Annotated in this window: 54 protein-coding genes (2 of these 54 cut by a window edge); 38 read left to right on the forward strand and 16 right to left on the reverse strand. The window is 38.1% G+C overall.

What is annotated here, in order from left to right; genetic code table 11:
* From HNP77_RS08490 to HNP77_RS08500, 3 genes are all read left to right on the forward strand, one after another.
* A protein-coding gene (locus tag HNP77_RS08490; protein ID WP_184652739.1) for a glycogen/starch/alpha-glucan phosphorylase crosses the window boundary here: on the forward strand, positions 1–852 show its final stretch. Its footprint begins 1,596 nt before the window's first position; the window shows 852 of its 2,448 coding nt (coding positions 1,597–2,448); the start codon falls outside the window, past its left edge; the stop codon is at positions 850–852.
* Between the two features lie 160 nt (positions 853–1,012).
* Positions 1,013–1,570, forward strand: coding sequence for a transporter substrate-binding domain-containing protein (locus tag HNP77_RS08495; protein ID WP_184652740.1), 558 nt, complete (start codon positions 1,013–1,015; stop codon positions 1,568–1,570).
* Complete coding sequence (locus HNP77_RS08500) at positions 1,563–2,957, forward strand: MATE family efflux transporter (protein WP_184652741.1); 1,395 nt, start codon at positions 1,563–1,565, stop codon at positions 2,955–2,957. The genes HNP77_RS08495 and HNP77_RS08500 overlap by 8 nt, the downstream gene beginning before the upstream one ends.
* Positions 2,958–2,962: 5 nt before the next feature.
* On the opposite strand, the gene HNP77_RS08505 is transcribed toward HNP77_RS08500, so the two are convergent.
* The 7 genes from HNP77_RS08505 to HNP77_RS08535 all read right to left on the reverse strand — a co-directional run bounded on the left by HNP77_RS08505 (position 2,963) and on the right by HNP77_RS08535 (position 13,447).
* Positions 2,963–4,690, reverse strand: a complete 1,728-nt coding sequence (locus HNP77_RS08505; protein ID WP_184652742.1) for a hypothetical protein — start codon at positions 4,688–4,690, stop codon at positions 2,963–2,965.
* Positions 4,691–5,088: 398 nt separating this feature from the next.
* Positions 5,089–6,600 (reverse strand): L-arabinose isomerase, encoded by a 1,512-nt coding sequence (gene araA, locus HNP77_RS08510; protein ID WP_221266554.1) that lies wholly within the window; start codon positions 6,598–6,600, stop codon positions 5,089–5,091.
* A gap of 114 nt (positions 6,601–6,714) precedes the next feature.
* Positions 6,715–9,423: a PocR ligand-binding domain-containing protein gene (locus HNP77_RS08515; RefSeq protein WP_184652743.1), complete on the reverse strand. Its 2,709-nt coding sequence runs from the start codon at positions 9,421–9,423 to the stop codon at positions 6,715–6,717.
* 54 nt (positions 9,424–9,477) lie between these two features.
* Positions 9,478–10,236 carry a response regulator gene (locus HNP77_RS08520; RefSeq protein WP_184652744.1) on the reverse strand — a complete coding sequence of 253 codons (759 nt, stop codon included), beginning with the start codon at positions 10,234–10,236 and terminating at the stop codon, positions 9,478–9,480.
* A 121-nt stretch (positions 10,237–10,357) separates the two neighbouring features.
* The gene (locus tag HNP77_RS08525) at positions 10,358–10,630 is read right to left on the reverse strand and encodes a hypothetical protein (RefSeq protein WP_184652745.1); all 273 of its coding nucleotides are present in this window, start codon (positions 10,628–10,630) and stop codon (positions 10,358–10,360) included.
* Positions 10,631–10,637: 7 nt separating this feature from the next.
* Complete coding sequence (locus tag HNP77_RS08530; RefSeq protein WP_184652746.1) at positions 10,638–12,146, reverse strand: alpha-N-arabinofuranosidase; 1,509 nt, start codon at positions 12,144–12,146, stop codon at positions 10,638–10,640.
* 104 nt (positions 12,147–12,250) lie between these two features.
* Entirely contained in the window at positions 12,251–13,447 is a 1,197-nt protein-coding gene (locus tag HNP77_RS08535) for a galactokinase (RefSeq protein WP_184652747.1), read from the reverse strand.
* A 212-nt stretch (positions 13,448–13,659) separates the two neighbouring features.
* Between HNP77_RS08535 and HNP77_RS08540 the strand changes: the two genes are divergently transcribed.
* From HNP77_RS08540 to HNP77_RS08670, 27 genes are all read left to right on the forward strand, one after another.
* Positions 13,660–14,877 (forward strand): integron integrase, encoded by a 1,218-nt coding sequence (locus HNP77_RS08540; protein WP_184652748.1) that lies wholly within the window; start codon positions 13,660–13,662, stop codon positions 14,875–14,877.
* Between the two features lie 313 nt (positions 14,878–15,190).
* Positions 15,191–15,784: a hypothetical protein gene (locus HNP77_RS08545; protein ID WP_184652749.1), complete on the forward strand. Its 594-nt coding sequence runs from the start codon at positions 15,191–15,193 to the stop codon at positions 15,782–15,784.
* A gap of 76 nt (positions 15,785–15,860) precedes the next feature.
* Positions 15,861–16,121 (forward strand): type II toxin-antitoxin system Phd/YefM family antitoxin, encoded by a 261-nt coding sequence (locus HNP77_RS08550; RefSeq protein ID WP_184652750.1) that lies wholly within the window; start codon positions 15,861–15,863, stop codon positions 16,119–16,121.
* A 10-nt stretch (positions 16,122–16,131) separates the two neighbouring features.
* Entirely contained in the window at positions 16,132–16,425 is a 294-nt protein-coding gene (locus HNP77_RS08555; RefSeq protein ID WP_246428884.1) for a type II toxin-antitoxin system RelE/ParE family toxin, read from the forward strand.
* A gap of 55 nt (positions 16,426–16,480) precedes the next feature.
* Positions 16,481–16,882 carry a GNAT family N-acetyltransferase gene (locus tag HNP77_RS08560; RefSeq protein ID WP_184652752.1) on the forward strand — a complete coding sequence of 134 codons (402 nt, stop codon included), beginning with the start codon at positions 16,481–16,483 and terminating at the stop codon, positions 16,880–16,882.
* 201 nt (positions 16,883–17,083) lie between these two features.
* Positions 17,084–17,245: a type II toxin-antitoxin system RelE/ParE family toxin gene (locus tag HNP77_RS12530; RefSeq protein ID WP_425506741.1), complete on the forward strand. Its 162-nt coding sequence runs from the start codon at positions 17,084–17,086 to the stop codon at positions 17,243–17,245.
* A gap of 1 nt (position 17,246) precedes the next feature.
* Positions 17,247–17,534 (forward strand): hypothetical protein, encoded by a 288-nt coding sequence (locus HNP77_RS08570; RefSeq protein WP_184652753.1) that lies wholly within the window; start codon positions 17,247–17,249, stop codon positions 17,532–17,534.
* 239 nt (positions 17,535–17,773) lie between these two features.
* Entirely contained in the window at positions 17,774–18,250 is a 477-nt protein-coding gene (locus HNP77_RS08575; RefSeq protein ID WP_184652754.1) for a hypothetical protein, read from the forward strand.
* Positions 18,251–18,479: 229 nt separating this feature from the next.
* The gene (locus HNP77_RS08580) at positions 18,480–18,980 is read left to right on the forward strand and encodes a type III toxin-antitoxin system ToxN/AbiQ family toxin (protein WP_184652755.1); all 501 of its coding nucleotides are present in this window, start codon (positions 18,480–18,482) and stop codon (positions 18,978–18,980) included.
* A gap of 479 nt (positions 18,981–19,459) precedes the next feature.
* On the forward strand, positions 19,460–19,744 hold the full coding sequence (locus HNP77_RS08585) for a BrnT family toxin (protein WP_184652756.1): 285 nt from the start codon (positions 19,460–19,462) through the stop codon (positions 19,742–19,744).
* Entirely contained in the window at positions 19,722–20,024 is a 303-nt protein-coding gene (locus HNP77_RS08590) for a BrnA antitoxin family protein (RefSeq protein ID WP_184652757.1), read from the forward strand. The genes HNP77_RS08585 and HNP77_RS08590 overlap by 23 nt, the downstream gene beginning before the upstream one ends.
* Positions 20,017–20,931 (forward strand): hypothetical protein, encoded by a 915-nt coding sequence (locus HNP77_RS08595; protein ID WP_184652758.1) that lies wholly within the window; start codon positions 20,017–20,019, stop codon positions 20,929–20,931. The genes HNP77_RS08590 and HNP77_RS08595 overlap by 8 nt, the downstream gene beginning before the upstream one ends.
* 11 nt (positions 20,932–20,942) lie before the next feature.
* Complete coding sequence (locus HNP77_RS08600; RefSeq protein WP_184652759.1) at positions 20,943–21,218, forward strand: hypothetical protein; 276 nt, start codon at positions 20,943–20,945, stop codon at positions 21,216–21,218.
* A gap of 106 nt (positions 21,219–21,324) precedes the next feature.
* A complete protein-coding gene (locus HNP77_RS08605) occupies positions 21,325–22,566 on the forward strand; it encodes an NADase-type glycan-binding domain-containing protein (protein WP_184652760.1) in 1,242 nt (413 codons plus the stop codon).
* A 108-nt stretch (positions 22,567–22,674) separates the two neighbouring features.
* The gene (locus HNP77_RS08610) at positions 22,675–23,565 is read left to right on the forward strand and encodes a hypothetical protein (RefSeq protein ID WP_184652761.1); all 891 of its coding nucleotides are present in this window, start codon (positions 22,675–22,677) and stop codon (positions 23,563–23,565) included.
* Between the two features lie 104 nt (positions 23,566–23,669).
* On the forward strand, positions 23,670–24,155 hold the full coding sequence (locus HNP77_RS12385; protein WP_246428885.1) for a hypothetical protein: 486 nt from the start codon (positions 23,670–23,672) through the stop codon (positions 24,153–24,155).
* 91 nt (positions 24,156–24,246) lie between these two features.
* Positions 24,247–24,534, forward strand: coding sequence for a BrnT family toxin (locus HNP77_RS08620; protein WP_184652762.1), 288 nt, complete (start codon positions 24,247–24,249; stop codon positions 24,532–24,534).
* 1 nt (position 24,535) lies between these two features.
* Positions 24,536–24,748, forward strand: coding sequence for a BrnA antitoxin family protein (locus tag HNP77_RS08625; protein ID WP_184652763.1), 213 nt, complete (start codon positions 24,536–24,538; stop codon positions 24,746–24,748).
* 103 nt (positions 24,749–24,851) lie between these two features.
* Positions 24,852–25,544: a hypothetical protein gene (locus HNP77_RS08630; protein ID WP_184652764.1), complete on the forward strand. Its 693-nt coding sequence runs from the start codon at positions 24,852–24,854 to the stop codon at positions 25,542–25,544.
* 86 nt (positions 25,545–25,630) lie between these two features.
* Positions 25,631–26,428 (forward strand): DUF4846 domain-containing protein, encoded by a 798-nt coding sequence (locus tag HNP77_RS08635; RefSeq protein WP_184652765.1) that lies wholly within the window; start codon positions 25,631–25,633, stop codon positions 26,426–26,428.
* Positions 26,429–26,537: 109 nt separating this feature from the next.
* Positions 26,538–27,149 carry a sugar O-acetyltransferase gene (locus tag HNP77_RS08640; protein WP_184652766.1) on the forward strand — a complete coding sequence of 204 codons (612 nt, stop codon included), beginning with the start codon at positions 26,538–26,540 and terminating at the stop codon, positions 27,147–27,149.
* A gap of 104 nt (positions 27,150–27,253) precedes the next feature.
* Positions 27,254–28,225 carry an SH3 domain-containing protein gene (locus HNP77_RS08645; RefSeq protein WP_184652767.1) on the forward strand — a complete coding sequence of 324 codons (972 nt, stop codon included), beginning with the start codon at positions 27,254–27,256 and terminating at the stop codon, positions 28,223–28,225.
* 161 nt (positions 28,226–28,386) lie between these two features.
* On the forward strand, positions 28,387–28,974 hold the full coding sequence (locus HNP77_RS08650) for a nitroreductase family protein (RefSeq protein ID WP_184652768.1): 588 nt from the start codon (positions 28,387–28,389) through the stop codon (positions 28,972–28,974).
* A 56-nt stretch (positions 28,975–29,030) separates the two neighbouring features.
* Entirely contained in the window at positions 29,031–29,957 is a 927-nt protein-coding gene (locus HNP77_RS08655; RefSeq protein WP_184652769.1) for an SH3 domain-containing protein, read from the forward strand.
* Between the two features lie 42 nt (positions 29,958–29,999).
* Positions 30,000–31,214 (forward strand): hypothetical protein, encoded by a 1,215-nt coding sequence (locus HNP77_RS08660; RefSeq protein WP_184652770.1) that lies wholly within the window; start codon positions 30,000–30,002, stop codon positions 31,212–31,214.
* A 71-nt stretch (positions 31,215–31,285) separates the two neighbouring features.
* Positions 31,286–32,167 carry an SH3 domain-containing protein gene (locus HNP77_RS08665; protein ID WP_184652771.1) on the forward strand — a complete coding sequence of 294 codons (882 nt, stop codon included), beginning with the start codon at positions 31,286–31,288 and terminating at the stop codon, positions 32,165–32,167.
* Between the two features lie 58 nt (positions 32,168–32,225).
* Positions 32,226–33,194 carry an NYN domain-containing protein gene (locus tag HNP77_RS08670; protein ID WP_184652772.1) on the forward strand — a complete coding sequence of 323 codons (969 nt, stop codon included), beginning with the start codon at positions 32,226–32,228 and terminating at the stop codon, positions 33,192–33,194.
* A 126-nt stretch (positions 33,195–33,320) separates the two neighbouring features.
* On the opposite strand, the gene HNP77_RS08675 is transcribed toward HNP77_RS08670, so the two are convergent.
* Positions 33,321–34,106, reverse strand: a complete 786-nt coding sequence (locus HNP77_RS08675) for a family 16 glycosylhydrolase (RefSeq protein ID WP_184652773.1) — start codon at positions 34,104–34,106, stop codon at positions 33,321–33,323.
* 209 nt (positions 34,107–34,315) lie between these two features.
* Here HNP77_RS08675 and HNP77_RS08680 point away from each other — a divergent pair, with 209 nt between their 5' ends.
* A complete protein-coding gene (locus tag HNP77_RS08680; RefSeq protein WP_184652774.1) occupies positions 34,316–34,771 on the forward strand; it encodes a GAF domain-containing protein in 456 nt (151 codons plus the stop codon).
* 13 nt (positions 34,772–34,784) lie between these two features.
* Positions 34,785–37,277, forward strand: coding sequence for an alpha-L-arabinofuranosidase C-terminal domain-containing protein (locus HNP77_RS08685; protein ID WP_184652775.1), 2,493 nt, complete (start codon positions 34,785–34,787; stop codon positions 37,275–37,277).
* Positions 37,278–37,348: 71 nt separating this feature from the next.
* Here HNP77_RS08685 and HNP77_RS08690 read toward each other — a convergent pair whose 3' ends face one another.
* Positions 37,349–39,004, reverse strand: coding sequence for a putative manganese-dependent inorganic diphosphatase (locus tag HNP77_RS08690; RefSeq protein ID WP_184652776.1), 1,656 nt, complete (start codon positions 39,002–39,004; stop codon positions 37,349–37,351).
* 317 nt (positions 39,005–39,321) lie between these two features.
* Between HNP77_RS08690 and HNP77_RS08695 the strand changes: the two genes are divergently transcribed.
* On the forward strand, positions 39,322–40,131 hold the full coding sequence (locus HNP77_RS08695) for an ankyrin repeat domain-containing protein (protein WP_184652777.1): 810 nt from the start codon (positions 39,322–39,324) through the stop codon (positions 40,129–40,131).
* 232 nt (positions 40,132–40,363) lie between these two features.
* Here the strand turns inward: HNP77_RS08695 and guaA are convergent, their stop codons facing one another.
* From guaA to asnS, 5 genes are read right to left on the reverse strand one after another with little or no spacing between them, the layout of a single operon-like run.
* Positions 40,364–42,244, reverse strand: coding sequence for a glutamine-hydrolyzing GMP synthase (guaA, locus tag HNP77_RS08700; RefSeq protein WP_184652778.1), 1,881 nt, complete (start codon positions 42,242–42,244; stop codon positions 40,364–40,366).
* A gap of 9 nt (positions 42,245–42,253) precedes the next feature.
* Positions 42,254–43,855 (reverse strand): CTP synthase, encoded by a 1,602-nt coding sequence (pyrG, locus tag HNP77_RS08705; protein WP_184652779.1) that lies wholly within the window; start codon positions 43,853–43,855, stop codon positions 42,254–42,256.
* Positions 43,856–43,911: 56 nt separating this feature from the next.
* Positions 43,912–45,198 carry a YhjD/YihY/BrkB family envelope integrity protein gene (locus HNP77_RS08710; RefSeq protein WP_184652780.1) on the reverse strand — a complete coding sequence of 429 codons (1,287 nt, stop codon included), beginning with the start codon at positions 45,196–45,198 and terminating at the stop codon, positions 43,912–43,914.
* Positions 45,199–45,238: 40 nt separating this feature from the next.
* Positions 45,239–46,117: a hypothetical protein gene (locus HNP77_RS08715; RefSeq protein WP_184652781.1), complete on the reverse strand. Its 879-nt coding sequence runs from the start codon at positions 46,115–46,117 to the stop codon at positions 45,239–45,241.
* 49 nt (positions 46,118–46,166) lie between these two features.
* Complete coding sequence (asnS, locus tag HNP77_RS08720; protein ID WP_184652782.1) at positions 46,167–47,624, reverse strand: asparagine--tRNA ligase; 1,458 nt, start codon at positions 47,622–47,624, stop codon at positions 46,167–46,169.
* 422 nt (positions 47,625–48,046) lie between these two features.
* Here asnS and HNP77_RS08725 point away from each other — a divergent pair, with 422 nt between their 5' ends.
* The 4 genes from HNP77_RS08725 (at position 48,047) to HNP77_RS08740 (ending at position 51,729) form a co-directional block, all read left to right on the forward strand.
* Positions 48,047–48,856 (forward strand): sigma-70 family RNA polymerase sigma factor, encoded by an 810-nt coding sequence (locus tag HNP77_RS08725; protein ID WP_184652783.1) that lies wholly within the window; start codon positions 48,047–48,049, stop codon positions 48,854–48,856.
* Between the two features lie 223 nt (positions 48,857–49,079).
* Positions 49,080–50,225, forward strand: a complete 1,146-nt coding sequence (locus HNP77_RS08730) for a divergent polysaccharide deacetylase family protein (RefSeq protein WP_184652784.1) — start codon at positions 49,080–49,082, stop codon at positions 50,223–50,225.
* 37 nt (positions 50,226–50,262) lie between these two features.
* A complete protein-coding gene (gene tsaD, locus HNP77_RS08735) occupies positions 50,263–51,300 on the forward strand; it encodes a tRNA (adenosine(37)-N6)-threonylcarbamoyltransferase complex transferase subunit TsaD (protein WP_184652785.1) in 1,038 nt (345 codons plus the stop codon).
* A 207-nt stretch (positions 51,301–51,507) separates the two neighbouring features.
* Complete coding sequence (locus HNP77_RS08740) at positions 51,508–51,729, forward strand: tautomerase family protein (protein WP_184652786.1); 222 nt, start codon at positions 51,508–51,510, stop codon at positions 51,727–51,729.
* Between the two features lie 91 nt (positions 51,730–51,820).
* Here the strand turns inward: HNP77_RS08740 and HNP77_RS08745 are convergent, their stop codons facing one another.
* Together HNP77_RS08745 and leuB are read right to left on the reverse strand one after the other, a co-directional pair.
* On the reverse strand, positions 51,821–53,623 hold the full coding sequence (locus HNP77_RS08745) for a methyl-accepting chemotaxis protein (protein WP_184652787.1): 1,803 nt from the start codon (positions 53,621–53,623) through the stop codon (positions 51,821–51,823).
* Between the two features lie 276 nt (positions 53,624–53,899).
* Positions 53,900–54,994: a 3-isopropylmalate dehydrogenase gene (gene leuB, locus HNP77_RS08750; RefSeq protein WP_184652788.1), complete on the reverse strand. Its 1,095-nt coding sequence runs from the start codon at positions 54,992–54,994 to the stop codon at positions 53,900–53,902.
* A 201-nt stretch (positions 54,995–55,195) separates the two neighbouring features.
* Between leuB and HNP77_RS08755 the strand changes: the two genes are divergently transcribed.
* Positions 55,196–57,671 carry the 5' portion of a valine--tRNA ligase gene (locus tag HNP77_RS08755; protein ID WP_184652789.1) on the forward strand. It continues 263 nt past the right edge of the window, so only the first 2,476 of its 2,739 coding nucleotides appear in the window; it begins with the start codon at positions 55,196–55,198; its stop codon lies off the right edge, out of view.

Here is a 57,671-nt window from a genome sequence, read left to right on the forward strand (position 1 = left end):
CTTGATCCGGATTCAATCTTTGATACACAGGTAAAGCGTCTTCATGAATATAAGAGGCAGCTTCTTAATGTTCTTCACATCATGTATCTTTACAACAAGATTGTTGAGGATCCTACATATAATCCTCCTGCAAGAACATTTATTTTCGGGGCAAAGGCTGCTTCCGGTTATCGCCGTGCAAAGGCTATCATCAAGCTTATTAATTCTGTAGCAGACAGGGTTAATAATGACCGTCGCGTTGGCGGAAAGCTCCGTGTCGTATTCGTAGAAAACTATCGTGTTTCTGTAGCAGAAAAAATTATTCCTGCAAGTGATGTATCTGAACAGATTTCTACTGCTGGATATGAAGCTTCCGGAACTTCCAACATGAAGTTTATGATGAACGGTGCCCTTACTCTGGGAACTCTTGACGGTGCAAATATTGAAATTGTAGAAGAAGCAGGACAGGAGAATGCATTTATCTTCGGTCTTACTTCAGATGAAATCATCAAGATAAATGAAGAGCATTCATATAATCCTCAGAAATATCTTGACCGTTCTCCTGCACTTGCAAAAGTTGTCCGCCAGCTTGTAGACGGAACTTATGATTCAACAGGACACCTGTTTGAGGAAATTCATAATTCCCTTGTTTATGGTGTTGAAGGTCAGAGGGCTGACATCTACTATATTCTTGCTGACTTTGATGCTTACGTTAAGGCACAGGAAAAGGTTGCGGCAGCTTATGCAGATAAAAAAGGCTGGGCAAGAAAAGCACTTCTTAATATTGCTAATTCCGGCAAATTCTCTTCTGACAGAACTATTGAGGATTATGTAAGAGATATCTGGAAACTCCAGAAGGTTAATATTAAATAAGTAAGCTGAATAAGCCACAGCCGCACGCATTTGCTACGGCCACAGCCGCACGCACCTGCTACGGCTGTGTGTAAAACATAACGGGACTTTATGGTCCCGTTTTTTTATGGAGACATTTTTTTTATTTAGCGGTAGAATATATATGAATCGGGAGGTAAAAATGTTTAAACCTGTAAAATTTATTCTTTGCGTTCTTGCACTTGTTGCTTTTTGTGTACTTGTTGCCTGTGCAATTATTCTTGTAAAAAACTGGAAATCAGATCCTGTTCTTGAAGAAGAAGAAATTGCTCTTGAAGACGGTAAACTTAAAGTCGGATATATGAATTCTAATTATGAACTTCCGGAAGAACTTCAGAAAGAACTGGGAGTAGAAATCTCTGAAGAGTTTGTTTCTCCCCTCAAGAAAATCGATAAAGTTCTTGGAAGCCAGATTGCAGAGAGGCTTGGCCTTGAATATATTCCTGTGGAAGTAAAGTCAGACCTTCTTAAAAATCTTAATAAGGGAAAATTTGACTGTGTAATTTCTGCCGTAAAAGTAACGCCTGAAGTTGAGGAAAACTATTTTGTTTCAGAAAGTTATTTCCATGACGGTGAAGATCAGTACGCTGTAATAATTAAAAATAATAATCAGACTCTGCTGGATGAAATTAATGAAGTAATAGGACAGCTTGCAGAGGAAGGAATCCTGGAAACTTTATTCCTGGAATCAAATGAATAAAAAAGAACTTCTGTTTTCAAGAAAAGATTTGTGGCATTTAATATGGCCGCTTCTTGTTGAACAGATTTTGAATAACACCCTCGGTATCGCAGATATTCTTATGGTTGCTTCAAAAGGTGAAGCAGCTGCAGCCGGGGTTTCTCTTGTTGACCAGATAAATATTCTTCTTGTGCAGATTTTTGCCGCTTTAAGTACCGGTGGTGCTGTCGTCTGTTCCCAGTACATTGGTGCAAGAAATCAGAAAATGGCAAATAACACTGCCCGCCAGCTTATCATTACTGTTTTTTTTATAGCATTATTCTTTATGGTATTTGGACTGCTGTTCAGTTCAAATATCCTTACGGGAATTTTTGGTAATGTTGATTACAGCGTAATGCAGGCAAGCCGTACTTATTTTTTAATTACTCTTCTTGCCCTTCCATCTATTGCTTTGTATAACGCAGCAAGTTCTCTTTTCAGGGCACAGGGAAATTCCCGCATAAGCATGATGATTGCCCTTCTGATAAATGTAATTAACATAGGTGGAAATGCCGTGATGATTTACGGAATGGGAGCAGGGGTAGAAGGTGTTGCCGTTCCTACATTTATAAGCCGTACTGCTGCCGCTGTAGTTTTAATATTTCTTCTGTACAGAAAAAAAACTTATGATGGTAAAGAATCTGTAAACATAAAAGGCATTTTAAAAACCCTTCCGGACTTTACAATCATAAGACGCATTTTAAAAATCGGAGTTCCCAACGGAATTGAAAGTTCTGCTTTTCAGATAGGCAAGCTTCTGGTGCTGGGACTTACTGCTTCTTACGGAACTGCTGCCATTGCTGCAAATGCCGCCTCAAATACAATTGCCAGCTTTCAGGTTCTTCCGGGAACGGCAATGGGCTTTGCACTTTTAACTGTTGCCGGTCAGTGTATGGGAGCCGGTAAACCTGAACAGGCTCAGTATTATACAAAAAGAATCATGCTTGTCTGCTATGCCTTCATGTGGCTTTTAAATATTCCAATGCTTGCCTTCCTCCGTCCGATTGCAGGACTTTTTAATATGTCGGAACACACTACTGATCTTGCATATCTGTTTGTATTTTTCCACGGAACCTGTGCGATGCTTATATGGCCTCTTTCTTTCAGCCTGCCGAATGTACTGAGGGCTGCAGGAGATGCCGCTTATACAATGATTATCTGCATGATAAGCATGTGGACTGTACGTGTCGGAGCTGCATATCTTTTTAAATATACAGATAATTTCGGATTATGCAGTTATTTTGGTGTAAGCAGTGACTACGGTGCATTCGGAATATGGGTTGCAATGATTCTTGACTGGATTATACGTTCTGCATTTTTTACAGTTCATTATGCCCGGGGCAAGTGGAAAAGCCGCCGGGTTATCTAGTTCCTTTACATGTCTAAGGAAAAACGGATTTTAATTCCTGCTCCGGCACTGAAAGATGAAACAGTGTCTTTTCCGTTGTAAGAATTAGAATTAAAAGAAGCATTCAGGAATGGCTGTAATAATGTGTCGCTCATAAAGACAAGGTTAATTCCGAGGGAGGTTCCTGTATGAATTCTTGCTGTATTTCCATAGAAAAGTTCATGGGCATTTGCAAGACCGATTTTCCATTCCATAAAAGGAATAACCTCAGTTTTTATTAGACTTATCATTACAGGAATCTGTATCCTGGCATATCCGCCGACGGAATGCATGCGTACATTTTTTTCTTCATTATTTATGGTGAGCCGGGCAATTTCATTCTGATAGTAGGTTCCCGCTCCAAAGAAAATCAAATCTGCTCCCAGACTTCCATAGCCGGAATTAATGTTTCTGTTTATGCCTTCATCTTCCATAAGGTTAAAGATGCCGCCCTCAAAAGTAAGCCCGGAATTTTCATCTAAATAGTCAAAGGCAAAATTATCATAATTAAAGAAGCCTCTTGTAAATTTTTCAGGAAGTTTTTCAGAGGCAAGATTTTCAAAGAAGGTAATCTTATACCGGCCGTCTTCAATTTTCCATTCTGTAGAGATAGAGTTTCCTTTGCGGTTCTTAAAAAGGATTCTGTAAAAATCTTTTTCTTCTTCTATCGTGAATTCCGTAAAAGCATTTTTACTTTCGGTTTTCAGTTCATTCAGCATGTAGAGGGCAAATATGGCTCTTACTCCATCAAAAGGATTTTTTTTAAATTTTTCCAGAATGAAAGTATTTTCTTCGTCCTTCATCTGACCGTAATATTTTTTTACCATGCCGTTTCCGTATTTTATAAAAAGTTCCCTGCTTATAAACGGAATCAGCTGTTCTGCATTTTTTGTTTTATCATTTTTATACAGGGAAATCTGGTTAGAAAAAATTTCAGCGGTTTCTTTTATGTCTGGGACAGAAATGTTTTTACTCTGCTGAATATATGCGTCCGCAAAGTTCTGAATGTATTTTGCCGGAAGGACTGTGGAAGTGTCCCTGTCGTAGTCTCCTTTATTTTTGAGTTCAAATTTTGTAAGAATGGAAGCTGCACAGACTTTATATTCGTTTCCGATTTTAATTAAAACCGGCATTCCTTTTTCGTGATTATAATATCTTCTGCTGATTGCATAAGTGATGATTTCATCTGTTTTATTACTGTTATTTGTAATGTAGGCCCTGTAAGATTCAATTGTTTTACCGTTAATGCTGACTGTATAAATATCTGTATCTTCATCCAGCTGCCGGGTGTAGAGTTCGCAGCTGTTTCCGTTAAAACCGGCAGGGAGTTTTATAAGGGCAAGGCCTGAGTCTCTGTCCGTATAAGTGATGCTAAGGTCGTCTATTACCGTATTTTTGTTCTGTGAATCATAGAAAGTAATTTTTACTTTGCTGCCTTCATCCATGGAAGTACAGCTTGTAATTACATAATAGTTCGAATCAGAAAGTTTTACGGTAAATCCATAGGATGAAAGCTTTTCTTTTAATTCTGATATGTGGTATTTAAGGCTGGAATAGGAAGATTCCCTGCTTAACTGAAGGTAAAGGGTATTAAGGACTTTATATTCCTGATTGCTGTCAGAAGGTTCAATTTTGCATACATAATCTTTGACCGAAAGGGCATTTGCTGCAAACGAAAAAATAGAGAAAACCAAAACAATGAATAACTTTTTCATTCTTAAATAGTAGTAAAAGTGCCGGGATTTTTCAATTTGTTAAGTGTTGTTTAAGAAAAGTGTAAAAAAAACGGGGCTGTCCAAAAAGTTCAAAAAATGTCATTTTCGGGCTGTCAACAACTTTTTATAAGTGTCATTTTCGGGCGCGACCCGAAAATCTATTTAATTACAATACGTCGACGTTTTGAGGGTTTGTACTACCCCCTCAATACAAGAGATTGCCGTGTCGAGCACGGCAATGACTCATACTTAAAATGTCATTTTCGGGCCCGACCCGAAAATCTATTTAATTACAATACAAGAGATTGCCGCATCAAATGCGGCAATGACAGGCTGTCGAGCACGGCAATGACTCATACTTATTGGACAGCCCCTGCCAGTGTTTTTTTTAGAAAAAATTATCTGTTAAAATATCCTGTGTTCCATCTCATTTCATTTCTGAACTGAGCAACCTTTGTATCTTTATCGATTACAAGACATTCGATTCCCTGCATTTCGCACCAGTCACGGAGCATGTCTGAAGTAACGATGTTTGAGAAGGCAGTATGGTGTCCGCCGCCAGCTAAGATCCAGCTTTCTGCAGAAGTCATAAGATCCGGATACGGCTTCCAGAGCATGCGGGCAACAGGAAGTTTTGGAAGGGCTGCTTCAGGTTTGATTACGTTGATTTCATTTACAACGCAGCGGAAGCGGTTGCCCATGTCAACGACTGCAGCAACAAGACCGTCGCCTTCAAGTGTGTTGAATACAAGACGTGCAGGAGGTTCCTTGTCTCCGATTCCAAGATGATGAACTTCAATCTTTGGTTTTCCGGTTGCAATCTCAGGATCAACTTCAAGCATGTGAGAACCCATGTTTGCTTCTTTACCTGGAACAAGATTGTAAGTGTAGTCTTCCATGAAGGCATTTCCTTTTTTACCGGCAACTACCTGACCTGCTGTCATTGCCTTAAAGGTACGTACGAGACATGAAGTTTTCCAGTCTCCTTCTGCACCGAATCCGTATCCGTCTGCAAGAAGTCTCTGAATTGCAAGACCAGGAAGCTGTTTCATTCCGTGAAGATCCTGGAAGTTTGTACAGAGGGCCTTACCGTTGTTATCCTTAAGGAAGCGGCGGAGTGCGATTTCAATCTTTGCCTGTTCTTTAATCTGACCATTGATGAAATCCTTGTCGAAACCGTTGTCAGTGTTGTAGTTGATTTCGTATTTCTGATTGTATTCGTCAAAGAGGGCGTTTACATCTGCTTCAGAAACTTCGTTCATGTATGCAACAAGGTCACCGATTCCATAGTAAGGAACGCTCCAGCCGAACTTAATCATTGCTTCTACTTTATCGCCGTCAGTAACTGCAACTTCCCTCATGTTGTCACCAAAGCGGAGGCAGCGGAGAGTTTTTCCGTCAGCAACTGCACGGGCAACCCTCATCCAGTCTGCAATGCGCTTCTGAGTATTTTCATGACTCCAGTGACCTACGATAACCTTGCGAGGCATATCCATGCGGCTTGTAATGAATCCGAATTCCCGGTCTCCATGAGCACTCTGGTTTAAGTTCATGAAGTCCATATCCATTGTTGAATAAGGAATTTCTACGTTGAACTGTGTATTAAGCTGAAGGAGAGGCTTTTTATATGCGTTAAGGCCTGCAATCCACATTTTTGCAGGGCTGAAAGTGTGCATCCAGCAGATTATACCGGCACATTTGTCATCAGCGTTTGCCTGTTCAAGAGTCTGATGAATTGCTTCCGGTGTAAGAAGGGTTGGCTTCCACACAAGACTGCATGGCAGGGAGCCTGAGGCGTTGAGTTTTTCTACGATTTCTTTAGAGTCCTTTGCAACCTGTGCAAGAGTTTCTTCTCCATAAAGATCCTGACTTCCGGTTACAAACCAGAATTCAAAATTTTCTAATTCCATAATATCCTCCGAAAAAATATGAAAACCTTTTCAATAAATAACAGTATAATTTGCCGGGAACTTTTGAACAAGTCTTTTTTTAAGTGGAGAGTGCCTGATTTTCAGAAAGAAATCTCATTTACAGACAGAAGCCCATTCTTTACAGATTTCTGCAGCCCTGTCACAGTCCATGTTTTCTGAAGCTTCCTTCAGGTTTTCGTACAGACGGTTTTCTTCTTCTTCAAGAGCCCAGCCGCTCATTTCTTTGACTGCAGTCTCGATTGTATCTATGTCAAGATTTTCTGCCGCTGATATTATGGAGTCAAAGGCATTCTTTTTTTCTTCCGGAGAAACTGCAGTTTTCTGAACTTCTTCTTCCTGCTGTCCGCAGTAATCTTTTAAGAGTTCCGTGTAGGAATGGTATTTGTCAAATACTTCCGGGGTCTTTGCCAGAATGAAAGGAATGTCCATTTCCTTACCGTAACGTTCAAGGTCTGCCGCCATTTCTGAAAGCTCATTTGCCCCGATTTGTTTTGCAGAACTTTTAAGGGCGTGAACTTCAATCGTGTATGACTTATAGTCTTTTTCTTTTATGAAGTTTTCAATCAGGCTGCATTTTTTCTGAATGGTCCTGTAAAATTCATTGAGGATTTTATTAAACAGTTCAAGGCTTCCAAGCCTGTCGACGGCCTGTTCTACATCAAGATCTGCAATTTCAGGATAGTCAACTCTTTCAAGATACTGGAGATCATTTTCGGTTTTTACAATTTTTTCTTTAGGAAGCCACTGTTTTACCTTTGCAATAAATATTTTTACTTCAATCGGTTTTGCAACAAAATCATTCATTCCCTCTTTCAGGAACATTGTCTTGATGTTGCCTATTGCGTTTGCAGTAAGGGCAATAATAGGAATATTGTTGTATTCAGGAAAATTATTTCTGATCGTGTGGGTACATTCAATTCCATCCATTTCCGGCATCATGTGATCCATAAAGATGATGTCGTATTTTTTTGTCCGTATTTTTTCAAGGGCAAGCTTTCCGCTGGTTGCAGTTTCTACATGCATTTTAAGCGGTTCAAGAAGTCCTTCTGCAACGGTAAGGTTTATAGGATTGTCGTCTACAAGAAGGATGTTTGCCTGTGGGGCCGTAAACGCAAAGCCTGTTTGAGTTCCCTGAAGTTCCGGCTCAGTACCATAGCGCTCCTGATTCAGAATTGTAGCAAGATTCAGCACAGACCAGGGTTTCTTTATGATGAGGAGATTCTGAAGTTTAAGTTTTCTGTTTTCGTTTATGTCAGAAAAGAATCCTGAAATAAGAATTCCCTGTATGTCTGGACAGGCCTGAAGGGTTTCGATAAATGCCTTGCAGAGAAAAAACTCTTCTATAAAAATATAGATTTTTTTATTTCCTGCCTGTTTTTTTAGTGAACGGATCCGCTGCTTGAAATTTTCTGTGTCGGGAAGAAACACGCTGAATATTTTAGTCCGGCTTATGTCTTTTTTCATCTGCTGAAGAAGGTATTGATTTTTTATTACGGCTATGACGGCAACTTTTTCTGCATTTATGATTATGCTGTCAGATTCGTTTTCAACTTCCTGGGGAATGTTAAAGAAAAATTTTGAGCCTTTATCGTAGACGCTTTTTACAGAAATTTCTCCGCCCATAAGGTTTACAAGTCTTTTGCTGATTGCAAGTCCCAGACCGGTTCCTTCAATATTTCTGTTCCGTTTTGAATCAACCTGCTCAAAGGATTTAAAGAGTTTTCCTAAGTCTTCTTTTTTTATTCCTATACCGGTATCTTCTACGCATACTTTTAAAATAATTGAATCTGAGGTTTCCGGTTCAAAATCTACGCTGAGCCTTATCTGTCCTTTGTGAGTAAATTTTGTCGCATTGTTCAGAAGGTTTATGAGAATCTGGCGTATTCGGTTTGCATCGCCCACAAGCATCGAAGGAAGATCCGGCTTTATGTTCAGTATCAGTTCAATGTCCTTGTCTTGAATTCTGGTCATCATGATGTTTGTTACATCATGAAATAAAGAAACCGGTTCATAACTTTCGGTTATAAGGTCCAGCTTTCCGGATTCAATTTTAGAAAAATCAAGAATGTCGTTTATGAGGGTAAGCAGGCTTCTTCCGGAAGATTTAATCTGGTTGATGTAGTTTCTTGCATCTAGGGGAATGTCTTCCCTCAGAGCCAGTTCTGCCATTCCTATGATTGCATTCATAGGGGTGCGGATTTCGTGACTCATGTTTGCAAGGAAGTTTGATTTTAACTGTGAGGCAAGTTCCAGTTCCTGGTTTGCTTTTGTTGCCGTATATTTTCCGTAGGCAATGTCAGAAATAATATTTGTAAGGGTAAACAGAAAGGAGGCTGCCTTGTCAATCTGCTTCCGTTCTGCAACAGAAACTTCCTTTGAGGCAGCAAGATATTCATCCGGATTAACTCCGATTTCTTCTGCTGTTTTTCTGATTAATTCCTCATCCAGCTCTTTTTCTGTAACCTGTCCGCCTACAAAGCAGCCGATGGGTTCTCCGTTTACAATGATTGGAGCTGAAAATTCCGTAAGTCCCGTGTGGCACTGATAGATGCTGTATTCACCTTCGTAAAGGGCATATTCCGCACCGTATTTAATGCAGTACTGGCACCGTTTGTTTCCTTCTTCAGTATTTCTGGTGAATTTTTTGCAGAAATTGCAGAAGTTATTGTCTTTTGTTATCAGAATTCCTTTCTGATCTGTAATTGCAGCGGCCATTCCCGTCAGGTTTGAAAAAGCATCCTGGATGTTCTGGAGAGTATCTAAATCTATGAGTTCTGTAAGAATAATCTCATTGTGTTCCAAAATACACTCCTTGTAAAATTACAGACCGTAATTACATTCCAAAGTTTACAGCCGTCAGACAAGAATTTTCTTTATTGTTTCTTTAAGTTTTTCAGCGTTTACAGGTTTAAGGATGTATCCTTTCGGTTTGAAACTCAGGACTTCCTTTACTTTTTGAGGATCCCGGTTACCTGTAAGAAATATAACCGGAATGGATTCTGTTTTAGGATCCATTCTTAACCGTTCAAGTACCTGTACACCGTTAAGTTCCGGCATTTCATAATCCAGAAGAATGAGGTCCGTTGTTTTTGTTTCAAGAAATTTAAGGGCGGTTTTACCTCCGACAGAAACAGCAACGTCATAATCATCGTGAAGGGTTTCCTTTATTACTTTAAGAATAAGCGGATCATCATCAACGACCAGTACGTGTTTTTTTTCAGATTCATCAGGGGCTTCAGTTCCTTTTTCGATTATTTTTACAATCTGAAGGAACATTGTCCGCGGGGGAATGTATTTTTCGTCAAAGGCATAGGTCGGAGACTGGGTAATGAAACCTTTATAACGGTTGACACCTTCTTTTGTTCCCAGAATGATTACAGGAATATTTTTTTTGGTGATTACGTTTACAAAAGAATTCAGGTCATGCAGTTCTGTATCTTTTTCAATATTCAGGCAGCAGATTAAAGCTTCAGGTTGAGTAAGACGCAGATGTGCATCCAGATCATCTCCCCGCATTGATGATGTCAGCAACTCAAAAAATTCCCGACCCTGCTTAAAAAAATCATTGATGAGAGGCTTGTTTGTTCCTGTTATTAAAATCCTGTGAAATGACATAATGTTCTCCTTTGAACCCTTTTTTTAGCAAGCAGCCTCTTTGAAGTTAACAGCCGTATTTAAAAGTTTAACGCAGAATTTACCACTTTCAAAGGAGAATTTATTTAATGTATGTTAAATTTCAGTTCCACCGTGAACCGCCGGGGAAAGGACAGGTATTTTGAAGGATTCTTGCCCGGAATGCACACCAGGCTCCGCTGTGGAGGCAGGTTGTTTGAGAAATGCAGGCAGGGCAGTTGAGACATGCATTCATCCTCCGTTTAAAAAGTTCATCGCTGGATGTTATGCCGTCTTTGAACGGAAGATTTTTTGCATTTTGGATAATCTGTTCTGGTGAGATCTCTGAAAGGGAAGCTTTTATTTCACACTGCGGACAGATTTTATTTAATTCCACTTTTGTATCAGACCTTTATTGTAATGGCTGCAACACTGTGGGCCGGCATTGTTATTTTTACCGTATCACAGGCTGTAATTTCCGCCGTAAGGCTTTTTTCCGTAACGTTATCAGGCATTTCAAAAGTATTTATTGAATTCATTGCATTGCCGGAAAGAACCGTTGCCTCTGCGGAATTAATGTTTCTTCCAAGATGAGCCATTGTTACCTCAATTTCTTTTGAAGAGTCGGAATCTGCATTTGCCAGCGTAACAAGGTAAAGGTCTTTTGAGCATTTTTCACAGTGCTTTACTGAGGCTGACACGCTTAATGACGGAACTGCAAGATTTTTTTCCGGATCTCCGCAGCTGGAACAGGCTGCTGAAGTCTGAAGAAGGATAGCATCCTGATGACCTTTGTACATATGGAGTACATACCAGGTCGGAGTCAGAAGTGTTCTGTCTCCTTCCGTAAGGACAGGGGACTGAAGGACGTTTACTGCCTGTGCAAGGTTTGCCATTCGTATCCTGTCAGAATGGTTGTTGAATATATTCAGGGTTATAGCAGCTGTAACGGCATCCCTGACAGAATTCTGCTGGTAGAGGAAGCCTGGATTTGTTCCGGGTTCTACCTGGTGCCAGCAGCCCCATTCATCTACAACAAGGGCAACTTTTTTTTCAGGATCGTATTTATCCATTATTTCACTGTGACGGCGGACAAGTTCTTCCATACGGTATGCGTTTTTTACAGTACGGTACCAGCCGTCCGTATCAAATTCCGTAGAAGAGCGTTTGTCTCCCCAGTGATATTCGTACGTGTAATAGTGCAGTGAAAGTCCGTTCATAAGCCAGTGGGCATTTTTCATGAGGACATCTGTCCAGTTATAGTCATCTACATTTGGACCGCCGGCAATTTTCTGTATTTTTTCTTTTCCGTACTGGCGGACAAAGGTCTGGTATCTTCTGTATAGATCCGCATAGTATTCAGGGCGCATGTTTCCGCCGCAGCCCCAGTTTTCATTTCCGACACCGAAAAATGGAATTCTCCAGGCTTTTTCATGTCCGTTTGCCTTTCTGAGGTTTGCCATGGGACTTTCGCCTTCAAAGGTCATGTATTCAATCCATTCATCCATTTCCTGAACTGAACCGGAACCTACGTTTCCGCAGATGTAAGGTTCACATCCCAGTTCATCGCACAGCCCCAGAAATTCATGGGTTCCGAAGGAATTGTCTTCCACCACACCGCCCCAGTTTGTATTTATCATGCGTTTTCTGTTTTCTTTAGGTCCGATTCCGTCTTTCCAGTGGTATTCGTCGGCAAAACAGCCTCCCGGCCAGCGTAAATTAGGGATGTTAAGCTTTTTGAATGCTTCTACTACGGCTTTGTTGTAACCGTGAATGTTTGGAATCTGAGAATTTTTTCCTACCCAGAAGCCGCCGTAAATGCACCGCCCCAGGTGTTCTGCAAAATGACCGTAAATGTGCCGGCTTATTTTTGATTTTTTATATCCTGCATCAACAATAATTTTTTCTGTCATATCGTCCTCTGTTTAAGTGATTGTTTCAAAAAAAAAGGTTCCGCTGTGCTTAAGAGCATAAAACTTTTAAGCATGACGGAACCATCTGTCAGACAAGTTAGTCCTTATTTGTAAAGAGCAACACCGTCACCGGATTCACAGGCAAAGAATCCTGCTGCGTATCCGACAACTTTTGTGTACTCTTTCTGAACGTTTTCGATGAATGAATCAACTTTGTCTTTATGAACAAGAGCGATTGCACAGCCGCCGAAACCTGCACCTGTCATGCGGGCTCCGAGACATCCGTCCTGTTTCTGGGAAGTTTCTGCAAGAGTATCAAGCTCGATACCGGTAACTTCATAATCTTCCTTAAGGGATTTGTGGCTTGCGTTAAGAAGAGCGCCGAGTTTTACAAGATCTCCTGCCTTAAGGGCAGCAACTGCATCCAGAACCCTCTGGTTTTCGTAAACACAGTGCTTTGCTCTTTTAAGAAGAACTTCATCTTTTACAGCCCCTTTTACTTCTTCCCATTTTGCAGGAGTAAGTTCACACAGAGCCTTGATGGAACATCCGCTGTCCTGAAGAAGTTTAAGTGCTTCCTCGCACTGTGAGCGGCGTTCATTGTATTTTGAATCTGCAAGACGGCGAACTTTATTTGTATTCATTACAACAAAGCGGTAGTCTCCCAGTTCGAGAGGGGCATATTCATAATCAAGAGTAGCACAGTCAAGCATTTCTGCAGTGTTCTTTTTGCCGGTTGCTATGATGAACTGATCCATGATTCCGCAGTTAACGCCCATAAAATTGTGTTCACTCATCTGACCGAGTTTTGCAATTGTCACGCGGTCAATATTGAAGCCGAAAGTTTCAGAAACGGCATAGGCAAATCCGCATTCCAGAGCAGAAGAGGAAGAAATACCGCCGCCTGCAGGAACGTTTGAAACCATAAGGATTTCAAAACCGCAGTCAAATTTATGACCGGCAGCTTTAAGCTGAGAAAGAATTCCGTTCAGATAGTTTGCATAGTCATTTTTTTTGTCAAAAACAAAATTGTCGTTTATATCAAATTCAAAAGTTCCAGGGAAGCGAACATCATTATAGATAACTTTTGAATCCTGACGCTTGCGGATTGCAACATAGAGATATTTATTAATTGCAGCAGGAAAAACCTTTCCTCCGTTGTAGTCAATATGTTCACCGATAATGTTGATTCTTGCCGGTGATGAATAAATCCTTACGTCTTCTGCTTTTCCGCCGTAAAGTTTTACAAATTCCGGAATAAGATCATCCGGATTGTAGGTTGTTGAAGTCAATGAATTCATGACACTCTCCCTATTTATGAAAAGGTTTTCAGAGCTTTATAAGCTGCTACCATTCTAGCGAAACGCATTTTTGAATTCAAGACGGTTATTCAGCCTGATAGAATAATTTTGAAATACTCCTATTATATAGAAGAAATTTATCATATTTAAATTTTTGGTTTTGATGGCAATAATATTTCTTCCTGCAGCTTTTTTATTGGTATATTGTTGGAATGAATGTAACGATAAAAGCATTGGACGAGAATTCAGGAAAAGAACCTCAGGTTTCCGTAAGTTTTTCCGGAAGATTTGACAACAAAGTGCTGAATGCAGTTAGGACTGTTCCCGGCAGAAAATGGAATCAGGAAAAACGTATCTGGATTTTTAATGACTGTCAGGAAAATCTGAACATCTTTCTGGAAGCTCTCTATGAAACAGGATTGTTTAATCTTGAAAACACCGGATCAAAAAAGGAAACTTCAGCTGCTCCAGAAGGGCAGGAAGTAAAAACGAAACTTGAAAAAATGCATTCCCTGCTTAAGGCCAGGCATTACAGTATAAGAACTCAGGAACGGTACTTAAGATGGGTAAAGATGTTTTTGAATTCTGAATTTTCGAATATCGGGGAAGAAAACTGTATAAACAATTTTTTAACTTTTCTTGCCGTAAAAAAGAGAGTCAGTGCTTCTACCCAAAACCAGGCGCTTGCAGCTCTTCTCTTTTATTTTAGATTTGTACTGGGAATTGAGCCGGAAGAAAAAAATCCTGCTGTCCGTGCAAAAAAGCCTGTAAGGCTTCCTGTGGTTTTCAGCAGAAGTGAAGTAAATGCGGTTATCTCAAACCTTACAGGAGGAAAGCGTCTTGCCGCAGAACTGATGTATGGAACCGGAATGCGTCTTGGAGAAGCCTTAGCTTTGCGCATACTTGATATTGATTTCGGCCTGAATCAAATTACCATACGAAGAGGAAAGGGCGATAAAGACCGTATCGTAATGCTGCCTCAAAAACTGATAGAACCTCTTAAACAGCAGATTATAAAAGTCAGAAAACTTCATGACGAAGATCTGGCCTCCGGATGGGGTTGTGTAAAACTTCCGGAATCCATGTCGCTTAAATATCCTGACGGCTCTCGTGACCTTAAATGGCAGTGGCTTTTTCCGCAGAAAAACCGATGGATTAATCCAGTTACAGGAGAGCAGGGGCGTTATCATCTTGATGAATCCCTTATGCAACGGGCTGTTAAAAATGCTGTTCTTGCTTCCGGGATCAATAAAAATGCCAGCTGTCACACTTTCAGACATAGTTTTGCAACTCACCTCTTAGAAAACGGTTATGATATCCGGACTGTACAGGAACTTCTCGGACACTCTGACGTAAGTACGACAATGATTTATACCCATGTGTTGAATAAAGGCCCTTCCGGAATTATAAGTCCCCTTGACCGCATGTAGAATCATTTGGGCTTCGGACAGGATTGTTGATGCTTGTATGTAGAAATGATCGCTGGGGTGGGTTTATAAACTGTGTATGCTCGGGGGTGGATATGTGGGATACCGCTGGGGTTACACGGATAGGGAGAAATAACTGGGGCTCGTGGGCTTACACGGATAGTTGTAAAATGTTGTTTTGGTTTAGAATTCGTGGTATTCTGTGTAGGTTGTTATATTTTACACTGCAGTTTTTTTGCAGAATAAAGATTATACAGCTATATGGAGAATTTATGTTACGTGGACGCCCGCACTGGGGCGCATTTGGAGAAAGAATATGAAAAAGACCTATATTATATATTTGTTGCTTTTAATCTTTCTTTATTCTTCTTTATCAGCACAAAATTATTTTACAATTGGAGCTAACATTGATTTAGGATTTAATTGTGATGAAGAAGTTATTGATGAAACTGGTTTAATAATTCCAAAACCAAGCATATTTTTAGATTTCAACATATTTAATGAAAATAAAAAAATTGGATTTCATTTTGATGGAAACATTCTTTTTTCCCATAGTGAGGAAACGCTGGATTTAGGATTTGGCTCTTTACTTGGCCCTTCCTTTCTTTTACTTTTAGGAAAAGAAAACGGTTTTATTGTTTCGCCTGGATTATCATTTGGCTTTTTTCTTGGAGGAACTTCAGATGAAAAAACTGATAAAGAAACCACTTTTGGACAAGCATATGTAGGGTTAGGAACAAAAATTAATTATTTTTTTAACTCCGGATTCAGTATTGGCCTTAATTTAAATTATTATCCATTTATGTATATATATAATTCTACCAAAGAAAATGAAGTATTAAAAAAAATTGAAAAAAGAGAAAACAGTTTTTCAATTGGAATAAGTATTGGTTATACAGATTATTTTTAGTACGGCGGGATAAGCCCATCTTTTTATAGACAAAACAATATAAGCTGTGGTAAAATAATCCCACAAGGAGGATAAAATGCCACGAATTGTTCCAATAAGGGATTTGAAGAATACAACAGCAATATCTACACTTTGCCATGAAGATGAAGAGCCTATTTTTGTAACAAAAAATGGTTATGGTGACATGGTACTTATGAGTATGGAAACATATGAAAAAAGTCTTTTTCTTGCAAATGTATACGGCAAACTTGAAGAAGCTAAAGATGATATGAGAAACGGTAGATACTCTTCCGTTGAAGATGCAATTTCCAGAATCAGAGAAAAACATGACTTATAATGTTCGAATCATGGAAAAAGCAGAAGAAGATTTGTCGGAAATTGTAGATTACATTTCAGATACGCTAAAAAATCAAAAAGCTGCAGATAATCTTCTTGTAGATTTTCTGCATGAAAAAGAAAATATTTCTGAAAATCCGTACATGTATCCTCTGAGTAATAATTCTGTATTGCAGAATGAAGGGTATCATCGTTTTCTTTTCTACAAGAATTTTGTTGCATTATACTTGATTGATGATGTAGAAAAAATACTTTCAATAATGCGTATCTTCTATGCAAAAAGAGATTATGCTAATTTGATATAAAAAATCACATAACAAAGGTTATGTGGACACCCGCACTAGGGCGCAAGTAGAAAAAATGAATTATAATCCAACTGAAAAAGAAATAACTTTTATAAACAATGCACTAAATAAATTCAATGATGAAAAAGTTGGCCCCGATAATCATGAACTTCTAAATATCGTTGAATATGATGAGAACAAAAATATAATTGGCGGCATTCTCGGTGGAACATATTGGGGATGGATGCACATAGACATTCTTTGGGTAGATAATAATTTCAGAAAAAAAAGAATCGGATCACATTTGCTAGAGGCAGCTGAAGAAGAAGCTAAAAAAAGAGGTTGTCATTCTGTACATGTAGATACAATGTCCTGGCAAGCACCAGAATTTTATAAAAAAAATGGATATAAAATAATCAGTGAACTAAATAATATTCCTATAGGATATAAAAAGTATCATTTGATTAAAGAGTTATAATAATCACCTTAACTGCTGCATCTTGAAAATGTTGACATATTCAAGATGCAGCTTTATATTATAATTATGAAGTTCACTGTAGAAAAATTACCACAAGCAGAAGCTGAAATAAAGGATTTAGAAGAATCTTAGCAGAAACTGCTAAGTGATGAATACACAAAGATTGAAACTTAAGGTATCGAATTTGTTCGGGTAAAACCAATACAAAAAGATATTTTTGAGATTAAATCCAATGAGCTTCGTTCGCTTTTCAAATATAAAGCCGGGAAAATTATTGTGATTGGTGTTGTATTTGTAAAAAAATCGCAAAAAACGCCAAAGAAAATAATAAAACTAGCAAAGAAACGATTAAAGGAGGTCTGATATGGATTATGTTTTTGTAAAAGATTCAGAAGGCTACGTTTTCAAGAAGTTAGAATCAGAAGTTTCTCCTGATGAAAAAATTATCTCTGAAAAAGAGTACATGAAAGTATCTGGTCTTGCTTCTTATGAGAAAAAATTCGGTCATGGTGGAGCTCGAGAAAATGCCGGAAGAAAACAAAAGTTTGCTTTACCTCTTAAGTTTCAAATCCGAGTAACAAAAGAAGAAAAAGATTTTATTGCTTATGCAAGAGAACATAAGATAGACTACTCTGCTTTAATGCAGATGTAAAATCACATAACAAAGGTTCGTAGCCGACAGGCAGTCAAGCTGCCTGCGGTACAACCAGTTGTTAGGTTGATGGCGCACTGCGCCACTTGTCGTCGATAAGGTAAATCATCCAACAAATTTTTTTTCTAAAAATTTGGGTAGTGTACACTACCCAAAGGACTTGAAAGAGTCCTTTGGGCGAAGTCTTGTTACACTCGACTTCGCCCAAAAAATCAAAAATAAAATCGTTGGAGGATTTTATGAAAAAAAATCTTAAAATCGTGGCAATTCTTGCCGCATTTGTTCTGTCATGTGCATTTACTGGATGCAAAAATTCAACAAATGAAGATGACGGGAATTCCATATCAAAACTTGATGCACCAACAAATTTGGTTATCAATTCTATCACAGATAATACAACTACCTGTGCTGTCAACATTACATTCAACTATAGCGGCAAAACAGGTATTGATGGAGCAACTAAAGCAGTACTTGGATATTCGACAACAAATGATTCTTCACAGGCAATTTATGATGACAACATTAATTATGCCACTGTTGAATCCGGAGCAAATACACGAACCGTAAACTTTTCTTCCAGTGAGTTATACAGTGGGCCATATTTAGTACCTGTCAATGGAAAAAAGTATTATTTCTGGCTTAAAGTGACAAGTGACGCAAACAATGTCAGAGAAAGTGTATGGAGCAATGTTGCTGAGTTTACATACACTAAATAAGAAATCTTGTTGTTTCATTTAGGCAGGCGGGAAGCCTTTTTTGTTTATTGACAAGAAAGGCTTCCCGTGTTATAAATTTTATTAGTGAGGCTCGCTCTCCTCTAAAGAGCAAGTTATAAGAGGTTTCCCTTGACCTTAATAAGGAATTTACACGAGGCATATCGCGGCCTTTATGCGCGAAACTTAACAAGGCAGGCCTAGAGCTTGCCTTTTTTTTTATGGAGAAAATATGGAAAACTTGAAAATTTATGAAATAGAAAACTCATACATTGATCATCTTGTTCCCTTTGCTCCACATTTGTTTCATAACAAAAAAGAAAATCAAGAAAATGAGCGAAAATATATCGGAATTATTTTGACAGTAAATGGATTAGATTATTTTGCACCTCTTTCTTCTTTCAAAGAGAAACACAAAAAAATGAAAAATAATATGGATTTCCTTAAAGTTGGAAATTACGCTGTTATAAATCTAAACAATATGTTTCCAGTTCCAAAGTCTCAGTGCATTTATGTAGATATTTCAAAAGAATCAAATCCGTCTTATAAGGCTTTGCTTTCTGCAGAATATCGTATTATCACTTCACTTACAGAAAGAATTCTAAAAAATGCAAAATCACTTTATGAATATAAAATGAAAAATGGTAACTCGACTCCGCTTGCAAAAAGATGTAACGACTTTAAATTACTTGAAGAAAAGTGTAAGGAATATTCTGATAAAAGTAAAAAATAACCTAACAAGAAGTTCAAAGCCGACAGGCAGTCAAGCCGCCTGCGGTTTAACTCATTGTTATGTGGACGCCCGCACTGGGGCGCTTTAGTAGAAAAATGAAAATACTTCGATTATTTTTTATGTTTTTAGGTTTACTAGGAGTAATAACTACTGAATTAATTCTCAGACATAAAATTCCTGAAAACTTTGAATTTCCTTTATTATTACTTTTTTTAGGTTTTATTTATATTCCATTCATAGTAGAAATTCTAAAAAATAAAGAAGAAGTTAAAATCGATTTTTGGAATTTCAGATTTATTCTGGGGTTAGTTTCTTATCCAATTATATTAATAGGATATTTCATATATAAGATTTATAATCTCTTTAAATGATTTTTTATCAACAAGTCAAGCTTGCTGATAAGTGGAATGATATGAACATTTGTATTTTTTATTGACAATTTTTGTATATACAAATTATAATATACACAGAGTTAGAAAATGACATTTGAGTGGGATGAAGAAAAAGAAAGGCATAACATTCAAGCTCACGATGGAATCACTTTTTCATATGCAGCCAGGGTCTTTCTGGACTCAAAGCGTATTGAGAAAATTGACGATAACCATTCTGACAAAGAAGAACGTTATAATGTAATTGGTCTTGTAGAAAGAGTCTTGTTTGTAGTTTACACAGAACGTGGAGATGACAACATAAGAATAATTTCTGCACGTAGAGCAACGCCTAAAGAGGAGAAAGAATACTATGAAAACTATGACATTAGATGATTTATTGAAAAATCCACTTACAGAAAACGATAAAAAAATCATAGCAAATGCTCGTCCAATTGCTACAGAAGATTGCCCGGAACAAACAGATGAGCAGTTAAAACAATTCAAACCATGGTACGAAGTGCATCCAAAAGGAAACGATATTTATAAAGTTTCTGTAAAGAAAACTGCAGTAAGTCTCAGAATAGATAATGATGTTCTTGCTGCATTAAAAGCAACAGGAAAAGGCTATCAATCAAGAATAAATAATATTTTACGAAAAGCAGTTCTTGGATAAAAATCACATAACAAAGGTTCGTAGCCGACAAACCGGTCAAGCCGGTTTGCGGTTTAAGCAATTGTTATACGCACAGCCCACTGGGCTGGAAACAGGAAAAAGTATGAAAACTAAAGAAGTAATTATTGAACAACAAAAAGATTTTATACAGAAAATGAAAGATAAAACCTCCACTTTCATAAATTCAATAGATAAATCAGAAATTGAAACAATTCTTCTTTCTGGAAGTGTTTCCCGAGGTGATTATTTTTCGCAGAAAAAAGAAAACGGCGAATACAATGGTATGGTCGATTTAATCGTTATGCGTAAAAACGGCAGCAGTATTACAGCAGAAGATATTTTTGGGGCTAATCAAGAGCCGGAAATTCCTTTTCATTGTATAAAATTTGATGGTATATGGTTTGAGATTTTGTTCACTGATTTTATTGATACAGACATGTTTTCTAAGTTTGAAGAGCCGAGAAAATTTTCTGTATTGGAATCCCAGATTTTATACGACCCGAATAATTCCTATAAAAATGAACTTGTAAAAATCAATCAGTTTGTAAAAGAGGATTTAGAAAATAATCTGACTGGTTCGCTTGGGTACATTCATTATCTTATTTCAGATTACAAAAAAGACCGCTGGTATCGCCGAGACGCATTCATCCAATTACATGAGAATTTGAACACAGCAATAAGAGCAGGAATACGGGCCTTGTTTTATCTGAATGGATTTTATTCTCCGGCAGAAGACAGGGCAATTTATTATTCCCACAGCTTGCAACAACTTCCAGAAAATTATGCAGAAGTAATCTCAAAAGCCTGCAATCAAAAAACAGATTCAGAAGAAGACTATTTCAGGCGGGAAAAAATCTTTATGGAAAATATAGTCGGTTTTATTGAAAAATCTAAATCTTGTAAATAAATGGAGTCAGTTTGGAAAATATTTTATTAAATATCTGGATAGAAATGAAGAGCGGAATAAAAGTCCGACTAATATCCAAAGATGTATATAATTCAGATGAAAATTATATTGTAATAATGGAAATAAATGAAAATGGGATTTCCAGAAATATCAATTTAATGGTAAAAGGCAGAAAAGTATTTGATGCTTCTGGAAAATGTTTAGATTTTGGTGATGCATATCCGTCAACTACAGAATATGGTAAAAGGATGATTACTAAGCAATTTATAAACGCTTGGTTAGAATAAGAAACGGTATAACAAAGGTTCGTAGCCGACAGCGGGTCAAGCCACAAAACCGTTTAAGCAGTTGTTATGTGGACGCCCGCACTGGGGCGCATAAGGAAATTTAAAAATGAAAAAGATAATTTCAACACTTTTACTTTCAGTTATTTTATGTGCTCTTTACGCACAAAACAAAGCTGGTGGCAATGTAAATTCAAAAGAGCCGATTGCTTATGCCGACAAGGAATTTCTATCTGGTATTCTTGATTATGACAGCTTAAAAACTACACCTGCGCCGCAGAACTGGCCGGAGCCATTGAACAATTCTTTTAAGTTTACTTATGTAACAGGCGAATGCAGGATGATACCACCCCAGCTTCTTTTTGATGCTGCAAAAAAACTTGGAGTGGAAAAAGAATTTATTTCAGATCAGGTCGAGTCTAAAGAATATCCTGAATTTACTTGCAAATTAACTGGAATTGTAATTCAGAAAAAAGACAATGAATATCTGGTTCGCGCTTTTTATGAAGCTGACGATATTGTTCCTGTTAGTATTCTGAATATGTCCAAAAGGCCCTGGTATATCAATGATAATCCTAAAAAACATATTCAGGCAATTTATACCTCTGAAAAAGGGCTAATAAAAATTGTTGATGATGCTTATTGCGTAAGACATTATGATTATCCTTTGGGATCATTCCTTGGACTCAAAGGTTTTTCAACTTTTGATTTTATGTCGAAATCTTCTTATAGTCATACTCTAATTTTATTTGGATTTGAAAAAGGAAGTGAAATTCGGCTTACATCTTTAACTTGTAATATTTTTAAAAAACATGATATTAAGGATGCTGAGCATCGTTTTCTAAGTGATAATTCAGATCTGTATGTTGCTGATGAAGAAAGATTTGCAAAAAAGTTTGTGTCTTTTTATTCATATAATTATTTGATTGAAAAAAAATTGTTCGAATATTCAATAGATAAAATGCTTGATTTAAATCCTGAAACTTCATTTGTTGAGAATTCTGAAGATGATAATATCAGTTTTATAATTGATATAAATGATTCAATCAATATAAAAGGTTTTAAGATTATTAATGGATTCGCAAAAAGTGAAAATCTTTATAAAGCAAATAACCAGGTGAAGGTTATTAGTATATATGCACAAACTTTACAGGATGTAGAACCTGTATTTATAGGAACATGGTCGTTAAAACAGACAAGGGATTTACAATTTATAGAACTGGATATAGAGAACTGTTGTTATTTAGAAATAAAATCAACTGAAATTTATCCTGGCACAAAATACAATGATACTTGTATTGCAGAGTTTGATATTCTTACAGATGATGGCTGGCTTATTTCTGATAATTAATTAAGTAAAATCACATAACAAAGCTTCAAAGCGAATGTCGGGTCAAGCCCGCCACCGTTTAAGCAGTTGTTATACGGACGCCCGCACTGGGGCGCTTATGGAGAAAGAATGAAAAAAGTTTTGTATATTCTTCTGCTTTTAATTTTTGTAAGTTGTACAAAGAAAAATAATGAATTTAATGTAAATGAAAACAGTAATAATACTTTTGCTATAAGTCAGGAAATCGTAGTTCCTGAAGAATTTATAGGGACATGGGTTATAACAAATCCTGATTATGCTTTTCTAAAAATCAACGAAAACGGAAAATTTGTTATACGCAATATGAGTGTTATTTATGAAGGAATTGTAAAAATAGAAAATAATAAAATAGTTCTTCCCTATTCAGAAAATTTTTACTGTGGTCCAGTTGGAGAATTTGAAAAAATAGAAGAAATAAATCTTGTTTTCCCAAATAAAGAAGACACTTACATTTCATATAATCCGGATTATAAAGATTTTAAGTATACAACATGCTTAGAAAATTCAAATAATAAATTTCCTTCAAAAGAACATAAATCAGAAGAAGGTCAAGTTTATGAATTAGATAGCTTTGAAGTTATAAAAATAAATAAAAAGATTTTATCAACCGAAAACATGAAATTAAGAGTAAGACCATCTTCAATTGAAAAAGAATTATTTGCAGAATATCAATGGCCTTATGCATATCCAAATTCTGAAAAGTATTATCCTATAGAATCAGAAATAAATCTTTTACTAAAAGGTTATATCTGTTTTACAGATGCCGTAACAGTTAAAAAAGATAAAATAGAAAATATTGAAGCACCATGGTATCATATATATACAGGCGGCGGAGAAGAAAGTTTTCCAAGAGCTGCATGGATCTGGGGAGGTTATTGTATAGAAACAAATAATCTTACAGATGAAGAAAAAAACAATTATATTAAATTGTTTGAAAATGAAGCAATTCTGAAAGGTTTGATTCAGAAAAATGAGGAATAAATAATCGCCTAACAAAGGTTCGTAGCCGACACGCGGTCAAGTCGCGCCACCGTTTAAGCAGTTGTTATGTGGACGCCTGCACTGGGGCGCGAGGTTTTAAAAATATGAAGAAATCAATTATATTTGTTTTATTGGTATTAATTTATTTTCCTTGTTTTTCGCAAGTAATAAATAATGTTTTTTTTCCAAATGACAATCAAATAGACAAACAATATGAAATTGATATGCAAAATTGGATAACGAATTATGAATGGAAGGTCGTAATAGGGAAATATATAGGACTTTGGAAAAAACAAATGTATCTAGAAATGGAAAGATTAATTTCTGTTATTCCAGAATCTGAAGATATGATAAGAGAAAATCAGAAAAAATGGGATGAATCTCTAGATTTAAGTTATGAATTAGTATTTGATAAAGTAAATTTAAATGCAGTTGGAAGAGAAGATTTTATTGGTAGTTTTTCTTCAGGTCGAATAACTCAATATAGAGAACGTGCAAAATATTATTTATGTTTGTTCTATACAATAAAAGATCAAAAATCAGAAGATGGGTGTTATACAGATACACATAAAACTGAATTAGCAAAATAAAAATAACACATAACAAAGGTTCGTAGCTGACAGCGGGTCAAGTCCGCCTTTTTATTTGACAAAAGAAGTATTGTATAATTATAATATAATTATGGACGAAATAATCTTTGAATGGGATCCTGTAAAAGCTGAGTTGAATTATACAAAACACAAAGTAACTTTTGAGGAGGCGAAAAGTGTTTTTTATGATGAAAACGCAATCTTAATTGCAGATCCGGATCATTCAAGTATGGATGAAGACAGATTTATCATGCTTGGCCTTAGTTCCGAGTTACATATGCTGGTTGTCTGCCATTGTTACAGAGAAAATGACAGAATTAGAATTATTTCGGCCCGAAGAGCGAATATTTTTGAAGCCGCACAATATGGAGGAAAATGACATGAGAGACAATTACGATTTTTCAAAAGGAATCAAAAATCCTTATGCAGACAGACTCAAGAAACAAATAACAATTCGCCTTGACGATCAGGTAATTGATTATTTTAAGAATATGGCAGAAGAAACAGGTATGCCGTATCAGAATATAATCAATTATTATCTGCTGGATTGTGTAAAAGAAAAGAAACATCTGGAAGTTGCGTTTAGTAAATAATCACATAACAAAGGTTCGTAAGCCGACAGGCAGCCAAGTTGCCTGCGGCTTAAAATGTTGTAATGACGACAGGTACACAGGACTGCTCTCTGGGAAGGAAAAAATGAAGAAAGTATTTTTAATCTTTATATTAATCTTTTCAGTTTCTTTTCTTTTTTCAAAAGAATTAAAATATAAAATCAAAGGACCGTCATATAATAAACAGATATATTATGATAACAATAATCAAATTACAAATTTTGCAAACTGGGAACGAATTGATGGTTTATACGTTTCACCCGACAATACAAAAATGCTTGTCTGGCATCGTCCAGATAAAGCAAGAGCATATTTAATTACATTATATGATTTAAAAACAAATTCAATCATTGCTGAATGCGAACCTGGAATGGCCTGTTCTGGAGTTCGATGGACAAATAATTACCTTATTTATATCTGGAGAACAACAGGCGGCGGAACCAGATTTGAATATCGCAACTACAATACGCTTGCCGTTGAAAAAACAATACAGGCATATTTTCCGTTCGAGTCTGAACCAGATAACATTTTAATCGGTGCATCTTTTAATTATTGTGAAAACGATATAGTTTTTTATGATTTTTCAAATGGAACTCAATTAAAAACAATTAATCTGATTAAAGAATTAGAGCAAAAAGATATTTATGTTTCTGGAACATTTGTTACAGATATAAAACAAATCGGAACAAGAAAATATCAATTTGATGTAAGTTACTATTTAAATATGGAAGGTATGGAAGATAAAGAATTTCAAATACAGCTTGAATTTGAAATATAATGTATATTTCATAAAGCAAGTCAAGCTGCCTGCGGTACAACCAGTTGTTATGTGGACGCCTGCTGCTTGAGACGCTGAGGATTAGAATGAAAAAAAATATTATTTTTGTATTTTTGCTGTTATTTCCATTCATTATATTTTCTCAAGAAATTAATAAGAATGGAAATAATATAGTTGAAAGGTTTTCTCTTCCTGAGAGGGTTGAGAGAGTTTATGCTGATAAAAATTCTTTTATCAATTTTTTACGGACTTATCCCTTAAAAAAATACGGCTCTCCTGTCTTACTATACAATGGGCAGGAAAAAAGAAATCAAGTACATATTTCTGTTTTTGATTTTCCGCTTTTGTCAGTTGATCTTATTCAATGCGCAGATGCCGTAATAAAATTACGGGCTGAATATTTATATACACAAAAAAGATTTTCAGAAATTAAATTTCATATTACTAATGGAATGCTTATTCCGTTTGAAAGATATATCAATGGTGAAAGAGTTATTGTCACTGGAAATGATACTGCCTGGAAGTCTGGATACAAAACAGGAAATACACGTGATGTCTTTGATGAATATTTAAAATTTATTTATTCATATGCTGGTACTTATTCGTTATCAAAAGAATCAAAAAAGAAATCAATAGAGAATATTGTTCCAGGTGATTTTTTTATTTATGGTGGAAGTCCTGGACATGTTGTATTAGTACTTGATGTTGCTATAAATAAAAAAACAGGAAAAAAAATAATGTTACTTGGGCAAAGTTATATGCCATCTCAAGAGTTTCATATTCTAAAAAGCTATGAATCTATTAGTCCCTGGTATTATATTGAGGATAATATATTGGAAACACCAGAATGGACTTTCGGCAAAGGAAGTTTAATGGAGTTTTAGAAAAAACACATATCAAAGATTATGTGGACGCCCGGTACTGTGGTACTTATTTTTTTATAACTTACTAAAAGCGGAAGATGATATAAAAAAAAGAGGTATTAAAATTTATATGAATCAAAAAGAACGAATGCTGGCGGGGTTGCCGTACAAGGCCTGGATGGATGGTTTAAGTCAGGAGCGGCTGGAAAACAAAAAGAGAATCTTTAGGTTCAACAATCTGGATCCTGAAAAATCAGATGAAAAAATAAAACTTCTAAAAGAAATTCTTGGTAAAACAGGGAAGTACATAAATATAGAAGCACCCTTTCATTGTGATTATGGGTATAATATTGAAGTTGGCGAGAATTTTTTTGCAAATTACAATTTTATTGTACTCGACGTGGGAAAAGTAAAAATTGGGAATAACGCTCAGATTGCACCGAATGTATCTATTTATACAGCAGGTCATCCAATTCATCCTGATTCACGGAATTCCGGGTATGAATATGGCGAAGCCGTAACAATTGGTGATAATGTCTGGATTGGTGGAAATTGTTGCATTCTGCCTGGCGTGACTATAGGCAACAATGTTGTTATTGGTGCTGGAAGCGTGGTATCTGAAGACATTCCGGATAACGTTATTGCTGTTGGAAATCCTTGTAAAGTTCTTCGCAAAATTACAGAAGCAGATAGAGATTATTATTACAAAGACAGAAAATTTGATGTGAATGATTATAAGTAAAACTTTACTGAAGATGTAGATGATTGATGTATAAGTTGTCACAGAAAATGATATTTGATTTTGAATGTGACTGACAGCTGGACAAGATGAGTTGCGGGGTAAAAATGAAAAAAATTATTTGTATATTATTTACTTTTGTAATTTTGCTCACTTCAGCATTTGCCGATAAAAATCGGTTTTATGAAAATGGAAAAGTTGTCGATACAATGTATGTGAATTCCAGGGAAGGCTTGCGAGTTCGGAATGAGCCTTCCCTCAAATCAAACAGACTTTGCGGACTTGTGCACAGGATTCCTGTCAAAGTTGTGGCAATAGGGCGAATAGAAATGATTGATGGAATTACTGCTCCGTGGGTAGAGATTCTGATTCCACGTTACGAGTGGAAAAGAGAAGAGCCTGAATACGGCTGGGTGTTCGGCGGGTATCTGGTAAAAGAACAGCCTGAGTTTGACAGCTCGAATTGGGACAGTGCAGCTGTAAAGAATTATCTCATGTCAAGGGAATGGCAGATGCTGGTTTGGTATGACAACTGGGGATCGGTAAATTTTTATGAAAACGGCAGGGCGGAAATAATAGGAAAAAGTATGTCCTCTTCCAAAACATGGACTTTCAACTATCAGATTTTAAGCGGCAATAGAATCAAAATCAGCAATATTTCTGACACACAAATCCGCTCTCACTCAATTCAGCAACCGCCCGACAGCGAGATTTACAACCAGACCTACACCTTGGAATTCAGTGATAATCTGCACGTCAGAACAAAAGAATCAAGTGCGTTAGATTTGTTTTACTATGTTCCCGCAGATTTTCCGGAACTTTTTACCCGACGCGAACTTTACGAAACCGATGATTTTCAATGGCACAGCGGAAATTACTATGATAATAAACAATTCAGGAACTATTTTGAGTTTTATGTTTATCAAAAAAAACGGTTCAACGAAATACAAGACTCGGATATTCAGAATTTTATAAAATATGGATTGTCGCCAGAAGGCACGGGTTACGAACAGCAATATCACGACTATTGGAATCCAATTATGGAAGAACATCAGAAAAAAGCTGATGATTATTTATGATATGAGTGAAATGCCGGTTATAATATACAAGACTGTTCCGTACCGTAAAATAAAGAGTGTCGTATAAATGAAATTGCTTTTATAATATGTAAAAAATCTGCACAACAAAAGTTTGACGTCGACAAACCCGCTGCGCACTGCGCCACTTATGGAGATAAAAATTGTCTGCGATATTTAAAAGAAGAAGTATCAGAAAGTTTACGAATAAACCTGTATCAAAAAGGATTCTTACAAAAATTTTAGAAGCTGGAAAAGCAGCTCCGTCTGCAAAAAACAGACAGCCGTGGAAATTTATTGTTTTTTCAGAAACTGAAAAAGATAAACTTGTTGACTGTATGGAAAAAGGAATTCTCCGTGAAGAAAAAAGTCCATTACTGCCAAAATCACAAAACGGAATTGCTGATGCAAAAAATACATTAAGGATAATGAAAAATGCTCCTGTTATTATAATTGTTCTGAACACGAATGCAATTTCTCCATTTAAGAGCATCGATTCAGATTCAAGAATAACAGAAATTTGTGACACTTTGTCGATTGGTGCTTCTGTAGAAAATATGCTGCTCAGAGCAAAACAACTTGGTATTGGAAGTCTTTGGATTGCGAATACATTTTTTTCGTATACAGAGCTTACAGAATTTTTAAATACAGATTGTCAACTTGTATGTGCTATTGCCCTTGGATATCCTGATGAAAAACCAAAACAGCGGCCTCGAAAAGCTGATTCTGAAATAATTGAATTTAGATTTTAAGTTTTTATAAGACAAGAAATAAAAACATTGCCATATGGGTACCGTTTGGAGAGAAAATGAAAAAGAAACTTTTACTTTTGTTTTTGAGCTTTGTGCTCAGCAGTATTTATGCCAGTGAAAAGTATGAAAATAATAAATACTTTTGTACGACAGACCGTCTCAAACTTAGAGAAAATCCAGGGCTTGATTCAAACGTTCTGACGATTCTTGAAGAAAAGACCGCAGTAGAATTTTTGCAGGAAGGGGATCTTCAGGTTATTTCTGATGTATTGCCTGATATGGAATCAGTCGAGTACAGAGATAATTGGGTTAAAATAAAAATCATTCCCAGTGTAAATGAGAAGTCCATGGTTGGATGGGTTTATGGTGCATATCTGACCCCATTAAATACCTGCGAAATTTTTTCTGATGAAAAGGTAAAATGCCTTTATTGTGATTTTTTTAAAGTTACAGACAGAACTGCAGGTGAAACAAATGTTACATATTATTTTCTTGAAAATGAAAAAATCATTTATAAAACTCTGAGTTTATTTACATCTATGTATGATGGGCCAAACTGGGCGTGGAATCTTCATATTTTTCCCCGAGTTGAAAAAAACAGGAAATATCTCTATGTATCATCTGAATTAAATTCAAGTGATACGGTTCACCTAAAATCTGTTGTTCGCTATGATATAACTGACTATAAAGAATTCAGCCGGGAAGTCAACAATGATAAATATATCAAAAGTAAAACAAAAGAATATATAAATGATTATGTGAGCTATAATTCCGAAAAAAGATTTCATCTAAAACAAGAAATGCCGCTTTACAAGAATCACAGTTTTGATTCAGAAATAATCTTATCCGTCACGCCGGAAGAAAAAACAATTTTTCCAGATATGGAGAATCTTTATTTTGAAGATACAAAATCAGGGTTCTGGATAGCGGCAGAAAATCAGTCAGGACAATCCGGCTGGTTGTGGTTTGATTGTAGTAATTAACATAGTTTATATGGATACACATACTGGGGAGTCAGAAAAAAAATGAAAAAAATATTAAATCTGATTTTGATTAGTTTTGTCGTGTTTGCCGGATGCAGTAAACAATCGTCGAAAGCTGGTGATAATAATAGTGAACGAAAAGTTTTAATGGATGACGTGACAGAAAATTCTGAACAGACAAAAGAAACTTCCGTTGAAGAAATCCTTCCGTTAAAAGCTGTTGAAAATATAGAACTTCCTGAAAATGTCGAACTTGCCATGGAGCAGGAAACAGAACTTTTAAAAACTCAGGATTTTATTATCTCAATTTATGTAAAAGAATTGCAGTCTGGTAAAGATTCAGATTATTACAAATGTGAGATTTATGTTACAGATTTACATGGTAATAAAAGCTTCCTTGATAACTGCCGGATCGGGCACATCGGGCAGGTTGAAAATCCTGTTGTCTGCTATGATTTTCTTGATTTAGATAATCCTCTTGTCTGCGCTGATATAAACAATAATAAGATTACAGATTATCTTTTTATCTTGAACGGTTTTAATTCTGATGATCTTATTGGTTTTGAAAAGAAAGATGAAAAGTATGTATTAATTTTAAATTATCCTGTTCAAACTGACGGCGGTCCTGAATTAGATATTCTTACGGAAAATATTATCTTTAATTACGGTAAAGAATTTAATGAAATAATAATTGATACTATGCCGTACAACTGGCGGAGTCATCTCTTTTTTGACATGAATTTATACAAGTATGTTCAAAAGAAAGTATCTCCTTATGCACTTAAGCAGTATTTTCCTGAGGAAGTTCAGGAGTTAAAACAAATTGGCGGTCATGAAATTGCTGTAAGCGCTCAGCGTATTTATCTTAAAGATAATGATAACTATTATAAAATTTTCTTCCATGGTGATCCGGAAACTTTTGGTTCTGCTTTCTGGGAAGAAAATACCGGTGTCTGTGATATAAAAACTTTTGATGTGGATGATTCATCTTTTATCATACAATTATCATTCTCACAGAATTATGAAAAAGATCAGTTCTTTTACATTTTCAAAGAAAAAGATCAGAGATTCATAAAAAAGACAGAAGAATATTATGAGGATACTCCTGGAATATATCATAAGAAAAATGAAGTTCTGGAAATAAAAGAGGCAACTAAAGATAATGGAAAGCTGTTAATTAATTATGATGTCGTGGATTTGAATCATAAGGTAATTGAAAATAAGACTACGTCCATAGACATTAAAAATTTAGATTAGTAAACTTTGCATTAGAAAGAATTAATGTAAATGATGTATGGTTGCTGAAATATAAAAAAAAGGAAGGAAAAATGAAAAAGTATTTTATATTATTAGCTTTAATTTTATGTTCAGGTTATTTTTTTTCTTTAGATTCACAATATTTCAGCAGCAACAAAAAGATTGATTATTTATATGTAAAATCACCTGAAGGATTGCGGATAAGAAATAAACCTGATTTATCAGGTGATAGAACTGGAGTTCTTTATGACAGAATGAGAGTAAAAATTATTTCTGTTGGAAAAGAAATTACAATTGACGGTATAAAATCAAACTGGATAAAAATCCTTCTTCCCATTGAAACAGTGCAGGCAGATGAAAATGTATATGGATGGGTTTTCGGCGGATACTTGACGGATAAAGCAGAACCTTTTTCAACAGAAAGCTGGACAGATAATGATTTAAAAAGATATCTGTGCAGATTTTCCTGGGTAACTGGAACCGGAAACAGATCCTATTATCAATTCAACTTAAATAATTCATATAGTGTCAATTTATTAGAATCAGGTCTGGGTGGATTTGGAGAATACTCGGTTTCATTAAAGAATAAAACAATAACAGTAAAAAGCCGTTATGCAGATGAAGACTCTGAAAGTGAAATAATAACTGATGTATATAAAATCATAAAAATTGAAGAAGATAAGCTTACGTTAAATATTAAAGGATATGAGTTTATTTTTATTCCTTCTATAAATCAGAAAGTTTTCTATGAAATTCTTACACAGGAAAAGTTTAATCCCGGCTTGTTTTATTTACCTTCATATTATGCCCTCATGTTTCCATTCAGTTCGGACTTAATAAAAAAAATTGACAGCAGGGATTTTATAAATAAAAGTATGGATAATTTGATAAAGATGGGGATCTATGTAGAAGATGAGGAATATGAAAAGGCATATAATTCATATTGGAATTAAAACAGTCGTACAACCATGTGCTGACTGAGTACCTGCATTATTTTTTAAGGAGATTAATTTGAGTAAGATTGCAGTTTTTTTTGACGCAGAAAATGTTCCTGCAAAAACAGTACCGGAGATAATTGCTTTTTTGTCTACGAAAGGTGATATTCTTTTTCAAAGGGCATATGCAGACTGGTCAATAACAAATACTAAATCCTGGCAGACACAGATTACAAAAACGCCGATTACAGCAATTCAGCAGTTTCATCATAATCAGGAACAGGCGGTAGATAAAGCTGTAATGATGGATGCCATCGAATTGGCTATAAAACATGAAGATATAGATATTTTTGCATTAATTGCTTCTGATAATGGATATTATTCTTTGAGCCTTCGTTTGAGGGAACTTGGGAAACGGGTTATAGGAATTGGTGAAAAAGGGAAGTGCAGTCCAATCTGGATAAACTCCTGCAATGAGTTTACATATTTTCAGGATCTGGAAGAAATTGATGATGATATATTACTGGAATCAGAAAGTACAAAAGATTCAAATGATCTTGAAGGTTTTGCAGTTGAGAAGTTTCTTGAAAAAGCATTTGATTCTACTCCATTTTATAAAGATACAAATACTGTTCTGCTGTCTCAAATGTGGGAATCGATTTTAAGGCTGAAGCCTGATTTTACAGTTAAGGATTATGGTAAAAAATCCGCACGGGAATTTTTAATGTCGTTTGAAGATAAATTCAAAATTTCAGACGATGGTAAAAATCAAAGAACTTTTTTTGTTGAAAAAATTGAGAATCGGAATTCTCAGAGAAAAACAGGAGTTATAAAAAGAAGAATAGGCTGTTACTGTATTATTTCTGCAGATGATAAAAAAGGAGATTATTTCTTTTACAGAAATGAGATTAATCCGGAATGTAAAAAAGAAAAACTTGAGAAAGGCATGAAAGTTGATTTTCTTGTTGTAAAGGAACCGGACTTGAATGCCGGTAAATCAAAAGACAAAAACGGACGGGCAACGGACTTAAAGATTATAAAATAAAAATATGATGAGTACTCTGCTGCAGATATGTATTAGGCGTGGTTTTATGGTCACAGTACAATTATAAGATGTTCACCGGAATTGTGAATGATGATTCATTTTTCTGGTGAACATTTTTTTTCTTACTTATTTCGGTGTGTATTTGATGTAATCATAGTAAGCATATTTTGGACCTGAGTACCAGAAGTGATTAAGCCAGCTGTCTACTCCAGTTCCAGGCCATAGATTTACCATTATCTGCATTGGATGGGACGGCATTTTCTTTCCATATGGAGCATTGAAACCTCTGTTGTTTACACCATATACCCATTTTCCGTCAATGTACCAGTTTATATATCCGTTACCGTATTCGATGGCATATTTGTGATAACCTTTGCTTGCATCAAATCCGAGGTTGATTATTTTTTCATTATTGGCAACACCGTCAACATAATAGTTGAGCTGAACTTTTGTAGTGTCTTTTCCGAGAATTTCTACATCAATTTCATCCCATGGATTTCCGGTGTACAGGAAGAAGGAAGTTACAAGTCCGTCGCCTTTTGCAGCCATCATGTTTGTTTCAAATGTGCCGTAGCTGAATGTATTGTGAGTTCTGTATTCTCCGCTGGAATATGGTTTTCCGTAACTTGGTGTATTATCCAGCTTAATCGTCATCTTACCGTTGTTGAACCAGATATGATCGCTTTTCCATCCGCAGTTGAACATTCCTCCGTTTGTCCAGTCAGCTTTTCCGAAAACACCGGTGTTGTGGTAATCAAGTCCGTCCCAGAGACTCCAGGTTTGAACAGATCTTGCAGAAGTTTCCTCCGGTTCATTTTCCTGTACGACAGATACGTTTTGAGAACATGAACTCAGAGCCAGTAAGGCTGCAGTACTCAGCAGAACTGCAATTTTTTTTGCGTTTACTTTCATTTAATTCCTCCTTATAAAGCTTTTGCAAGTAAACTTTATGGAATAATTAAAAGGCTGAATTTTTATATCAACTATAATTATTTTATTCAAAATTACAGAAAATTGTTCCGTAAGATATTTTTCTTATTTTTTTTTACTTCTTCTGTACACAGACAGCATGATTTTTATACAATGATTCTGAAAATACAGAATAAAAATAGGATATAAAAATGGCAGCAGATTATGAACTTTTATGCTCAATGCTTTCTTCCCTTACTTTGAATGAAAGACATCCTGTACCAAATATGGCAAATGCTGCGGCACTTTTATGGCAGGAACTTCCGGATATAAACTGGGCCGGCTTTTATACAATGGAAGACGGTTATTTGCTTTTAGGACCTTTTCAGGGAAAGCCTGCCTGTATAAGGATTCCACTAGGAAAAGGAGTGTGCGGTACGGCAGCTGAAAAAAATAAAACTCAGCTTGTAAAAGATGTCCATCAGTTTAAAGGACACATTGCCTGTGATTCAGCTTCTAATTCAGAAATAGTCATTCCCCTTCATGATAAAGATAAAAAGGTATGCGCTGTGCTTGATATAGACAGTCCGTTAACAGGACGTTTTACAGATGAAGATAAAGCAGGTCTTGAAAAATTTGCACATATTCTTGAAAAAGCATGCATGTAGAGGAGTGAAAGAGATGAAAAAGATTCTTGCGGCATTATCAGCATTATGTGCAGCAGTTGTAGCTGTGGCACAGACAAAAATTACAGCAGATTTTACAGAAACGAAGACACCTGTAAGTCCATATCTGTTCGGTATTTTTTATGAAGACATAAACTATGCAGCAGACGGGGGCCTTTACGGAGAACTTATTCAGAACCGCTCCTTTGAATTTTCAAAAAGCGGAAAATCTTTTATGGAATACTGGAATCCGGTTTCTTCTGAGAATGAAGTCTTTTGTTCCAGAATAACTGAATGTATGGAAAGTCCTCTTAATAAAAATAATACTGTGTTTTTAAGATTAAACGTACGCCAGTCCGGAGATGGAATTTCAAATTCAGGTTATGACGGAATTAATGTAAAAGCCGGAAAAATATATCCCCTCAGCCTTTATCTTCGCAGCCCGGATTCATCTGTAGATAAAGTTCAGATAGAACTGCGTAACAGGAAAACATTACGGAAACTTTTTAAAACTGAATTTGAAATTTCATCAGAATGGAAAAAATATCATGCAGAAGTTATTCCTGAAAAATCCTGTGAAGAAGCAGAACTTCTGGTGACGGTTTCTTCTTCAGATGGAACTGTTGATGTTGATTTTGTTTCACTGTTTGCATCTGATATCTATAATGATGAAGAAAATGGTTTGAAAGAAAACCTTGTATTGATGCTTAAACAAATGAAACCTGGATTTGTCAGATTCCCTGGTGGTTGCATTGTTCACGGTTATAATCTTGAAAACAGTTTCAACTGGAAAGATACCGTTGGTCCGGTCGAAGAAAGAAAAGAGAAGGCTAATTACTGGGGTTATCAGCAGAGTTACGGACTTGGATTTTATGAATATTTCAGGCTCTGTGAAGATATCGGCAGTCAGCCTCTTCCGGTTTTAAGAGCGGGTGTTTCTCATTATGGACATACCTGTAATTCAGATGAACTTATGCAGCTGGCTCAGGATGCCCTTGACCTTATTGAATGGGCAACAGGAAGCAGAGATTCTGAATGGGGAAAGATTCGTGCAGAAGCAGGACATCCGGAACCTTTTGAACTTAACTATATTGGAATCGGAAATGAAGACTGCGGAGAAGATTATTTTTACAGATACAGTTACATTGCATCAAAAATAAAGGAAAAATATCCTGAGATTAAGACAGTTATTTCTTCCGGCTATACTTATGATGATGTAAATTTTCATAATGCCTGGAATAAAGTTAATGAATGGGAAGGCAGTGCTTTATATAAAAATACTGTAGATTTAGTTGATGAGCATTATTACAATCCGTCTGCATGGTTTCTAATGAATTCAAACAGATACGATGACAGAGAGTTTTATAAAACAGAAAAAAGTTTTCCGAAAGTATTTATAGGAGAATATGCTTCATGGGTTGAGGGACGCCGCGGAAATCTTTTTGCAGCACTGACTGAAGCAGCCTATATGACGGGAATTGAAAGGAACGGGGATGTAATTGAACTTGCTTCCTATGCACCTCTCTTTGCACGGGAAAATCATGTACAGTGGATTCCTGATGCAGTCTGGTTTAATGATGAATTTGTTTACGGGACGCCGTCATATTATGTGCAGTCTATGTTTATGAACAACAAGACAGATTTTTCCATAAGGACAGCTGTAGAAAATAATAAAACGATTGTTGATTCTCATAAAATGAAGGGCAGTGTCGGGCTTGCAACCTGGCAGACTCAGGCAGAATATTCAAATATTAAAGTTACTGACATGTCAGAAAATAAAATTCTCTATGACAGTTCCTCTGAAAAAATGAATATGAAAAAACTTAATGTCAGGAGCGGTTCCTGGAGTATAAAAAATAATTCTCTGATTCAGAGTGATGAAGGTGATAACATGCGCCTTACTTTTGAAAAACTTATAAAGCCTTCTGAAAATTATGATTTTGAAGTGACAGCAAGAAAAATCAGAGGTAATGAAGGTTTTCTCATAATGTTTGGTGTCAGTAAAGAAAATTTTTACTGGTGGAATATCGGAGGGTGGGGAAATACTCAGAGCTGCGTTCAGAAAGGAACGGCTCCCTCAAGAACTGTAATTGGAGATTCAAAGAATATAACAGTTGAACGTGACCGTGAATATAAAATAAAAATTGAAGTCAGGGGTGATACGTATCGATGCTATCTTGACGGAGAACTGCTTCATGAGTTTACAGATCGTGAAGAATATAAAAAGATTTTTGCTCATGTGGGAGAAACTGAAGACGAAGTAATCATTAAGATTGTCAATACAGGAAACAGAAAAGAAAAATGCAGTGTAGTACTTAATGGTGCGGACATGTTAAATCCTGATGCACAAATTATAACTTTAAGCGGAAGATTTGATTCAGAAAATTCTTTTGAAAATTCCCGTGCCGTATGTCCGGAAAATTCACCGGCAGTCATAAAGTCTCCGGATTTTACTTATACGGTAAAGCCTTATTCTTTTACGATAATAAAACTGACTAAAAAGAAGTGATGAGAAAAAACTTTTCCGTTTTAACGGCATTATGTCTGTAAAAAACGGAAAAGCTTTTTAGTTTTGTAAAACTATTTCAGATAATTCAATACCTGTTCCGTTATAAGCGGAACCAGCTGCTTTTTACGGCTGACGACTCCCTGCAGGTAATAGACATTCTCTTCCTGTTTCGGGAAGGTTATGAACGGCAAAAAGTTTTTGTCTGATTCAATAAGAAGAACACTGCTTAATGTGGTTATGTCCGTAACAAGAAGGCAGCTGAAAAGTCCCTTATGACTGCGGCGTTCAATTTCAAGTTCAGCAAGGAAGTCTTCCTTACGGTCAAGAATTTCTTTAGGGTTTCCGACTTCAATCTGGCTTACGGTATAAACAGCTTTGCCTTCCGTATATTCCTTCATGTCCTGACGTATTATTTCATCTGCAGCACGGCCAGAAACGTGGCTTCCGGCAAGGAGGATTTCATTACCAAGTTCCTTTACGTCAAGATTTGTAATGTCGCTTAAGTAATCAGCGGTTTCTACATCAAGATCCGTAACTGTAGCACTCTGAAGTACAAGGGTATCACTTAAAATTCCGCAGAGAAGCAGAGCAGCAATTTCCTTTGGAATAGGCACTCTGTATTCGCGGTAAAGCTGGGTAATAAGAGTTGCTGTAGAACCTACCGGTTTGTTTATGAAAGTAATAGGATATTTTGTAGATAAGGTTCCGAGACGGTGATGGTCTATTACGCCTAAAATTTTATAGTGGTCAATGTCTTCTACAGCCTGGCTGAGTTCATTGTGGTCAACCATTACTACGCTAATGTTTGGTTCTTTTAAAAGATCGTGTTCAGAAATAATACCGATGACCTTGTTGTTTTCATCTACGACCGGCAGATATTTGCACTGGGAATGTTTGAGAATATCCTGAATTTTTGCAGTCGTATCATTTATGTGTACCGGAAGAATTTCTTTGTCTGCAACGGCTGCAACCGGTGTAGAGTATGCTATGAGCATGGCGGTCGGGGTAGTTGTATACGGGCTTATGATTACCGATACTCCGTTTTTTTCTGCGAGCTCGCGAAGTTCCTTGTTAAGGGCAAATCCGCTGGTAAGAATCATAAGTTTTACTTTGTGTTCAATACAAAGTTTCTGAATGTCTTCACGGTCACTTACGATTACTACAAGATCCTCGCTGGAATGACTTTCGAGCCTTTCTATGAAGGTTTTTTCTGATGATGAACCGACAAGAATGAAAGCTTTGAAGGTTTTGTCGGCGTCATGGTTCAGTATTATAGGCTGTGCATTCAGTGTTTTCTGAATAAGTGAAATGCTTGTAGAAATCTTGTTGCGTTTTTCCGGATTCATTATGCGTAAAACACTCTGTGCGAATCCTGAATAGTGCAGGAGTGAAAGATATTTTCCTTCTCCGTCTACAACTGGAAGAACTCTTAAGCCGGTTTTTTCCATTCTTCCGATTGCTTCCCATACAGAAACATTTTCGTTTACAGTTTCAAACTCTTCAGGCATGTAGTATTCAACTTTTGGAATAAGATTCGGGATATACTGAGGACGCTGAATATTAAATTTCTGGAATATATATGAAGTCTGAGGATTTAAATGTCCGGCCCTGCAGGCGATGTATTCATCATGTCCAAGAAGGTTTCTCAGTTTTGCATAGGCAACGGCAGCAACGACACTGTCGGTATCAGGGTTTTTGTGTCCGATTACATAAACTTTATTTTTCATAGATGAATATTTTACTGCAGCATCGTTTTTTTGAAAAGTGTTCCGTTAATGGCTGAATAGGGGTAAAACTTCGGCAGCCGGTTTTATGGTCTGAAAGCATTTTTATCTGCGTACAGGCAGTGAAAGCAGCGGATTTTATAAAAATATTTCGAAAAAAACAGCTTTTATGTTGACTTATTATATTCTTTTTATGATATTCTTTTATACAAATAAAACTAGAAAAGGATTAATGAATGTTTTTTGTTTACGGATGAATTTCAGGAATGGTTCCTGTGTTTTCTTTCTGTAAGTATTAAACCTTCAGAATTTTGAGAATCGTGCAGAATACAAAAACAAATTTACCAGTCTTAAATGTGTCGGAAAATGGTCTTGAAATTAATGGAAAACCTCTTGAACCGTTTTTTTTGCTAGAAGATCTGATTGCTGTTATAGGTCAGCCGGATGAACGTTACTGGCAGGATCCTGAGCATAAATTTTTTGAAATCTGTCAGTGGAATGAACTTGGTTTGAGGACACGTTCAGATTATGAAGATAATACGAGAGTTCTTTCTTTTTATCTTTGTCTTAAGAAGAATCCTAAAAAAAGCCTGAATGCTTTTCCCGGTGATTTAATTGTTAATGGAGTGAATTTTGCGGAAAGACGGGAAGAATTCTTTTTTAATTACATTGAACTTGGCCGTGACTGTATCTGGGGTAAGTCACTGGATGCAGAATATGGTTATTGTAAGTGTGATGATGCAGAATTTATTGCATTTGATTTCTATAAGACGATTTATATTGCAGTATTCTTTAACCGTATTGATTATCTGGAAACTCTCGTTAAAGCCGGTCATGATGTAAACTGTCATGCAGATTTTAATAAGGAGCCGCTTTTGAGCTTTGCCGTATCTAAGAATAATCCTGAAATCATGCAGATTCTTATTGATGGCGGCGCTGATGTTAATAAACAGGATCTGTCTGGAGTTACGCCGCTGATGACAGCCATAAAGCTTAATCTTGTGGATATGGCAAGGCTTCTTATAAAAGCCGGAGCTTCATTTGACATAAAGGACGGCAGGGGATTTACTGCCAGGGATTATGCAGAGAAGCTTGATGTTGACGCAGGTATAAAGGAATTGTTTGCCTGAGCGGTCAATAGCTTCCATGAAAGTGCTTCTTGCCTTTGGCAAACCGCACTTTCATTCCAGCGTAATTTTTGCGTTCAGCAAAAGCTTCCATGAAAGTGCTTCTTGCCTTCGGCAAACCGCACTTTCATTCCAGCGTAAATCGACCATTCAGGTCAAAGCTTTCACTTCGGAGACTTCTTGCCTTCGGCAAACTGCACTTTCATTTCAGCGTAAATCGACCATTCAGGTCGATTTACTCCCATCCGAAGGTTGCAGGGGGTTTGTTGGTCAGGTCGTAGAAGATGGCGTCGATTTTGTTTAGTTTGGACAGCTGCAGTACCATTGCTGTGAGCAGGTCGTGTGGCAGCCGGGCAAATCTTGCGGTCATTACGTCTTCTGAACATACCGGACGAAGTACAATACTGAAATGGTCTTTTTCCGTTGCATAAGGAATGTTTATCGTCAGATGCTGGAAAATCTTTGAGTACCAGTTGGCGTTATGAAGGTCATCAAGTACGATTTTGTCTGCTTCCCTCAGCTGATCCAGACGGTCTTTTGTACAGTATCCTTCCTGAATCTTAAAGTCTGAGTCCTCTACATAGGGATTCTGCCACAGTTTTATGATGCATCTGTTGATGTGCTTTGAAGAATTAGTGATTTTTACAGAAGCGGCATCGAGTTTTTCCCAGAATTTTGGAAGATGCCTGAATCCTCCGTCAAGTTTCTTAAAAGCGATGACAGCCGGGAATCTGTAAGTTCTGAAGTCTCCCTGAACACCTACAGAGCGTACCGGAAGTACTGATTTTTCAAGTTCCTTAGAGCAGTCTTCACAGAACATATCCAGTTCAATCTGATTAAGTTCCTTTTCTGCTTCCTTATATTCTTCTTTGTCTGCATCAGAGATTTTTCCGTCTGAGCAGAGTACGTTTATGCTTAAGCCCGGTCCCGGGAAGGGATGACGCATTACAAGGTCGTCGCTTAATCCCAGTTTTTTACCCATGGCACGGACTTCATCTTTGTACAGATCCTTCAGAGGTTCTATGATGAGTCCCTGTTCAATAAGCTTCTGGATTCCGTCTACACGGTTATGATGGGTTTTTATAGTCTTTGAATTCTTTGTTCCGCCGGATTCGATGATATCAGGATAGAGAGTTCCCTGAGCAAGCATCCACTTTGATTCATCAAGCTTCTGCTCTGCAACAACCTGGTCCCGTACTTTAATAAAGTTTTCACCTACAGCCATTCTCTTTTTCTGAGGGTCAGTAAGGCCTTCTACGGCTTTAAGGAAGGAATCTCCCGCATCTTTTACGATAAAGTTATTAAAACCGAAGTCTGTATAGGCTTTAGCAACGGAAGCACTTTCGTTTTTACGCATGAATCCGTTGTCAATGTGAAGTCCGAGAACCCTTTCCTGTCCCAGGGCTTTGTTCAGGAGGGCAAAGGCAACTGTAGAATCTACCCCGCCGCTAAGGAAAAGAAGTACGTTCCTGTCTTTTGCATCCTTTTTTATGGATTCGATTATGTGATTAAGAACTGTATCTTCATCCCAGTTTTTTTCCATTCCGCAGAATGAAGCAAAGTTTGCAAATATTTTGTTTCCTTCAGGGGTATCTTTTACTTCACAGTGACACTGAAGGGAAAAACGCTTCTTTTTAAGGTTCTGAAGGGCTGCATAAGGGCAGTCTTTTGTTTTTCCTATGACTTCAAATCCCTCTGCCAGAGAAAGGACACCGTCCTGATGGCTCATCCAGACCTGAGTTACAGAAGAAACGTCTTTAAAGAGAGGAGAAGCCTTGCCTGCTTCGTTAAGTTCAAGGCGGGCAAAACCGAATTCTCCTGTTTCTGCTTTGCCTACCTCTGCACCGTAGCTTTTAGCAATAAGCTGGTGTCCGTAGCAAAGCCCGAGTATAGGAACATCAAGTTCAAGAATTTTTTCATTGAACTCAGGCACTTTTTCATCATAGACCGAACTTGGTCCTCCCGAAAAAACTATTCCCTTTGCATTTTCAAATTCTTTTATGTCAGCAGAAGGAAGGGCAATCTCAGTGTAATATCCCATGGAACGCATGCGTTTTGCGATAAGATGGGCATACTGTGAGCCAAAGTCAAGGACTACGATTTTGGAACGTGCCATATTTTTCTCCTAGATTTTGTTTTTTAATGATGCTGTTATGAAATCTCTGAATAAAGGACCTGCCTTATCCGGGCGGCTCTTGAATTCAGGATGGAACTGGCCTGCAACCATCCATGGATGATCCGGAACCTCACATACTTCTACAAGATCTCTTTCCGGGTTTACTCCGGCGATTATGAGACCTGCTTTTTTAAGTTCGTCTCTGTATTTATTGTTGAATTCATAGCGGTGACGGTGACGTTCCCAGATTGTAGTTGAACCGTAGGCTTTTTCCGTAAGGGTTCCCGGTGTAACCGCACATTCAAATTTACCCAGGCGGAGGGTTCCTCCGAGAATTTTGCCGTTCTGATCAGGCATAAGGTCAATTACAGGATGTGTCGTATCAGGATTGATTTCCGTTGAATTTGCATCTGTCCAGCCTAAAACGTTGCGGGCATATTCAATTACAAGAATCTGCATGCCGAGACAGATACCCATGTAAGGAACTTTGTTTGTACGGGCATATTTTGCAGTAAGAATCATTCCTTCTATACCGCGGCTGCCGAAGCCTCCCGGAACAATGATGCCGTCTGCACCTGCAAGCTTTTCTTTTGCAGAAGCATCATCCGTTATCTTTTCTGAATCAACCCAGTCTATTTCTACTTCGCTTTCGTTGGCAATTCCTGCATGAATAAGGCTTTCAACTACGCTGAGGTAAGCATCGTGAAGCTCGACATATTTCCCGACAAGGGCAATTTTAACATGGTGCTTCGGATTTTCGAACACGTGAACCATTTCTGCCCATTTTTCAAGGTGAGTTTCCCTTCCGGTGATGCCGAGAATCTTGCATACGGCATTTCCCAGGCCTTCTTTTTCCATGTTAAGGGGAACTTCGTAAATTGATTTTGCATTCAGGTTCTGTATAACGCAGTCTGTATCAACATTGCAGAACAGGGCAAGCTTTTCTTTTGTTGCTTCCGGTATTTCTATTTCCGTACGGAGCATGAGGATGTTCGGCTGAATACCCAGCTGCTGCAGTTCCTTTACGGAATGCTGTGTAGGCTTAGTCTTGATTTCATTGGCCTTTTTCATGAAAGGAACAAGGGTAAGGTGAATGTAACAGCAGTTTTCTTCCCCAAGCTCATATTTAAGTTCGCGTATACATTCAATAAACGGAAGGCTTTCAATATCACCGGCAGTACCGCCGATTTCCGTTATGATTACGTCTGCTCCCGTTTCCTGTGTAGAAAGAAGCATGCGTCTTTTTATTTCTTCAGTTACGTTTGGAATTACCTGTACAGTTCCTCCGTGGTATTTTCCTTCACGTTCATTATTTAATACAGAAAGATAAACCCTTCCGGCTGTAGTATTTGAACTTTGAGAAAGGGTAGCATCTGTAAAACGCTCGTAGTGTCCCAGATCAAGGTCCGTTTCTGCTCCGTCATCCGTTACAAAAACTTCTCCATGCTGAATAGGATTCATTGTTCCCGGGTCAATGTTAAGATAAGGATCAAATTTCTGATTTACTACCTTTAATCCGCGGCTTTTAAGGATGAGTCCCAGACTGGCAGCGGCAATACCTTTTCCCAGCCCCGAAACAACACCGCCTGTAATGAAAATGTACTTGGTCATATATACTCCGTTTTAGCCGTAGCTTTAGATTCACCAATAATATCCGTGCATTATATTTATAAATTCCGGCTTAGTCCATAAAACTTTGAAAAGTAATTGCTGATTAATGAAAGAACTTTTCTGCTTACTTTAGGATTTCTCTCCAGAAGCGAAAAGAAGGTCTCTTCCGGAATGCGGATTACGTCAACATCTGTACAGGCTACTGCATCTTCCGTCCGTATTCCGTTCAGCATGCAGGCTTCCTCTCCAAAGAATTTGCCCCGTTCTATAAAGGAAATGTGGTTTTTTGTCTGAAGTTTGACTGTTCCCCGTACAAGGTAGTAGGCATCCGTGCTTTCTTCGTTCAGGGAATATATGTGTTCATTCTGTTTGTAGAAAATAAGGTTTTCGTTTTTTATCATCAGGTGATCCGGCCTGATAAAAAGGGCCCGTTTTATGGTTGCAAAGATTCCCGGTTCATTATGGTCCGGCAGAATATAAAGTTCGCACAGCAGCAGTGTGTCAAAAAACTGGTATACGAACAGCCACTGGGCAAAGAAGAGGAAAATTACGAAAAACATGAATACACCAAGCAGAAGCACTATTGCGTTCCCCAGGACCCCGTAAATGATGTTATAGGCGTTAAAATTGATGAATTCCAGCATTATCCTTAAAACTACAGAGAAAATGAACGTACTTGCAGCCGCCATTATCATTGTTATTAAAAACGAAGGTTTTGTACGGGAGCCTTCCCTGTAAGCCAGGACAGTCATAAAAAAAAGAATCAGGTAAGGCAGCCGGCCTAAAATAAGGTCTATGAGAAAACTTAAAAAGCGGCTGTGATTTTTAAGAAAGTTGTGTACGTCAGGAATGTCAGTTATAGTTTTTGCAGTAATTACCAGGAATGTTATGCTTGCAAGAAGGACGACGATAAGGGCTTCTCCCGCAAGAATGAAAAACTGGTTTATGACAGGGCGTTTTTTCTGTTCCTGCCCGAAGATTTTTATAAGGCTTCCGATAATTGATGCAAAGAAGCGTCTTGCCATGAGTATGATTGCGATTACGATGGCAAATTCAAAAAAAGAAACGCTGTTTACGTCCAGAAATTTGTCCATTGAAGCCTGAATGTTCTGTATGCTTTCAAAAAAAGGAATCCTGTTGAGAAAGGAAGTCAGCAGGGAAGGGGAAGCATGCATGATCCGCACCAGGACAACTACTATCATAAGTGCCAGCGGTGCAAACGAAAGAAGAAAACCGAAGGCGCAGGCTGATGCGTAAGAAAAAAGGTCATTACTGAGAAAGAATCCAAACGTCAGATATAAGGATTGAAGAAAAGTTGTTAGTGTAAACTTCCGCCTTGTCATAAAAACTCTTTTATCATGCTGCCTTTTATCAGGAATTCAGTCATGATGACTTTTTACGTCCGGAAACAAGCTTGTAATATGGAATTCCATTGTAGTCAGTAGTGTCTTCAGCCTTGTTGTTTATTGATACCATCATCTGTTTTTGAATGGTTTCAGAAACATAGGCCCTGATTGCTGTCTTTACCTGAGCCGGAGTGTTGGGATGCAGCAGGAGGATCCAGTTGATTCCGTCTACGTCAGGTTTAATGGCAAAGACTATGGCGTCTACTACGTACTGTTTAGGACCGATTCTAAGCGTCAGGTCTCTGAGGACCGTGTTTTTCTGTGCCAGGTTAATCATTTGTGCCGGAACTTTAACGCACATTCCTACGGAGCTTATGTCCAGCAGTTTCATCTGGAAAAGCTTGTCATCGGAAGTCCAGAACATCTGTGCATCCCGCTCGTTAGTGATTTTTGCCCGGACATACTGCCTCATGCCTTTTGCATTGCATTCTACGAGTATGTTTTCTATTTCTGTAGTGATTGCGTCCGTACTTTCATCAACGGTAATGATTCCGCCGGGAATATTTGCTTCTGACAGGAAGATGGAACGGTCTTCCCGACGGATTCTTTCTGAAATGATACCGACAAAGACGGACCTGAGGGTCATTTCTTTTTCAAAGGACTTAATGAAGTTGAACCATGCGTCAATTGAAAGCTGTGCATCTACATTTATAAAGCAGACAGAACTTTCATGCAGCCTCAGGACGTTTTTTGCATCCTTATAGCTGTCTATGATGTATATTTCAAATTCTTTGTCCTGCAGTCTCGGAATGACGTCCTGCCTTATTGAATATGCAGGGTTGATAAAAAAGACTTTCTTCCCAAAGATCTGTGCTCTGGCAAGGTTATTTTCGTTGTTTTTTTCATCTTCAGTCATTCCGTCTCCTTGTATCTGCCTGAATCTGTAATCCGGCAGATTAACTGCTTTAGAAATCTGCGAGTTTCGGTGCTCTTGGATAAGGAATTACGTCGCGTATGTTTTCCATTCCGGTAACATAGCGGATAAGCCTTTCAAATCCTAGTCCGAATCCTGAATGGGGAACTGTACCGAACTTACGGAGATCAAGGTACCAGTCGTAGATGGATTCATCCATGTTGCGGTCTTTGATTGCAGCAAGAAGCTTGTCGTAGTTTTCTTCGCGTTCTGAGCCGCCGATAAGTTCTCCGATTCCAGGAACAAGAACATCAACTGCTTTTACAGTCTTACCGTCTTCATTCTGCTTCATGTAGAATGATTTGATTTCTTTAGGATAATTATAAACCATAACTGGCTTTTTGAAAATTTTTTCTGTAAGGTAGCGCTCATGTTCTGTGGCAATGTCGCAGCCCCAGTAAGGCTTGAACTCGAATTTTGCTTCAGAAGCGTGCTTTTCCAGTTCTGCAATTGCATCTGTATATGAAATGCGTACAAAATCTGCGTTTGCAACTGCTTCAAGGCTCTTGATGAGTCCCGGCTGAATGCGCTTGTCGAAGAATTCAAGGTCTGCACGGCACTTTGTAAGGGCCCAGTTAAGAAGGTATTTTACGAATTCTTCCTGAATGTCCATGTCATCATTAAGGTCGAAGAAAGCCATTTCCGGTTCAATCATCCAGAATTCTGACAGGTGGCGGGGGGTATTTGAGTTTTCTGCACGGAAGGTCGGGCCGAATGTGTATACACGGCTCAGGGAAGTAGCCATTGTTTCTGCTTCCAGCTGGCCTGATACTGTAAGGCTTGCCTTTTTTCCGAAGAAATCTTTGGAATAGTCTACGATTTTGTGTGCATCTTCAATTTTCATTCCGCCTGCACCGGCTTTTACACCCAGTTCCGCAATTTTTTCAAGGGAAAGGGTTGTAACCTGGAACATTTCTCCTGCGCCTTCACAGTCTGAACAGGTGATTTCCGGGGCATTGATGTACTGGAAGCCTCTTTCCTGGAAGAAGGAATGAACTGCAAAAGCCATCTGGCTCCTTACGCGGAAAACTGCACCGAAGGTATTGGTGCGTGCGCGCAGGTGTGCATTGTCCCTGAGGTATTCCATGGACATTTTGTTTTTCTGAAGAGGATATTCTTCCGGAGGACAGGTTCCCAGGCATTCAAGGTGCTGGAGTGTAATTTCTACAGCCTGACCGCTTGCCGGACTGGGAATGATGATTCCGTCTGCTTTTACCGATGCTCCGGTAGAGAGTTTCTTGAGGTTGTCTTCAATATTCTGAACGTCTGCATTTGCATCTGGAGAAGATCTGTCAAAGGTGAGCTGAATGTTTGCAAAGCAGCTACCGTCGTTCACCTGAACGAATACGAGGTTTTTTGAGTCTCTTACTGAACGGATCCATCCGTATACGCTGACTGAACGTCCGTCGGGATTAGATGTAAGTAATTCTTTTATTAAAACAGGTTTCATTATATCCATTCTATATTCTTCTTATTTAGCAGTCAAGTTTGTGCAGTTTACGCCTGACAATTGTATCGTACAGCGAGATGTTACTGTGTAAAGAAGTAGTTAAGTAAAAATAGTTAAAAATATTGCACTTTTTCTAAAAAATAGAGAATTTTTTTAGAAAAAATCTGTATGAAATTTTATACACTGTATACAAATTTATAACTATTGTTATAAAAATTTGCACACTTACCGTAAATTTACCTGAAATTTACTTTGAAGACTTAAAAAAAATCTGAAAAAAATAATTCGTTATATTATATAGAGTTAAGATAAACTTTTGAAAATTATATGTATGAATTCAGTAAAATTTTTTAGTTGGCACGGATGTTGCTATATTTATTAGTGACAGAAAATGAAACTTATCAAAAGGAGATCTTGGAACCATGAAAAATGAGATAGATTCTGCTTACCTCAGGCAGATACAGCAGTTCCCGCTGCTTACAGTTGAACAGGAAGTTGATTTGTCTAAAAAAATTCAGAAGGGGGATAAAAAAGCACTTTCTTCCCTCGTGAATTCAAATCTTCGTCTTGTTGTAAGCGTTGCCCTTAAATTCAGCAGGACTCCTGCTGACGTTATGGATTTGATACAGGAAGGAAATATGGGACTTATGGTTGCAGCCGGAAAGTACCATTTTTCTTTTAATACAAGGTTTTCTACGTATGCATATGCATGGATTGCCCAGTATATGCTGCGCTTTGTAAAATCTCGCACCCAGTTCATTTCATTGCCGGCCAGAAAGGAAGAACTTCTTCGCCGCGTAAGAGACGCACAGGCCTATTTGTATGAACTTACGGGAAACGAGCCTTCTGAAGAGGATGTTGCCGTTTATCTTGGCATGAATATTGATGAACTTAAAGCCATATTCAGCTATGCATATACGGTAGCTTCGCTGGACTGTGAAACTGGTGACGATGATTCTTCTACCCTTGTGTCGGTGATTCCGGATACTTCCTGTACTCCCGAAGAGAAACTTATGCTGGAGGAAGAAAAACGTCACCTGTATTCGCTTATGGATGCACTTCCGGTAAATGAACAGAAGGTACTTAAGTATCGTTATAACTTTGCCAACGATCTGCATTCAAAAACACTGCGCGAGATTGGAAAGATCATGGGTGTTACTCCTGAAGCTGTACGTCAGACTGAAATCCGTGCGGTAAAACATTTGAAACATGCAGTGAATGCTGCTGTTTAAGGTTTCCGGATGCGCATACATGTCCGGTAATCAATATAAGCGTGAATACTGAGTTCGAAAGACAGTTTTTACGCAGATGATGAGCAGGATGTTTTGTCAGAACATACTTGGACTCATTCATTTTCCTCCCTTTTTTTGTGTGGCCGTCCGTGTAAGTTTTGCACGGGCGGTATTTTTTTTATCCGGTGGAAATTTTATGCAAATTCCGTCACAATAGGGAAGTATGTCAGCCAGTAAGAAAAAGCCTGTAAGACGCCGTTCTCCTGCAAGAAAAACTGCGGGCAGAAAGAAGCCTAAGGTTCAGCTAAAAAATTCCAGTGTAATTGCATTATGTTCCGTACTTGCTTTTTTATGCGGACTTCTCCTTTTTATGAATTTCATGTTTGCAGGAAGGGGAAGTGATTCTGAAAAAAGACATGCTCCTGCTGTTGAGGCAGTTTCTGCAAAACCTTCAGTCTCAAAGCCGGCGGAACCGGATTCAGAAAAGGTAAAGCCTTCAGAAAAAAAAGTTTCACAACTTGAAGCTCCTGCTGTGAATTCAGATTCCGGAAATCAGGATAAAAAGAATCTTCCTTCAGAAAAAAAAGAAAGCAGTAATGTTTCAATAAAGCCTCAGGAAAGAATTGCCTCTGCAGATAACAGAAATCCGGTTGTTCAGCTTCCGGAAAAGTTTAACATTCCGAAGGCTTCTGCAAATGCAACTCTCGTTTTTATCATTGATGATGCGGGATTAAGCGTGGAAAAAACAAAAAAGTATACTTCCCTGCCGTTTCCGGTAACGATTGCTGTTCTTCCGAAACTTTCTCATTCGAAGGATTGTGCTTATTTAGTCCGTTCTTCCGGAAAGGAACTTATACTTCATCAGCCGATGCAGTCCCTGAATGTAAACCTTAATCCAGGCCCCGGAGCCATTACCGCTGACATGGGTACTTATGACATTGCCCGTACCGTAAAGGAAAACCTTGATGAAATAGGTCCAGGTGTAAAGGGAATGAATAACCATGAAGGCTCCCTTATTACTTCTGACCAGATAAAAATAGGAGCCGTTCTTGAAGTCTGTTCCGAAAGGGGAATCTATTTTTTAGACAGCCGTACTACAGCGGATACTAAAGCTCCTCAGGCTGCTCTGGAAAGGGATATGGCAATCTTTGAAAAAAATGCTCCTTATATCGACAATGTTCTTACAAGGGAAGCCATGCTTAAAGAAATTTATGGCTGTCTTGAGGTTGCCAATAAAAAAGGAACGGCTATAATGATAGGTCATGTGGATAAGTCTGCAAACATTCTTCCGGCCCTGCTTACGGAAATGTATCCGTATCTGGTTGAAAAGGGCTACAGGTTTGCCACACCTTCAATGTTGAAAAAATAAGGACTTGTGCAGTTTTACTGCATGGTCAGGAGATATTATGTTAGTATTGGGAATAGAAAGCAGCTGTGACGAAACAGCCTGTGCAATCGTAGAAGACGGAAAAAAAATCATAAGCAATGTAGTTGCTACTCAGATTCCTTTTCATCAGATTTATAAGGGAGTAGTTCCGGAAATTGCAAGCCGTAAGCATGCTGAATGGATTCTTCCGGTAGTAAGGCAGGCTCTTAATGAAGCTTCCATGAAACTTGAAGACGTGGATGCAATTGCTGCAACTAACCGTCCGGGACTCATGGGTTCCCTTCTTGTAGGCCTTACTTTTGCAAAAACTCTTGCCTGGAGCGTAAACAAGCCTTTTTATGCTGTAAACCACATGCTGGGACATATGTATGCAGCTCATCTTGAAAATGACATTCAGTATCCTTATCTGGGACTTCTGGTTTCCGGCGGACATTCAATCATAGCAAAGGTAAACGGTTTTGATGATCTTGAAATTTTAGGAACTACTATTGATGACAGTGTAGGGGAAGCTTTTGATAAGGTCAGCAAGTATTATGATCTTGGTTATCCTGGAGGCGTCATTATTGATAAGCTTGCAAAAAACGGAGATCCGAAGGCTTTTACTTTTCCTGTTCCGAAAATGGACAAGGGAGACCACCGTTATGATGTTTCTTTCAGCGGATTAAAGACGGCCGTAATTCATCAGGCAGATTTTTTCTTGAATGAAGGATATGAAAAAACTGTAGAGAATATTGCAGCTTCCTTCCAGGAGACGGCATGTAAAACTTTGGTAAGCCGCCTTCTCCGTGCAGTAAAGGATACCGGACTTACCACAGTTGTGGCCGGCGGTGGAGTAGCAGCTAATTCCCGCCTCCGTGCCATGCTTGCAGAACATTCAGAACTTAAATGTATTTTCCCTCCGTTAAAGCTTTGCGGAGATAATGGTGCGATGATTGCCGGAGTTGCCTACCATTTCTTAAAGCGGGGAGAAACTTCTCCTTTGAATACGACAGCCTGTGCCCGCATTCCTCAGTTTAAAAGAGGTCTTGCAAATCTTGAAGCTTTTGGCAGAAGATGATTATGGGAATCTCTAAAAATTGCAATTTTTAGAGATAACTCTGAAAGAGCGATGTTTTAAGTCGTGATATTACAACGACTTAAAACTCGTCGGTATTCTCTAGAAATACACATTAGTGGATTTCTAGAGAATACCCTTATATTTTAATCAGGACAGCTGCATTATAAAGCCTGCTGCTGTTCCTGAGATTTTATGACGGGGGAAAATATGCCGCACATTACAATTCAGATGTATCCCGGGAGGGATGATCAGATTAAGAAACGTCTTGCAGAAGCAATCGTAGAAACTGCTTCCAGGGAACTTGAGCGTGGAAAGGAACATTTTTCAGTGAGCATTGTTGATGTTCCTCAGGATGAATGGAAAGAAAAGGTTTATGATAAGGTATTGAAAGACAGTAATACTTTTGTTAAGCCTGGATATACAATGTAAAAAAAATACGAAAAAAATAAGGGACAGTTATTTCAAGATATAACCTGAAAATGACTGTCCCTTACTTATGTCTGTAAAGGTATCAAAGGTATCAGACCTTAAACTTTTTAACTTCAGTAATAAGCTGGTTTATGCTTGCTTTGTTTTCCATTGTAAGATCATTAACCGAAACAACAGATTTTGTAATCTGGTCAGCGCCGCTGGCCATTTCGTTCATGCCGCTGCTGATTTCCTGAGTAATGGTATTCATGTTTCTTGCTTCAGAGGTAATCTGAGAGCTTCCGTTCTGCATCTCAACTGAACTTGACTGAACTTTTTTAGTCAGGCCGTTCAGTGATTCAAGGGCATCCATTATTGTCTTACTCTGTTCAGTCTGAGACTCAATGTTTGTCCTGATGTTGTTTTCCTGAGAAGCAACTGTATTTACGCCGTTTTCTATAAGGGTGAATCTTGCAACTACATCTTCAGAATATGAGATGACTGCGGTGATGGAATCCTTGATTTTTGTAAGGACTGCAGTAATGGTATTTGTCTGGGTTGCGGAATTTTCTGCAAGCTTTCTTACTTCATCTGCTACTACGGCAAATCCCTTACCGGTTTCTCCTGCATGAGCTGCTTCTATGGCTGCATTCATGGCAAGAAGGTTTGTCTGTGTTGCAATGTCCTGAATTACTTTACTTATTTCAAGAAGTCCTTCTGATTCTTTTGCAACTTCCTGAATTGCCTCGGTAATTTTGTCCAGGGCAATCTTACCTGCCTGAGAGTTCTGTGTAAGGGTTTCTATATTCCTGCTGTTGCTTACAAGGGTTTCTGCCACGGAATCAATGTTTTCGATGAGGCTCTGAATTGATTTTGAAGATTCATTTATATTGGATGTCTGTTCACCAATAAGTTCCGTAAGGGTGTTGATGCCTCCGGAAATCTGTTCCATGGTTGAACTTGTTTCCGTAACGCTTGCAGACTGGTTAATCGTCTGGTTTTTAATGCTGCGGATGTTTTCGGAGATTTCGTTTATGGCTGCGGAAGTTTCATTCATGTTTGCAGCAAGTTCAGTTCCTACGTTTTCAAGTGTGTGGGCCTGCTGAGTTACAGAGGTAACGAGAGTGTGGATTTTATCGAAGGTCTGGTTAAAGTAGTTTGCCATGTCTCCGATTTCGTCAGAAGAATTAATGTTTATTCTTTTTGTCAGGTCTCCGTCACCTTCAGAGATATCTTTTAAGATTGCGGTAAATTTTTTTACAGGAACTGTAATGCTTCTTGTTATGAAGATGGCAATTATAATCAGTAAAAATGTAGAAACGCTGCTTACTGTTGTAGAAACTGTAAAAAGACTGTGGGAGTCTTTGTCAATGGTTCCGATGTTCTGAGTTATATTTGAAACTTCTTCTTCAACAAAGGCATTTACTTCGTCGTATATCTCTTCTGCAAAGGGATCGAATTTCTCCATGAATTCGTTTCCCTGCTCAGGTCCGTATTCAATATAGGCAGCAGCCATCTGTTTTCCAACTTCGTAAAAATTATTAAAAGACTGCAGTATGTTTTCCATTTGAGATACTTTTGCACTGTCATTTTTTGAGGAAAAGAAAGTCTTGTAGCCGTTTATGATCTGGCGGAAGGCCTGGGCGTGATCCTCTGCTTCATCGTATCCGTCGTCAAAACCTTCTGCACCTCTTGTGGCAGAAATATCCGTAAGCCACTGCTGTACCTGAATTACGTGTATCTGAAGCTCCTTTGCATTCAGGGCGTTTGGAAGTACTTCATGCTCTGTTTCGTGAGAAAGACTTCTGAAGGACATAGTGTTTATCAGTACTACTATAGAAAGAATGCTGATTACTACTATTGCGGCAGCATATCCACCGAAGATTTTAACGAAAAGTTTTGCCTTTAATTTCATTTTGAATCCTTGTTTCTGTGTGTAACTGGTGATTAACACGGATACAATATCAGTGTTAGTTTTTACCATAATATTTAATACTAATATTCTAATTCAGGAATTCTCATTTATAAAGTGAACGGTGTATAAAACTGCATAGTTTCAAGTAAGAGCGTTTTTTTTTACTATTTTGCTGTATGGAGAAAAAAAAGAACCGCATTATCACTGAAGATACTGCGGTCCTTTTATCAGTTTGCATATGGAATGCTTTTTTTCTGTCTTTTTTACTCGGGAAAATTATTTGTTCAGGTATTCAACTACAAGTTCACCCATCTTTTTTGTTCCCACAAGTTTGCCTGCAGCCTTTACTTCTGCAAGGTGGCTTCCGGCAATGTCTCCGGTGCGGTATCCTGCATCAAGAACATCGTTTACAGCCTTTTCAATAGCCTTTGCTTCTGTTTCAAGACCGAAACTGTAGCGTAAAAGCATTGCGGCACTGAGGATTGTTGCAAGAGGGTTTGCAAGGTCTTTACCTGCGATGTCTGGAGCAGAACCGTGGATAGGTTCATAAAGTCCAGGACCTGTTCCGTCACCAAGGGAAGCAGAAGCAAGCATACCGATTGAACCTGTAATCTGTGAAGCTTCATCAGAAAGAATGTCACCGAACATGTTGCTTGTTGCAATTACGTCAAACTGACGCGGGTTGCGAACCATCTGCATTGATGCGTTGTCAATGTAAAGGTATGAGAGGGTTACGTCAGGGTAATCCTTCTTTACATCCTCAGCTACACGGCGCCAGAGCTGTGATGAATTAAGGATGTTTGCCTTGTCTACGACGCAGAGTCTCTTCTGGCGTTTCTGAGCATATTCAAATCCCATGCGTACGATGCGTTCAATTTCTGGACGGGTGTATTTTTCTGTATCCCATGCAGTGTTCTGGTCTTCAGAAGTTCCTCTTTCTCCGAAGTAGATACCGCCGGTAAGTTCGCGTACGATAAGGATATCAAGTCCGTCTCCTACGATTTCATCCTTAAGAGGGCAGGCGTCTTTGAGCTGCTTCCACATAACTGCAGGACGAAGGTTTGCAAATACTTTCATTCCTCCGCGAAGTCCGAGAAGGGCTTTTTCCGGACGGAGTTCAGAAGCGAGATTATCCCATTTCGGACCGCCTACTGCACCGAGAAGGGCTGCATCGCTGTCCAGGGCAATCTTAAGCTGTTCTTCCGGAAGAGGTTTTCCAAACTGATCGATGGCAGAACCTCCTGCGATAACTTTTGTGTAATTCCATTTGTGGCCGAATTTTTTTGCAACTGAATCAAGTACGTTTACGGCTTCTGCAACAACGTCAGGACCGATTCCGTCTCCGGGAATAAGTGCAATAGTCTTTTCCATAGTCTATTTCCTCTTTATATAGTTTATTTTATTCAATCCACATTATAGTGATTTTTAATATTGCGTAAAGTAAAATAAAAGAATTGTAGTGTTGCATTTTATGCAATATTCATCTCTGTATTTTTCACGATAAATTCAGTCTGTAAGATTGAGTCAGCAAAAAAAAATTGTTATACTAACAAGAATAATCATGAGGTTAAAATGAAGGGTATTGAATTAGAAAAAGCTTATAATCCAAAAGATTTTGAAGACAGAATTTACAGGGACTGGGACTCAAAAGGATATTTCCGCCCGGCATCAGATGAGCAGTCACCTGTTCATCACACTTATCTTGATAACTCAAAAAATGCAGCGGTCTCAAAATACACTGTTGTAATTCCTCCGCCAAACGTAACCGGCGTTCTTCATATGGGACATGGTCTTAATAATACTTTGCAGGATATCGTAGTCCGCTACCACCGCATGAAGGGAGACAATACCCTCTGGATTCCTGGAACTGACCACGCCGGAATTGCTACTCAGAACGTAGTAGAGCGTGCCCTTAAAAAAGAAGGAAAATCCCGCAACGATCTTGGCCGGGAAAAGTTTATAGAACGTACATGGGAAGTTACTCATGAGCATCATGACACTATCGTAAAGCAGCAGAAAAAACTGGGTAATTCCGTAGACTGGAACCGTGAACGCTTTACTTATGATGAAGGTCTTTCAAAAGCTGTTCGTGATGTATTTGTTACCCTGTATGAACGCGGACTTATGTATAAAGGTCAGCGTCTTGTAAACTGGTGCCCGCGCTGCGGTACTGCCCTTGCTGATGATGAAGTTGACCACGTAGATACACAGGGTGCAATGTATCATCTTTATTATGAATATGCTGACGGAAGCGGAAAAATTGAAGTAGCTACAACCCGTCCTGAAACTTTTTTCGGAGATACGGCAGTTGCAGTAAACCCTTCTGATGAACGCTATACTGCTCTTGTAGGCAAAATGCTTAAGCTTCCTCTTACCGGTAAGGAAATTCCTATCATTGCAGATGAATATGTAGACAAGGAATTCGGAACCGGTATGGTAAAGATTACTCCGGCTCATGATCCTAATGACTGGGAAGTTGGTAAGCGTCATAATCTTGAAGTAATCAACCTTCTTAATCCGGATGGAACCCTTAACGAAAATGTTCCTGAAAAATACCGGGGACTTAAATGTGAACAGGCACGCAAGCTTGTAATAGAAGATCTTACAGCAGCAGGACTGTTCAAGGGTGAAGAAAAAATGGTTCACTCTGTAGGTCACTGTTACCGCTGTAAGACGGTTGTTGAACCTTATCTTTCTTACCAGTGGTTTGTAAAAATGAAGCCTCTTGCCGATAAGGCCCTTAAAGCATGGCGTGACGGAGAAATCGTATTCTATCCCCGCAAGTGGGAAAACACCTACTGCCGCTGGCTTGAAAATATCCGTGACTGGTGTATCAGCCGTCAGATCTGGTGGGGTCACAGAATTCCTGCATGGTACTGTGAATGTGGAGAAACAATCGTAAGCCGTGAAGATCCGGTCTGCTGTCCTAAATGCGGTGCCGGTGCAGATAAGCTTAAGCAGGATCCTGATGTTCTTGATACCTGGTTCTCAAGCTGGCTCTGGCCTTTCAGTACACTGGGCTGGCCTGAAACTACGGAAGACCTTAAGGCTTTCTATCCGACAACGGCTCTTGTTACTGCCTATGACATCATCTTCTTCTGGGTTGCCCGCATGATTATGGCAGGCCTGGAATTTACAGGAAAGGCTCCGTTTAAAGACATTTATATTCATGGTCTTGTACGTGATAAGCAGGGCCGCAAGATGTCAAAGTCTCTCGGTAACGGAATCGATCCTCTGGAAATTATTGACCAGTATGGTGCAGATGCTCTTAAGTTTACCCTTTCTTTCCTCTGTGCCCAGGGTCAGGATATTCTTGTAGATAATGATTCTTTCAAGATGGGATCAAAATTCTGTAATAAAATCTGGAATGCAAGCCGTTATATTCTCGGTAATCTTGAGGGCCGTACCCTTATTCCTGTAAAGGATGAAGAACTTACGGAACTTGACCGCTGGATTTATTCTGAACTTAATAAAGCTGCATCTGCTGCCCGTGAAGCTCTTGATAATTACCGCTATAACGATGCTTCAAGTGCTGTTTATGAATTCTTCTGGAATGAATTCTGTGACTGGTATGTAGAAGCAACAAAACTCAGTTTCTGGCATGGTGACGAGCATGAAAAGGACAGGGCAGTGTCTGTTCTTCTTAACATACTTGAGGAATCACTGCGCCTTATGCATCCGTTTGTTCCTTTTGTAACGGAAGAAATTTATTCAAAGCTTCCTCTTGCTCAGATTGTAGAAAACAGAAAGAAGGCTGGAAACTGCAGCGTACTCAGCAATTCTGTTTACGACGGAATGCTTATCAATGCTCCTTATCCTGAACCTGGTGCAGGCCGTGAAGATAAGAATATCTCACTTCGTTTTGATTCCCTTAAAGAAATAATCGGAAAGGTTCGTGCCCTCCGTACTGAATGTGGAATTGAACCTGCTGCAAAAATTAATGTTGCCCTTAAGATAGAAAAAGGCAGCAGTGCAGAAGTTGCCCGTGAAAAATCAGACATGATGAGTCTTCTTGCAGGACTTTCAAAAGTTGAATTTATTGATAAGA

Source organism: Treponema rectale, assembly GCF_014202035.1.
Classification (GTDB): Bacteria; Spirochaetota; Spirochaetia; order Treponematales; family Treponemataceae; genus Treponema_D; species Treponema_D rectale.

Coding starts and splice junctions, on each gene's coding strand:
- HNP77_RS08495 (WP_184652740.1), top strand. CDS start 1,013: ATGTTTAAACCTGTAAAATTTATTCTTTGCGTTCTTGCACTTGTTGCT.
- HNP77_RS08500 (WP_184652741.1), top strand. CDS start 1,563: ATGAATAAAAAAGAACTTCTGTTTTCAAGAAAAGATTTGTGGCATTTA.
- HNP77_RS08505 (WP_184652742.1), bottom strand. CDS start 4,690: ATGAAAAAGTTATTCATTGTTTTGGTTTTCTCTATTTTTTCGTTTGCA.
- araA (WP_221266554.1), bottom strand. CDS start 6,600: ATGGAATTAGAAAATTTTGAATTCTGGTTTGTAACCGGAAGTCAGGAT.
- HNP77_RS08520 (WP_184652744.1), bottom strand. CDS start 10,236: ATGTCATTTCACAGGATTTTAATAACAGGAACAAACAAGCCTCTCATC.
- HNP77_RS08530 (WP_184652746.1), bottom strand. CDS start 12,146: ATGACAGAAAAAATTATTGTTGATGCAGGATATAAAAAATCAAAAATA.
- HNP77_RS08535 (WP_184652747.1), bottom strand. CDS start 13,447: ATGAATTCATTGACTTCAACAACCTACAATCCGGATGATCTTATTCCG.
- HNP77_RS08540 (WP_184652748.1), top strand. CDS start 13,660: ATGAATGTAACGATAAAAGCATTGGACGAGAATTCAGGAAAAGAACCT.
- HNP77_RS08545 (WP_184652749.1), top strand. CDS start 15,191: ATGAAAAAGACCTATATTATATATTTGTTGCTTTTAATCTTTCTTTAT.
- HNP77_RS08550 (WP_184652750.1), top strand. CDS start 15,861: ATGCCACGAATTGTTCCAATAAGGGATTTGAAGAATACAACAGCAATA.
- HNP77_RS08555 (WP_246428884.1), top strand. CDS start 16,132: ATGGAAAAAGCAGAAGAAGATTTGTCGGAAATTGTAGATTACATTTCA.
- HNP77_RS08560 (WP_184652752.1), top strand. CDS start 16,481: ATGAATTATAATCCAACTGAAAAAGAAATAACTTTTATAAACAATGCA.
- HNP77_RS08570 (WP_184652753.1), top strand. CDS start 17,247: ATGGATTATGTTTTTGTAAAAGATTCAGAAGGCTACGTTTTCAAGAAG.
- HNP77_RS08575 (WP_184652754.1), top strand. CDS start 17,774: ATGAAAAAAAATCTTAAAATCGTGGCAATTCTTGCCGCATTTGTTCTG.
- HNP77_RS08580 (WP_184652755.1), top strand. CDS start 18,480: ATGGAAAACTTGAAAATTTATGAAATAGAAAACTCATACATTGATCAT.
- HNP77_RS08585 (WP_184652756.1), top strand. CDS start 19,460: ATGACATTTGAGTGGGATGAAGAAAAAGAAAGGCATAACATTCAAGCT.
- HNP77_RS08590 (WP_184652757.1), top strand. CDS start 19,722: ATGAAAACTATGACATTAGATGATTTATTGAAAAATCCACTTACAGAA.
- HNP77_RS08605 (WP_184652760.1), top strand. CDS start 21,325: ATGAAAAAGATAATTTCAACACTTTTACTTTCAGTTATTTTATGTGCT.
- HNP77_RS08610 (WP_184652761.1), top strand. CDS start 22,675: ATGAAAAAAGTTTTGTATATTCTTCTGCTTTTAATTTTTGTAAGTTGT.
- HNP77_RS12385 (WP_246428885.1), top strand. CDS start 23,670: ATGAAGAAATCAATTATATTTGTTTTATTGGTATTAATTTATTTTCCT.
- HNP77_RS08620 (WP_184652762.1), top strand. CDS start 24,247: ATGGACGAAATAATCTTTGAATGGGATCCTGTAAAAGCTGAGTTGAAT.
- HNP77_RS08625 (WP_184652763.1), top strand. CDS start 24,536: ATGAGAGACAATTACGATTTTTCAAAAGGAATCAAAAATCCTTATGCA.
- HNP77_RS08630 (WP_184652764.1), top strand. CDS start 24,852: ATGAAGAAAGTATTTTTAATCTTTATATTAATCTTTTCAGTTTCTTTT.
- HNP77_RS08635 (WP_184652765.1), top strand. CDS start 25,631: ATGAAAAAAAATATTATTTTTGTATTTTTGCTGTTATTTCCATTCATT.
- HNP77_RS08640 (WP_184652766.1), top strand. CDS start 26,538: ATGAATCAAAAAGAACGAATGCTGGCGGGGTTGCCGTACAAGGCCTGG.
- HNP77_RS08645 (WP_184652767.1), top strand. CDS start 27,254: ATGAAAAAAATTATTTGTATATTATTTACTTTTGTAATTTTGCTCACT.
- HNP77_RS08655 (WP_184652769.1), top strand. CDS start 29,031: ATGAAAAAGAAACTTTTACTTTTGTTTTTGAGCTTTGTGCTCAGCAGT.
- HNP77_RS08660 (WP_184652770.1), top strand. CDS start 30,000: ATGAAAAAAATATTAAATCTGATTTTGATTAGTTTTGTCGTGTTTGCC.
- HNP77_RS08665 (WP_184652771.1), top strand. CDS start 31,286: ATGAAAAAGTATTTTATATTATTAGCTTTAATTTTATGTTCAGGTTAT.
- HNP77_RS08675 (WP_184652773.1), bottom strand. CDS start 34,106: ATGAAAGTAAACGCAAAAAAAATTGCAGTTCTGCTGAGTACTGCAGCC.
- HNP77_RS08680 (WP_184652774.1), top strand. CDS start 34,316: ATGGCAGCAGATTATGAACTTTTATGCTCAATGCTTTCTTCCCTTACT.
- HNP77_RS08685 (WP_184652775.1), top strand. CDS start 34,785: ATGAAAAAGATTCTTGCGGCATTATCAGCATTATGTGCAGCAGTTGTA.
- HNP77_RS08690 (WP_184652776.1), bottom strand. CDS start 39,004: ATGAAAAATAAAGTTTATGTAATCGGACACAAAAACCCTGATACCGAC.
- guaA (WP_184652778.1), bottom strand. CDS start 42,244: ATGGCACGTTCCAAAATCGTAGTCCTTGACTTTGGCTCACAGTATGCC.
- pyrG (WP_184652779.1), bottom strand. CDS start 43,855: ATGACCAAGTACATTTTCATTACAGGCGGTGTTGTTTCGGGGCTGGGA.
- HNP77_RS08710 (WP_184652780.1), bottom strand. CDS start 45,198: ATGACAAGGCGGAAGTTTACACTAACAACTTTTCTTCAATCCTTATAT.
- HNP77_RS08715 (WP_184652781.1), bottom strand. CDS start 46,117: ATGACTGAAGATGAAAAAAACAACGAAAATAACCTTGCCAGAGCACAG.
- asnS (WP_184652782.1), bottom strand. CDS start 47,624: ATGAAACCTGTTTTAATAAAAGAATTACTTACATCTAATCCCGACGGA.
- HNP77_RS08725 (WP_184652783.1), top strand. CDS start 48,047: ATGAAAAATGAGATAGATTCTGCTTACCTCAGGCAGATACAGCAGTTC.
- HNP77_RS08730 (WP_184652784.1), top strand. CDS start 49,080: ATGTCAGCCAGTAAGAAAAAGCCTGTAAGACGCCGTTCTCCTGCAAGA.
- tsaD (WP_184652785.1), top strand. CDS start 50,263: ATGTTAGTATTGGGAATAGAAAGCAGCTGTGACGAAACAGCCTGTGCA.
- HNP77_RS08740 (WP_184652786.1), top strand. CDS start 51,508: ATGCCGCACATTACAATTCAGATGTATCCCGGGAGGGATGATCAGATT.
- HNP77_RS08745 (WP_184652787.1), bottom strand. CDS start 53,623: ATGAAATTAAAGGCAAAACTTTTCGTTAAAATCTTCGGTGGATATGCT.
- leuB (WP_184652788.1), bottom strand. CDS start 54,994: ATGGAAAAGACTATTGCACTTATTCCCGGAGACGGAATCGGTCCTGAC.